The following is a 51,711-nucleotide window of genomic DNA, read 5'->3' as shown; positions in this document are numbered from 1 at the left end:
GAGTGAACTGGCCGGTTTGCTGGGTGAGGCCATTGAAGGTTTGCCCCTGGTGCGTGCTTTTGCCGCCGAACCCTGGTTGCAGGACCGTTTCGAGACGGAAATCGACCAACACCGGCAGGCACGTCACCGCACCTACAGCCTTGTGGCGCTCCAGCATCCGGTGGTGGGCATCATCGAAGTGGTGGGTCTGTTTGCCGTGCTGGCCCTCGGAGCCTGGCGAATCCAGACCGGTGATCTCAGCATTGCCGGGCTGAGCAGCTACCTGACGGGGCTGATCGTGCTGATCGATCCCATTGCCCACGTCACCAACAACTTCAACGAATTTCAGCAGGGTCAGGCATCACTGCGACGTCTGCGGGAGATCGAGCGAGAGCCCCAGGAGGCTGCGGATCCAGCTGAGGCGCAACCCATCGGTGCACTTCAGGGTGATCTGGTTTTTGATCAGGTGAGCTTTGGTTATGACCCAGCCCAGCCGGTGTTGCGTCAGCTGAATCTGCGGGTGGATGCGGGCCAGGTGCTGGCCATCGTTGGCCCCTCCGGTGCGGGTAAAAGCACCCTGCTGTCGCTTCTGCTCCGGTTCAACACGGCGCAACAGGGCGAGATCCGTCTCGACGGCACCGACATCAGCTTGATGCGCGCCCGTGAGCTGCGTCAGCAGGTGGCCCTGGTTCCGCAGCGCACAACCGTGTTTTCAGGAACCATTGCTGAAGCGATTCGGTTCGGCCGTCGTGCGACGGACGATGAGGTGCGCGACGCGGCGCGGTTGGCCAATGCGGATGATTTCATCCGCGCCTTGCCCGATGGGTATGACACCCAGCTCGAAGAACGGGGAACCAATGTTTCCGGTGGCCAGCTGCAGCGGATCGCCATAGCCCGGGCGGTGCTTGGCAACCCAGCGCTGTTGCTGCTGGATGAAGCCACCAGTGCCCTTGATGCTGAAGCCGAGGCGGCGGTGCAACTCGGACTGAAGCAGGCGATGAAGGGACGAACCGTGTTGGTGATCGCCCATCGTCTGGCCACGGTGCAGGAGGCTGATCGGATTGTTGTCCTCGAGAAAGGCGCTGTTGTCGATCGAGGAACCCACGACGACTTGATGCAGCGTGGTGGGCGTTACCGCGAATTGTGCGAACGGCAGTTCATTCGAGATCGGCAGAAGTCCTGAATCCCTCTACGATCTTGCCGCCGGTACACCGCCATCCCGGCGATGAACGATGACTGATTCCGCAGCCAACAACCCTGTCTTGACCTTTGAGGGCAAGCGCTACGACCTCAACACGCTTCCTGATGAGCTCAAGGAGCTTGTGCGTGGCATGCAGGTTGCCGATGCTCAACTGCGGATGCACGAAGACACCCTCAAGGTTCTGGCGGTGGGCCGTCAGAGCTTGGCGACTCAGCTCAATGAAAGGCTCAAGTCCATGACTCCGTTGCCCGATCAGGGTTGATTGGCTGCCAACAAAAAAAGGGGGGCTGTTGAGCCCCCCTTTTTTTAGTGCTCTTCGTTGTGCTCAGTCGCTGAAGCTGTAGGCCTTGGTGAGTTTGAACACAGTTCCGGACAGCAGGATCAAGGCCACGAGGTTGGGGAGAGCCATCAGACCGTTAAGCGTGTCGGCAATCGACCAGATCACGCCGCGGTCGCCGGCGACAGCACCAATCACGACCATAGCCACCCAAGTCAGACGAAAGGGCAGCACGGCGGAATCGCCGAATAGATAAGTGGTGCAGCGCTCGCCGTAGAAGCTCCAACCGAGAATGGTGGTAAAGGCGAAGACCACCAATCCCAGGGTCACCACCACACCGCTGCCGGAGATGCCGGCGTTGAAGGCAGCGATGGAGAGGTCTGCGCCGCTGAGCTTGTCGCCGGCTGCATCGAGGATCAGATTGGCTTTGGTGGTGATGATCACCAGGGCGGTCATCGTGCAGATGATCAGGGTGTCGATGAAGGTGCCCAGCATGGCCACCGTGCCCTGGCGCACGGGATCATCGGTTTTGGCGGCCGCGTGAGCGATCGGAGCGCTGCCCAGGCCCGCTTCATTGGAGAAGATGCCCCGCTTGAAGCCCATCAGCACCACCTGACCGAGGGCACCACCGGCTGCGGCTTGGCCGGAGAAGGCGTTGGAGAAAATCGTGGCGAAGGCTTCAGGCACGCTGCCCAGATTGGCCAGCAACACCAGAAGGCATGCAGCGATGTAGAGGATCGACATCAACGGAACAATGGCTGAGGCCGCCTGGGCGATGCGTTTGATGCCCCCGATCACGACAGCGAAAACTAGGGCTGCCAAAACGACTCCGGTCGCCAGCTTCGGGATGCCGATCAGGCTCAAGGCAGACGACACCTCAAAGGCCTGAACCCCATTGCCAATGCCGAAGCCCGCCAACATGCCGAAGAGGGCAAACAGGCCTGCCATCCAGCTCCAGCCGCTGCCGAGTCCGTTGCGGATGTAGTACATCGGCCCACCCACGTGGTTGCCCTCTCCATCGGTTTCGCGGAACTGAACCGCGAGCACCGCTTCGGCGTACTTGGTTGCGATGCCGAAGATCGCGATGATCCACATCCAAAAGACGGCACCAGGTCCACCAACGGCGATGGCTCCCGCCACACCGGCAATGTTTCCCGTGCCGATCGTGGCCGACAACGACGTCATCAGCGCTTGGAAGGGAGTGATCTCTCCTTCCGTTTGTGATGCAGCCGGCCGAAGCATCATCGAAATGCCATAGCCCAGCCGTTGCAGCGGCATGAACCGCAGGCCCACCATCAGAAGAATGCCCGTCGCGGCAATCAAAAGAACGGTGGGCCATCCCCAGACGATGCTGTTGATCGGGCCATTGATGGCCTGAATGGTCGACTCGACTCCGCCCATGCCTTTCAACAGGTTTGGGCGGATGGTCTCATAGCCGGCTTGCACCGGCAATCAACTCAGAGCGATTCGAGATCTTCAAAACGGAAGGTCTGGCTTCCGGCGGGGGTATCGCCATGGGCCTCGGTGGTCACAACCCGCTCGGTCAGCACCCAGGGGCCATCTCCAGGAAGAGCAGCGAAGCTGTCTTTGAAGCTGCTGCGGCCGCCCCGGGCTTCTCCCGTTGCCGGGTCGGCGTACTGACTGGTGTAGGTGTGGCTGAGGTAGCCCGCACCCGTGTCGGTCACATCGGTGGTGTAGATCGTCACGACGGTGCCGTGGATGTGGCGGTGAACCATGGTCACCACGTCATCTTTGATGCGGTACTTGTCCCCGGCTCCCTTGCCGCCGACGAGCACTTCAGTTCCCACTTCGTTGGTGTCACCGGCGGTGAAGGTGTTCTCACCGTGGGTCTGCTCGAAGCTGCGACGCACGCGATGGATCGCGACTTCCCAGAGCTGGGAATTCACCGCCTTGAGGATCTCTTCGTTTTCAATGCCGTCCACCTTGGCTTTGAGATCGGCACCGATCTCAAACTTGCCCTCGACCCGTTGATCGCCCTGTTGCCAGATGCAGCGGCCGCGATAGCCGGAGAATCCAGGCTCCCAGGTGTAGCGGTTCTCGTAGGCGCGACGGAAGTCATCACGCAGGTCGCTTCCAGGCTTGACGGGAACGGAGGCTGTCACAGCGTTGAGGTGGCTCCCGCAACCCTACCGGTGGCCTAACGCTGCATGGCGTGTACGTCCTGCAAGGCATGGATGCTGAGCCTCGGCTGTTGCTGGAGCGCTGAGATTGCCTCCACCGCTGCCCGTGCTCCCGCGAGGGTCGTCACCGTTGGAACGGCGTAATCGAGCGCTGCCCGACGCAGGTATTTGTCGTCATGAGCAGCTTGGCGGCCAATCGGTGTGTTGATCACCAACTGCACCTGATTGGAGCGGATCTGATCCTCGATGTTGGGGCGCCCCTCGTGCACCTTGAGCACCGATTGCACCTTCAATCCCGCGTTGGCGAGCGCCTGAGCTGTGCCTGATGTGGCCGTCACATCGAACCCGAGTTCGATCAGCCGAGCGGCGATGGGCACCAGCGCCTGTTTGTCGCGGTCGTGGGTGGAGAGGAACACCGTCCCCTGGGTGGGCAGCGCTTCTCCAGCACCGAGCTCAGCCTTGGCATAGGCCATGCCGAAACTGTCCGCGGATCCCATCACTTCTCCCGTGGAGCGCATTTCCGGCCCCAGCACCGTGTCGGCCCCCGGGAAGCGCCGGAACGGCAGAACTGCCTCCTTGATCGACTGAAGCGGCGGCTTCGGCTCGCTGGCCATGCCGATCTCGGCCAGGGTTTCGCCCGCCATCAGTCGGGTTGCCAGGCGAGCGAGAGGTTGACCTGTGGCCTTGGCGACGAAGGGGACCGTCCTGGAGGCGCGGGGGTTGGCTTCGATGATGTAAACCACTTCCGAGCCATCAGTGTTGCGCTGCACGGCGAACTGGAGGTTGATCAGACCCCGCACCTCGAGCGTTTGCGCCAGGGAGCGACTCCACTCGCGAATCGTGTTCAGTGCCGTCTCGCCGAGGGAAACCGACGGCAAGCAGCAGGCCGAGTCGCCGGAATGGATTCCCGCCGGTTCGATGTGCTCCATCAGCCCACCCACGATCACAGCACCGGTGTGATCGCAGAGGGCGTCCACGTCCACCTCAACAGCGTTTTCGAGGTACTGGTCAATCAGCACCGGATGGTCGGGCTCCACCTGGACGGCTTCGCGCATGTAGCGGTTGAGTTCCTCTTCGTCGAACACCACTTCCATGGCCCGTCCGCCCAGGACGTAAGAGGGACGCACGACGACCGGGTAGCCCACTCGTGTGGCCACGGCCCGTGCTTCCTCTTCGCTGCGTGCCAAGCCGTTGCGGGGTTGGCGGATGTTCAGATCGCGGAGGATGGCTTCGAACTGCTCGCGGTCCTCGGCCCGGTCGATCGATTCAGGGGAGGTGCCCCAGATGCTGGTGCCTGTGGCGCGCCCCTCATCGCTGTCCAGCCAGCGCAGCAGAGGAATGGCGAGTTTCAGAGGCGTTTGTCCACCGAATTGGACCACCACGCCATCGGGACGCTCCGCTTCGATCACATTTAGAACGTCCTCCAGGGTGAGCGGTTCGAAGTAGAGGCTGTCGCTGGTGTCGTAGTCGGTGGACACCGTTTCCGGATTGCTGTTCACCATCACCGTGGTGATCCCTTGATCCTGCCCGGCAAAGGAGGCATGGCAGCAGCAGTAGTCGAATTCGATGCCCTGCCCGATTCGGTTGGGTCCACCGCCGAGGATCATCATCTTGCGGCCGTCCTCACGACGACTCACCTCGGATGAAGCGGGAAGGGGCTTGAGGGATCCGTCGGCCTGCAGGGTCTGCAAGGGACGCTCGTAGGTCGAGTAGTGATAAGGAGTGGAGGAAGCGAACTCCGCTGCGCAGGTGTCGACGGTTTTGAAGACGGCGCGAACATCGAGCTGATGGCGCCGCTGACGCACCGACAATTCGTCGCTTTTGGTGTGCCAGGCGATCTGTCGGTCTGAAAAACCCAGCTGCTTGGCCTCAAACAAGCTGTCGGCATCTAGCTGATCCAGGCTTGTGCCCTTGATCAGCCTGGCCTCCGCCTCAATGATCCGCCGCAGTTTGGCCAGGAACCAGGGATCAATTCTGCTGATCCGATGAATCTCCTCATTGCTGCGTCCGCGCACCATCGCCGTTCGCACGCTGAGGATGCGCTCCGGAGAGGGGGTCCTCAGCTGACGATCCAGCTCAGCATCCGTGAGTTCCGGTTCCTCCCGGTCGCCTCCCCAGCCCGAGAATCCGGTTTCCAGGGAACGCATGGCTTTCTGGAACGACTCTTCGAAACAACGGCCGATGGCCATCGCTTCCCCCACCGATTTCATTGAGGTGGTGAGCACCGCCGGACTGCCTCGGAATTTTTCGAAGGCGAAGCGTGGAATTTTGGTGACGACGTAATCGATCGTCGGTTCGAAGCAGGCAGGCGTCTTGCCGGTGATGTCGTTGAGGATTTCGTCGAGGGTGTAACCGACGGCGAGGCGAGCGGCGATCTTGGCGATCGGGAAGCCGGTGGCCTTGCTGGCCAAGGCCGACGATCGGCTCACCCTGGGATTCATCTCGATCACCACGACGTCGCCGTTGTCGGGATTGATCGCGAACTGGATGTTGCTGCCGCCCGTCGCGACACCGATCTCCCGAATGATGGCGATCGATTGGTCCCGCAACCGTTGGTATTCCCGGTCCGTGAGGGTCTGGGCTGGAGCCACCGTGATCGAATCCCCGGTGTGCACCCCCATGGGGTCGAGGTTTTCGATGCTGCAGACGATCACGACGTTGTCCGCCAGATCACGCATCACCTCAAGCTCGAATTCCTTCCAGCCCAGAAGCGATTGCTCGATCAGAATCTGAGATACCGGACTCGCTTCAAGCCCGCTCTTGCAGATTGCTGCGTATTCCTCGGGGTTGTAGGCAATGCCCCCGCCACTTCCCCCCAGCGTGAAGGCGGGCCGGATGATCCGGGGGAAGCTTCCGATCGCGGCCCCGACGGCTTCAGCTTCTTCTTGAGATGAGGCGATGCCCGAAGGGCAGACCTTCACCCCGATGCGCTCCATGGCCTGCTTGAACAGCAGACGGTCTTCCGCCTTCTGGATCGCTTTGAGATCGGCACCGATCAACTCAACGCCAAAGCGTTCGAGGGTGCCGTTTTCCGCCAGGGTGACCGCCAGGTTGAGGGCGGTCTGCCCGCCCATGGTCGGCAGCAGGGCATCCGGGCGCTCCTGCTCGATCACCCGGGTCACCACGTCCGGCGTGAGCGGCTCGATGTAGGTGCGGTCAGCCATCTCCGGGTCGGTCATGATCGACGCCGGGTTGGAGTTGATCAGGATGACTTCATATCCCTCGGCTCTGAGGGCCTTGCAGGCCTGGGTTCCGGAGTAATCGAACTCACAGGCCTGGCCGATCACGATCGGACCAGATCCCAGCAGGAGAATGCGACGCAGATCAGACCGCCTCGGCATGGGAAATCGTCCTTGGCCAAACAGATCAAGCCTCTCACGCGGCCTCGCCCCAACCGGGGGACTTGGCCTCGCTACGGTGAAGGGAGATCAGCACCAGAGTTGCAATGAGTGAGCTCCAGCGCCTGAAGGGGCTGCTGCCACCGGAAATGCAGAGCTGGGTGTTTGTGGAATCAGCTGCTGCAGTCGATCCTCCATTGATCACCCTTGAGGAAATCGGTCGAGATGAAGTGGAGATCCAGGTGGATCTCGACGAATGGGACGCCTTGGCGTTGGATCACCGAAATTTGCTGTTCTGGCATGAAGTTGGTCGGATCCAGAACGACACGATTCCCCGGGACGGTTGGGAGATGGCTGCTCTGGCCATCGGTCTCGGCGGTGCCATCGGTGAATTGTGGGTTCAGGACGGCCTGCTGCTGTTGATGGCCCTCGGCCTGTCCGGTTTTGCGGGGTATCGGCTTTACCTGAAAAACAATTCCGAAAAACGCCTGCAGGACGCCATCAGTGCCGACGAGCGTGCGATTGATCTGGCCTGCCGATTTGGCTACAGCGTGCCGAACGCCTATCGCAGTCTTGGGGGCGCGTTGAAGGAGCTGGTCGAAAAGACCCGCAAAAAGCGCCGCCGCAGCTACTACGAAGACCGGCTGGAGGCGCTGCGCAAGAGTGCCAGCAAGGCCAGAGCTGAAATGGCCCAACAGGAGGGCTCACGCAGCTCCGTTACCAGCGAGAACGTTTATGGATAGCGAAAAGCTTGCTGAACTGGTGGCCGATGCCTGCGATGACCGCAAGGCCACCGACATCCGTCTGATTCGTGTGGATGAGGTGTCCAGCCTGGCGGATTGGATGGTGATCGCCGGCGGCCAGTCCGACGTTCAGGTGCGTGCCATTGCCCGGTCGGTCGAAGACCGTCTGGAGACAGAGGCAGACCTGCTTCCCTTGCGCAAGGAAGGGTTGAATGAGGGGCGCTGGGCGCTTCTTGATTACGGGGACGTGATCGTTCACGTGCTGATGCCCGATGAGCGCGGTTACTACGACCTTGAGGCGTTCTGGAGTCACGGCGAAAGCCGAACCTTCTTACCGTCAGTGAAGTAGCCGCTTGATCCATGCCAGAAGCGGTGTCTTGCCCCGTTCCACCGGAGCAGCGGCCTCTTGAGGAGTTTCAACAGCTCTGCGAGTCGTGGTTCTTCTCCTGGCCAGCGGGTCAGGAACCTCGCCTGAGTCAACGCCTTGTGGGCTTCTGGCTGCTCATGCTGCCGGTGTGCAGCCTGATCGCTAGTGGGAGCTGGACCCTGAAGCAGGATCCTCCCCGGCTCCTGGCCGCAGCCGCTGTGGCCGCTCTTGTGCTTCCCCTGCTGTTGCTGGTTCGGCAATGGCTGGGCTGGACCTACGTCATGCAGCGGCTTCTGCGTGAGTCCGTCGACTACGAGGAATCCGGTTGGTACGACGGGCAGACCTGGGAAAAGCCTCTGTCTTGGCGGGAACGTGACATGCTGGTGGCCCGGCATGAGGTTCGTCCGATCCTGGGTCGTCTGGGACGGGCCATGGCCACCTCAGCGGGTTTGATGCTGGCCGGTGCCAGTCTCTGTCAGGCTCTCTGAACCAATCGGGGTTCCGATGACTTTGCCCTCGGGCTTCAGCCCTGCAGCCCGGTCCGGGTCAGCCCCACTTGAGGTCTGCTTGCGGCGTGGATCGATCACGGAATCGGTGCACCGTGTTCATGCCGTGGTCTGTGATGGCCGAGGAAGGGTGCTGATGTCGGCAGGAAATCCCGGCATGGAAAGCTTCATTCGTTCGGCACTGAAGCCTTTTCAGGCCCTGCCGTTTCTCAGCAGTGGTACCGCCGACCAGCTGGATGTTGATGAACGGGGCATCGCCATCAGTTGCGCGTCCCATGCGGGCACCAATGCTCACGCCCGGGAAGCCTTCCGGTTGCTCTGGAAAGCGGAGTTGGACAGCGCATCACTTCAATGCCCTGTGCCGAATGGGGCTGACAGTCCGCTTCAGCACAACTGTTCCGGCAAGCACGCTGCCTTCCTGGCCACCAGCCGAAAGATGGGCTGGCCGATCGAGACCTATCTCCAGCAAGACCACCCGCTGCAGGTCGAAGTGAACCGCAGGGTCGCTGAACTGATCGGCTTGCCTGCTGAGGAATTGGTTGCCGAACGGGATGACTGTGGCGCTCCCACCCTGGTGTTGCAGTTGGCGCAGATGGCCTTGCTCTATGCCCATCTCGGTGCTTCACAACATGCCGAACTCGAGCAGATCAGTCGGGCGATGCTGAGTCATCCCGACCTTGTGGCCGGTGAAGGTCGTTTCGACACCGAGCTGATGCGGCGCAGCCACGGTCAGGTCTTGAGCAAGGGCGGTGCAGAGGGCATTCAATGTCTCAGCCGTGTTGGTGAAGGTCTCGGAGTAGCCATCAAGGTCGAAGACGGCTCCCGTCGTGCCAAGCAAGCGGTTGCCCTGCACCTGTTGCGTCAGCTCGAGTGGCTCACACCCATGGGGCTTGACGAGCTCGATGAGCAGGTGCTGGTCGTGAACCCGAGCGTCAAGCTCAGCGTGTCCGGTGCCTTGCAGTCGTGACTTTGCTGTCACCTGCGACACCGACATGTATGATTTTTGGGTCGCCGCGGGGTAGAGCAGTCTGGTAGCTCGTCGGGCTCATAACCCGAAGGTCGGGAGTTCAAATCTCCCCCCCGCCACCAATTCTGATTGAATCAACGATCTCCCTTCTGGGAGATTTTTTTTGTCTGTCGTACCTCCATGAGCAGTCGCTCCATGAACTGCGATGGCCCCTGGGACGCCATTGTTGTTGGCTCGGGAGCGAGTGGCGGCGTAGCCGCCATGACCCTGGCTGAAGCAGGAGCACGAGTGCTTGTGGTGGAGGCAGGACCTGACCTCAACAGCACGCAGGCCTTCGGGGCTGAACCGGGAAATCTGCTGCGCCGGATCGTGGGCCTGACCAGCGGCAGCCATCGCCAGCAGTCCCAGCATCCCGGCTACTGGAAAGCCAACCCTCGTCTGTATGCCGACGAGCGTCTGCATCCCTATGAGCACCCGGCGGATCAGCCGTTTCTGTGGACGCGAGGCCTGCAGGTTGGCGGCCGCAGTCTCACCTGGGGTGGTATCACCCTGCGTCTCTCGGATGAGGATCTGGGCGGTGTGGATGTGGAGGGTGAACAGGTCCGTTGGCCGTTACGCAGCGGTGAGCTGACACCGCACTACGCCGAACTGGAGCGCTGGCTGGGCGTTCATGGTGGGCGCGATGGTTTGCAGCATCTGCCGGACGGTGAAACGCAACCGGCTCTGGCAGCGACGCCCGCGGAACAGCGTTTTGCTGAAGCTGTGCGGCAACGGTTGGGCTATCCCGTGATTCCCTCAAGGGGGTTTGGTCCGGCGCCGCAGGGAGAGGATCCTGCCTGGCCCCGCTCCAGCAGTCGTGGCAGCAGCCTTCCTCGCGCCATGGCCACAGGACGCACCCAGCTGCTCTCTGCGCATCTGGTGGAGCATCTGTTGATGGATGCCGCTGGAGATAAAGCCGTTGGTGTGGTTGCCGTTGACCAATCCAATGGCAACCGCAGGGAGTTGAAGGCGGATCTCGTCGTCCTGGCTGCTTCCACGATTCAGACCGTCTCCATCCTGTTGCGCTCCCGTCGTGGGGAGCAGAGCAACGGTCTGGACGACCCTTCAGGACGACTGGGCACACGCTTGATGGACCATGTCTCCACATCGCAGTTTTTTGCCTTCCCCGAGAATGTTCAGGGGGATCAGCCCATGCTCACGGGGGCTGGAAGTTTTTTTGTTCCGTTTGGCCGACACCTGCCATCGGCTGATTTTCAGGGCGGCTATGGCCTCTGGGGTGGCATTGGACGGTTTGATCCGCCGCGATGGTTACGGCGTCGCCCTTCAAGCATCACCGGGTTCCTGATAGGTCATGGCGAAGTTCTTCCCAGGGCTGACAACAGGGTGACCCTGAGTGAGCGCACGGATCGCTGGGGCGTGCGTGTTCCCTCGATTGCCTGCCGTTGGAGCAGCAATGAACTGGCCATGGTGAGGCACATGCGCGCCTCGATCCAGGCCTGCATTGCCGCCGCCGGAGGCGAAGCCAAATCGATCAAAGACCTCTTTCACCTCCCCTTGGTTGAACCTTTCCTGGAGGGTGCTGTCGCTCTTTCTGAAGGTGCAGCCCCCCCGGGGTATTACATCCATGAGGTGGGAGGGGCTGCGATGGGGGGAAGCGAGACCAGCAGCGTCGTTGATTCCTCCAACCGTCTTTGGCGTGCGCCCAACGTTCTTGTGGTGGATGGCGCCTGTTGGCCGACGTCGGCCTGGCAGAGCCCAACGCTCACGATGATGGCCTTGAGCCGTCGGGCCTGCCTGCTGGCCCTCAGTGGTCGGGGCGGATGAACAGATCGTCGAGATAGCGCTCGGTCACGGCGCGGTCGTCACAGCCGTTCTGAAACAGGAAGTGGGCAAGAGCAGAACTCATCACGCGGTATTGGTCCCAGGTGGGGTGCTCCCCGATGAAATCCTTCATGCCTCGATACAGCACCTCGGGAATTTCCGTCTCAAGACTCACGTAGCTGGCTTTTGAAGCAGTACCGCGCTCCGTGGTTCCCATTTCATGGCATCGCTCGAGGTGATTTCGATCCATTCCGCCAGCTTGTCCCTGTCCAACGCCCACCAAGAAAGCCACACAACCGGCGCTTGCGTCAAAGCCGTCAGCATTTGTTGAATTGCGGGTGAGACGAGATGAGACAGCAGTCTATGACTGGGTTTGAGAGTATGGGAAGTGACGAGGTGCGGTTGCTCTAGGTCGAATAGACGGTCTGTCAACCCGGCGGAACGATTCTCTCGGAAATTCACAGGTTGACCGTCACAGCCGGCAAGCCAACGTCAGCCTGTGGAAAACTCCGTTGTTTTTTGGGGAAAAAGAGGGTGAACCTTGGCGGAGCAATTTCAATAAGAAAACCTGATCTTTGCTTCGTCGCTGCTGTCGCTTTCGAGAACCGTGTCATCGGCGACAAGCCAGCTGCAGGTTCTCTTTGGATCCATGGAATCAATCTTTAGGAGCCCCGTTGTTGCGCTTCAACGTGGTAGGCCCCAGGGGATGGTCGGCATGGGGATAAGGGGGGTGATGGTGGTCATGGCTGTGGTCCGACCCATGGCTGTGGTCTGAAGGGTGGCTGTGGTCATGGCCAATCGGGATGCCGTCGGGTTGGCAGGCACCCGTGCATTCCAATTCGCAAAGCGTGCAGCTTTCCGCAAGGCCTTCCACATGGTGGTGGTGGCTTTCCTGGGCGCGTCCCACGTCCTGTTCGAAGCCCAGCACCTGGGCGCGGTACTTGCAGAGCGAGCAGTTCATGGCGGTGTCCCCCCGCAACACCTCCTCGACCCGTTCTTTGAAGGTGTCCACTACCAGGGTGTGGTCGCCCAGATAGCCCGCAGAGAGAAACTCCACCTCGGGATGATCGGCAGCCACCAGCTCGGTGTGTTGGCGGATTCGGCTCACCAGAACCCCTGAAAAGAGGAAATAGGGCACAACCACCATCCGGCGGAAGCCCAGTTTCACGGCGTGACGCAGCCCCGGCTCCACCAGGGGGAAGGTCACGCCCGAATACACCGTTTCTCCCCAGCCGAAACCAAATCCTTCCACTAGCAACCGCGTCACCTTGGCCACGTTGGAGTTGGCGTCTGGATCCGAGGAGCCTCGACCCACCACCACCAGCAGGGTTTCGGCCAGGGGAACGTCATGCTTCGCCGCATCCAGGCACTCCTGAACGCGAGCCCCGGCGGCCGACACCATCAACCGGTCCACCCCCAGCTCCCGGCCGTAATCGATCGGTAACCCCGTTTCGGTCGTGTACGTGTTCAGAACGGAGGGGATGTCGTTCTTGGCATGCCCCGCTGCGAAAAGCATGGCGGGAATGGCCAGCACCTTGGTGACGCCTTTCTCGCGGAGCGCTTCAAGACCATCCCGAATGATGGGACGGGCAAATTCCAGGTAGCCGTGTTCCACCGGCATCGGGGCCAGCCGAGGCCGCAGGGCGTCCACCATCTGGGCGAACTCTTCAACAGCCAGTCGGTTGCGACTCCCGTGGCCGCAGATCAGAACGCCAAGACGCTCGTTGCCGGTTTCCGCTTGCTGTTCGGCCAAAAGGTCGCTCTGCTGTTCCAATGGTTTGACGATATCGGTCGCATCGCAATGGATTCAGACCGTCCCGTTTTCTTCAATGCGCAGGCGGCTGATGCGAGGCGATCCGGTCTGGTCTCCCCTCGACCAGCGGAGTTGGCGGAGTTGGTTCAGAACTGGTCCGGTCCCCGGCCGCTGCGTCTCTGTGGCGGGGGCACCACATCTCGGGCCGCCGTGGCCGACCACTGGACCCTGGATCTGCAAACCCATTTCCAAAGTGTGGAGTGGCAACCCGCGGATCAGTCGGTCTGGATTGGCGCGGGCTGCCGCATGGGAGACGTGCTGGAGGTCTTGCTTCCCCACGGCCGAACCGTGGCGGCTGGTTTGTCGGGTCTGCCTGGGCTTGGCTATGTGCTCACGGGTGGTATGGGACCGCTGAGCCGGCAGGTGGGGCTTGCTGTGGATCAAGTGCTCGAGATCCATGGGGTCTGGGGTGATGGCAGCCCCTTTGCTCTGTCTCGGGTTGAGGATGCCGGTTCGCTGGAGTGGAGAGGTCTCTGCGGAGCAGCCCCGTTTCTGGGGGTGGTGAGCGCGCTGCGCATGGCCACCCAGCCGCTCCTGCCGCTGTGGGTGGAGCAATGCGTGGTGGCTCCGGATCAACTGCCTGAACTCATGCTCATGGCCGAAGCGTCAAACGCCAGCACCAGTCTGCAGTGGCATTGGGAGAGGGCTGACGCGGTGCAGTTGCTCCGGATTGCCGATGCCCCCTGGACCGGTGCGCAGAAGATTGAAGGCTTGCACCAGCTCCCACCCTTGCGGGGATCGGCTCCGATGCCTTCGCGATCTCACACGGAGGTGGTTGGCTTGCTGGGGCCGGCAGCTGCTGAGCTCTGGGGGGTCGTGATGCCGGATTTATGCCGTTTGCTGCAGCATCGTCCTCATCCCTTCTGCAGCCTGGCCTGTCAGCAGCTGGGGGCGGCAACGCAACAGGTTGCCGCGGAGGCCAGCTCGTTCGTGCATCGCACTGCCGAGTGGAAGCCCTGGATCACCGCCGCCTGGACTCCTGGAGATGCCCTGGGCCAGAGACGCAGTCTTGCTTGGTTGGAGGGGGTCTGGCAGGTTCTTCAGTCGGTCTGCCCTGGTGTGCATCTGGCGCAGTTTCATGACCATCTGCCCTTCCATCACAAGGAGTTGGAGGCGGCGTTCGGCCCCTGGTTGCCCGAGTTGCGAAAGCTGAAACAGCGCTTGGATCCAGCAGGCACCCTGCCGACGCTCTGATTTACGGTCGCTCCTAATCGGCATCCTTTGATGGCCAAACGATCCAGCCCAACCCTGGTGAATCAGTGGTTGGCCAACCCCAGCAAAGATCTGCTCTCGGGTCTGGTGGTGGCTTTCGCGATGATTCCCGAGGCCATTGCCTTCTCGGGGATCGCTGGGGTGGACCCCAAAGTGGGCCTGTTCGGAGCCTTCTGCCTGTCGCTGACCATCGCCGTCGTGGGTGGTCGCATGGCCATGATCACCTCAGCCACGGGCTCCACCGCCCTGCTGATGACAGGCCTTGTGGCCACCGGTGAAGCCCGGGGACCAGGCCTGGGGGTCCAGTACCTGATGGTGGCGGGGCTGGTGACGGGGCTGCTGCAGATCCTCTGGGGGTATCTGCGTCTTGCGTATCAGATGCGCTTTGTTCCCCAAGGGGTGCTGAGCGGCTTCGTTAATGCGCTGGCCTTGCTGATTTTTCAGGCCCAGCTGCCCCAGCTCGGTTTCAACCTGCACGCTGGAGATGGTGACCATGGGGCCTCGTCGTTGCTCCCCCACGGGGGCCAGATCCCCGTCGTCTGGGGCTTGGTCCTGCTGGGCCTGGTGATCATCTACGGCCTTCCCCGGATCACCCGGGTGGTGCCTTCACAGCTGGTGGCCATCATCGTGTTGACCGCGATCAGCGTGGGATTCAGCTTCGACATCCCCACGGTCAGCAGCCTCGGCACCCTTCCTGCAGGTCTGCCCTCCTTCAGCCTTCCCTTTGGTGAAGGGGGTGTTCCCTTCAGTCTGGACACCCTTGGCTTGGTGCTTCCCACCGCCTTGGCCATCTCTTTGGTGGGTCTGATGGAAACCTTCCTGACCCAGGACATCCTCGACGACAAGACCGACACCACCACCAACAAAAACGTTGAGGCCCGGGGCCAGGGCATCGCCAACATCGTTTCCTCCCTGTTCGGTGGCATGGCCGGTTGTGCCCTGGTGGGTCAGTCCGTGATGAATGTGGACAACGGCGGCCGCACTCGACTGTCCACCCTGTTCTCGGGGGTGAGCCTGCTGGCGATGATCCTGCTGGCTGGGCCCTGGCTCAAGCAAATTCCGATGGCGGCTTTGGTGGCCGTGATGATCAGCATTGCTGTCAGCACTGCTGACATCAACGGTCTGCGCAACCTGCGTCGCATCCCCAAGAGCGACACCTCGGTGATGCTGATGACCTTTGCCGTCACCATGCTCACCACCCCGCACAACCTCGCCCTTGGCGTGTTGGCAGGCGTGGCGCTGGCAGGAATTCTTTTCAGTCGCAAGGTGGCCAAGGTGATTCAGGTGGAGGCCGTCGAGATCAGCGATCAGGAGCGGTTGTACCGGGTGCAGGGGCAGCTGTTTTTTGTCAGCAAGGTGTACTTCCTCCAGGGATTTGATCTTCACGACCATCCCGAGCGCATCACGGTTGACCTCTCCCAAGCCCACATCTGGGACCAGAGCGGCGTGGCTGCGCTGGATCAGGTCATCCGCAAATACCGCAGCGGTGGATCTGTTGTCAGCGTGATTGGCCTGAACGAGGAAAGCCTTGATCTGTTCGAGCGGATCGGTGGTCAGGAATCAGCCCATGCATGAGCCTCGGCTTGGTTGGCAAGACAGGCCCTGAGGTCTTGGCGCATCGCCATGAGCCGCTGCTAGATCTGCAAGTCCTCAGGGTTGGTCTCGACATACCGCTCGGTGACGTCGTTGCTGATGCTCATCAACAGGCAAAGGGTTTGAACATCACCGCCAGCCCGCTGCTGAGCACTCTCTAGAAGGAAGCCCAACAGCGCCATCTTATTGTTGTAGGTCCCACGGTCGTGCTCGTCCCCCGCGACAGCACAGGGAGTCGCGCTTCCAGCGATCAGTCCGGCCAAAAGGCAGGCCCAGACCTTCATTGCAGCCAGGCTGACTGCCGTGAACGTAGGTCGGATGTGGGGGATGTGCTGGGGATCTGGGACAATCCCACCCGATCCGTACCAATGCTGATGTTCCGATCCAGTTCACGTGTTCTGATCGTTGCGTTGGCCGGGTTGTCCTCATTCCTGGCGTCCTGCGCGTCACTGGACAGCGCAGCTGGCTCGCGTCTGGATCTGGTCAAAGCGCGTGGTGAGGTGCTTTGTGGGGTGAGCGGCAAGATTCCAGGCTTCAGTTTTCTCAGTCCTGATGGTCGTTACACCGGCCTGGATGTCGACATCTGCCGTGCCATGGCTGCCGCTTTCGTTGGTGATGCCGAGAAGGTTCAATACCGGCCTTTAACCGCGCCCGAGCGGTTCACGGCCTTGCGATCGGGCGAGATCGATCTGCTGTCTCGCAACACCACCCACACCCTCAGCCGCGATGCGGTGGGGGGCAATGGGCTGCGCTTTGGACCTGTTGTGTTCCATGACGGACAGGGCTTGATGGTGAATGCCGCCAGCGGAGTGCGTTCGCTGGCTGACTTGAGCGGCAAGTCCATTTGCGTGGGATCGGGCACCACAACCGAGCAAAACCTCAACGACGCCTTCGCCTCCGAGGGGCTTCCCTACACACCGATCAAATATCAAGATCTCAATCAGGTGGTGGGCGGCTACCTCCAGGGGCGCTGCGCAGCCATGACGTCTGATCGCTCGCAACTGGCGGCGGCACGCTCAGGGTTCAGTGATCCCCAGGCGCATCAGATCCTCGACGACCGGATCAGCAAGGAGCCTCTGGCTCCAGCTGTGGTGGGTGGGGATCAGCCCATGGGTGATGCCATGACCTGGGTGATCAACGCTCTGATCGAAGCCGAGGAACGGGGCATCACCCAAGCCAATGTTGATGCGGTGGTGAAGCAAGCCTCAGCCGACCCCTCCCAGACCGCTCTGCGGCGTTTCCTGGGGGTGGACCCAGGTCTGGGTCGCAAACTCGGACTCGCCGATGACTTTGTTGTTCAGGTGATCCGTGCCACCGGCAATTACGGCGAGATCTACAACCGCCATCTCGGACCCGACAGTGCCGTGGCGATTCCCCGGGGGGCGAACCGGCTGTCCGGTGAAGGTGGTTTGATGATTTCCCCACCGTTCACCTGATGCGGCAGCGTCGTCTCCTGGTTCAGGTTGCTGTCGCCGCCGTACTGCTGGGCCTTGTGGCTCTGCTGGTTAACAATCTGGCGGTCAACCTGATTCGAACGGGCTTGGGACTGGGTTTTGGCTGGCTGGGCCGACCCGCTGGTTTTGCTCTGGCGGAAACACCTCTCCCCTATGCCCCATCTGATAGCTACCTCTGGGCCCTGACCATTGGTTGGCTGAACAGCCTCAAGGTGATCGCGGCTGGCCTGGTCTTGGCCACTGGCCTGGGTGTGGCTGCCGGTGCAGCCCGCGGTAGCAACAACCGTCTGCTGCGCAGCCTGGCCGGAAGCTACGTGGCCTTGATTCGTCAGATTCCTCTGCTGCTGCAGTTGCTGTTCTGGTATTTCGTTGCCTTCCTTGGCCTTCCCTCGGTGCCGATCGGTGGGTTGATCCGGCTTTCGAATCAGGGCATTCAGCTGTTGGGCCTGAACCTCAGCGTTGAATTTTGTGCGGTTCTTGTGGGGCTCACGGTGTTCACGGGTGCATCGATTGCCGAGATCGTGCGCGGTGGCATCAATGCGGTGCCGCGGGGCCAGTGGGAGGCCTTCCGCAGCCTTGGGCTTGGAGAAGGGCTTGGGCTGCGTCGGATTGTGTTGCCTCAGGCCCTGCCGGCGATTCTTCCTGCGCTCACGAGCCAGTACCTCAATCTCGCCAAGAACAGCACCCTGGCCATTGCCGTGGGCTACGCCGATCTCTACGCCGTCAGTGACACCACCATCACCCAAACCGGCCGCGCCATTGAGGGCTTCCTGCTGTTGTTGCTCAGCTTTCTGCTTCTCAATTTGTTGATCAGCGGCGGCATGGCTGCCTTGAACCGTGCCGTGCTGGGTCGTCTGAACAGGAGCCGCTGATGAACCGTTGGTTGGATCGCGGGATCACCCTGCTGCTGCTGGTTCTGCTCGGATGGGCTGGCTGGTCCATGCTGCATTGGCTGCTGGTGGCAGCCGACTGGTCTGTGGTGACCACCAATCTCCCGCTGTATGCGGTGGGCAGTTTCCCTGCGGATCAACGCTGGCGTCCGTTGCTGTGGATGGCAGCACTGATCACGCTGACGCTGCTGACCCTCACTGGTCCGAAGCGTGGCTGGGTTCGCCGTTGGTTGCCGTTGGTCTGGATCGCGATGGCACCGCTGGGGCTCTGGCTGTTGGCCGGAGGTTTGGGTCTGCTGCCGGTGGGGACGCGCAGTTGGGGTGGTCTGACACTCACGCTGCTGCTCACGGGAGGCAGTGGAGCTTTGGCGCTTCCGTTGGGGATCCTCCTGGCCCTCGGCCGGCGCAGTGAGCTGCCGGTGCTGCGTTGGAGCAGCGCCGCCTACATCGAGTTGATGCGGGCTGTGCCCTTGATTGCGGTTCTGTTCTTTGGACAACTGCTGATCCCGTTATTCCTGCCGCCAGGCCTTGAGATCAATCGGGTTCTGCGGGCGGTTGTGGCCTTCGCCTTGTTTGCAGCGGCCTACATCGCAGAGGATGTGCGCGGTGGTCTGCAGGCGATTCCGCCCACCCAGCGGGAAGCTGCAGCTGTGCTCGGGCTGTCGCCACGCCAAGTGCTGCAACTGGTGGTGCTGCCTCAGGCGCTGCGGGTTGCACTTCCATCGCTCACCAATCAGGCGGTGGGTCTGCTGCAAAACACAAGCCTGATGGCCATTCTCGGTTTGGTGGAATTGCTGGGCATCAGCCGCAGCCTCTTGGCGAATCCGGCTTTCATCGGCCGTTATCTGGAGGTCTACCTCTGGCTTGCTGCGGTTTACTGGCTGGCGTGTACCGCCATGGCGCTGCTGGCCCGCCACCTGGAAGTTCAGCTTGACCCTGCCCGCTCCGCTTCATGACTGTCGCCATTCGTGCCACTGATCTGGTCAAGAGCTATTCCCAAGGGGTTCGAGCTCTCGATGGCGTCACCCTTGAGGTGAACAGCGGCGAAGTGCTGGTGGTGATGGGGCCTTCCGGCTCCGGCAAGAGCACGCTGATTCGTACGTTCAACGGTCTGGAGTCGCTGGATGGCGGAGCCTTGGATGTGCTCGGGTTTCCCTTGGACGCCACCCATGGGGAACGTCAGGTGCGGGAGATCCGCAAGCGCGTGGGGATGGTGTTTCAGCAGTTCAACCTTTTCCCTCACCTTTCCATCCTCGACAACATCACCCTTGCCCCGATCAAGGTGCAACAGCGTGCCAAGGCGGCTGCCGAGCAGCGGGCAATGGATCTCCTTGACCAGATGGGCATTCGCGAGCAGGCCCACAAGTACCCGGCGCAGCTCAGCGGTGGTCAGCAGCAGCGGGTGGCGATCGCCCGGGCTCTGGCCCTGGATCCTGAGGTGATGCTGTTCGATGAGCCCACCAGTGCCTTGGATCCGGAGCGGGTGAAGGAGGTGTTGGATGCGATGCGCCAGCTGGCGAAAGGCGGTATGACGATGGTGGTGGTCACCCACGAACTGGGCTTTGCCCGTGAGGTGGCGGATCGGGTGATGTTCATGGATCGGGGCCAGGTGGTGGAGACCTCCGATCCCGAGACCTTTTTCAGCAATGCCAGGGAGGAACGCAGCCGCAGGTTCCTCAATCAGATGCAGCACTGAACGGTTTGCCCAACCGTGTGACGTGCTTCAGGCCGATTGACGTTCTCTCCAAGCCTCAGTGGGCTTTCGGCTGTGCTTGCCCTGCCAACGGAAGTAGGCCGTCACGCAGATCAGCCAAAACGCCACAAAAGCAAGGGTCAGCGCCAGTCCGTGCATCCGAAAGAAGGTCAGCACGACATGGATGGATAGGGCGACTGAGCCCCCCAACAGAAACGTATTGCTCAGGAACGAAGCGACGGTTGCCTTGAAGGATTTCAACTCTGTCGCGCCAATCCGGTTCACATTACCGAGCAACAATTGTGATGCCAGCCCCAGTGTGGCCGCCTCAGGGCCTCGGTTGCTTCGTTGCGAAAAAAAAGCCCCTCCGGGTAGGGGAGGGGCTGTAAGGAATTCAGCTTGGGGTGATGGATCAGTTGATCACTCGTCAACCTGGTCGGCAGCTTCGCTGTGCTCCGCAGCTGCACCCGTCGGGATCAGACGGATGGCTTTCTTGCCGAGCTTGATTTCGAACTCGTCGCCGGGTTCGAGGTTCAGCATGGCGGTGTAAGCCTTGCCGATCAGCAGATTGCCATTGCCTTGAACTTTGGCGATGTAGCTCAGTTTGCGACCACCTTTGCCAATCGCAGCACCACCGCTGCTCAGATTCACGCCCTTGGCCTCGAGCAGGGCCTCGTAGAACGCTGTGAAATTCAGGCGATCGCCACCATCTTTCTTGTCAGAGACGTATCCGCAAGCTCTCACCAGATCGGATTTGGAAACATCTCCAAGTTCTTTGACCTTGGCAAGCAGCTCGGAACCGGTCAGCATTTTAAATGCGTCTCAATGGATACATAGTTCATAACTGGTTGGCTGGCTGGATGTCAATCAATCGAGCCGATATTGCCAAGGCTCAGTGCTTTGAAAGGTTTGTATCTAGGGATGCGTCTCTGTGGTCTGGCTTTTGAGACTGCTCTACTGCGATGAAGCTTGCGGGCTGATGTTGAGGCGTCCTCAGTGGTTTAAACCTCAGCACTGTCTGAGGGTTCAGAAACGATCGTGTACTCGACACGATCATCATCAGAGCAGCAAAAATCCCCGTAGTAACGCTCGAGTTCATCGTAGGCAGCGTTGTAGCTGTCAAAGCGCAGCCTTGTCAGCTGATCTTCTGATTGATCACTGCGCACGATGCGATGGCGTGAAGCTGGTTGCATCAGCTGAATCCACGCGGCCAATCAAAAGTCAGATTAAGCCTGGGGCTGAGGCATCAGTTACCACAGCTTTCTAGGGTCGATTGATCTGATGCAGCTGTCAATTCTTCGGTTCTTGCTGGAGCTTGTGCCCTCCCTTCTGATTGGGTTCTGGGCTGGTCGTCGCCATGAAACCCTGTCCACTCGCTTGGCCGCACCGCTGGTGAGGTTCGGTGTGCCGATCAGTGTGATGGGCCTGCTGTTGAAGGGTGGCCTCAGCGGCGACATGTTGCAGGCCGCAGGCCTTGCGGTGTTTGCCATGGGTCTTGTTCTGCTGGGGGCCGCGCGCCTGCCGGGATTGGCTGAGCTGGCGTCTCCCACGCTGCGGCTTGGCAGCTGCACTGGAAACACGGCCTATTTCGGGGTTCCTCTCGCCCTGGCTTTCCTTCCCGATGAGGCTCTGCCCATCAGCATTGGCTACGACCTCGGGGCGACTCTGCTGGTCTGGAGCCTGGGGCCGCTGCTGATCGGGGGGCAGGTGGATGGTCCCCAACGCTTGCGAGGGTTGCTCAGCAGTGTTGCTGGGAGTCCAGCAACCCGCGGGCTCATCGGAGCTTTGCTGGTTCAGGCGACCCCATGGTCTGCATCGGTGGCCGATGCGCTGTGGTGGCCTTCACGCTGCGTGATTGTGCTGGCTCTGATGGTGGTGGGCATGCGCCTGGGCAGCATTCATCGCCAGGGCATTGCGCCGGAGGCACGTCCTCTGAAGCTGCTGAAGCCACTGGTGGCCAAGCTGCTGCTCTACCCATTGCTGCTTTGGCTTCTGGCGTCTCTGCTGCAGTTCAAGCCTTTGATGGTTCAGGCGGTTGCTCTGCAAGGCGCCGCGCCGACGGCAATCTCTCTTTTGCTCATTGCAGAATCAGTGGGTGCTGATCAGGAGATGGCCGCAGGGCTGGTGTTTTGGAGCACCTTGCTGGCCTTAATCACAGCGCCTGCATGGGGTGTGCTGTTGCGATCTCAGTTCTGAAAACGGCGAAAGGTGAGGTTGATGCGGGTGCTCTGCACTTTGCGCCGCTGAGGAACACTGTGCATCCATCGGCTCTGACAGCCCGGGTGCATCACCAGAAGGTCACCATCGGCCAACGGCAGAGACATTTTTAGGTGTGCAGTTGTGCGGTGGCGGAGCTGAAAATCCCGCGTTGCCCCGAGTGAAAGGGAGGCAATCGGAGCCCGCTGATCAATTGCCGGTTCGTCATCGGCGTGCCAACCCATGCGGTCATCGCCATGGCGATACCAATTGAGCAGGCATCCGTTGAAATTGGTCTCACAGGCTTCATTCACCTGGTGCAGCAATGGCTTGAACCATGCAGGCCAGCCATCACCGGTGTGAATGGCACCGCTGTAGCGGTAGTGAATTCCTTCATTGGCAAGAAACACCGTCAGTCGGGGCACCGGGTGGCGCTTCCCATAGACCTGAACCACGGGCTGCTCCCACTGGAGCTGGTGTTCAAGCTGTGCTTGCCAGTGCCTGGCAAGCTCTGGCTTCAGCCAACCCTCATGCAGGGACCAGTCCGTTTCAGCTGCAGCTGGATGGATGGTCATTCGTGACGTCGGATGACGAGGTTGGTTCGATTCCGTGACTGTCCCATACATTCGGTGGGATGGGAGCCCGAATCACCCAAGACGAATTTCTCAAGCGCGCCGTGCAGCGCTTCGGTGATCAATTCGATTACAGCTTGATCCGTTGGCGCAGTTACAAGAGTCCTGTTCAAATCCGTTGCAACGCCCATCCGGTTCAACCGATCACGATCACACCGGAAAAGCATCTGCAAACCCTGGGTGGATGCCGTCATTGCCTTCGCGAGAGACGCATCGCCTCGCTGGAGCGGGAACTCAATCGCAAATCCGCTGAGCGTCCAGAGGCCGTCGCTCAGGAGCCTTCGGCCAATCTGGAACCCACTCCGAAACGACACAGCTAAGGGGGTGTTGCTGCAACCAAGCCTGATCAGGCTTTGAGGCTGACCCGCTGATAGCAGAACCAGAGCCACTGCTGGAACAGAAGGTTCCGGTGGGAGCGCCAGAGGGTCTGGGGTTGGACCGCATCGAAATTTTCGGGCGGCGGAACATCTCCGCGGGCTCGGTCGCGTTCCATTTCTCCGAGGATCCGCCCCACGTTGTACTCGGGGTGGCCGAGGTGCATCAGCTGCCGCTGATCCGGTGTCTCGAAAATGGTGTAGCCCACCTGTTCGCCATGGGCGAGCAAGCGAAGACGTCCGTCCCGTTCGGCGGCTTCCATCGCGGCATCCGGCAGCCCGGCATGACGGCTCTGGGGGCAGACGAAATGGTCGTCCTGGGTTCCCATCAATGGATGCCCCGGCACCAGGCTGCGCATCGGGTAGATCCCGAAAAGCTTCTGCTGGAAGGCCACCTTGTCGACGCCCGCAAGGTATGCGAGGGCGAAACCGGCCCAGCACAGTCCGAGGGTGCTGGCACAGGTGCTGCGCGCTTCCTCAATCAACTGGACCAGTTCGTTCCAGTAACTGACCTGTTCAAAGGGCAGGTGTTCCACGGGGGCACCGGTGATGATCAAGCCATCCAGAGGACCCTGGGACAAGGCTTCATCCCAGGTCACATAGAGCTGGTCGAGATGGTTCTGATCCCAGCTCTTGTAGGCGTGGGAGTTGAGGCGAATCCAAATCGGTTCGATCTGCAGCACCGATAGGCCCAGCGGATGCAGCAGGTTGAACTCGTACTGCTTGCCCAGCGGCATGATGTTCAAGATGCCGATCCGCAGGGGCCGGATGTCCTGGCGTTCAGCCTGTTCGGGCTCAATCCAGGAAATCCGGTTGCGTTCAACCTCCGCGATTTTGTGGTAACTGCCAGGAAGGATCAGCGCCATGGAAGCTGGGACGTCATTCAGCTGAGAACGGCGAGGGCCTGTTCGAAGTCGGCCTTGATGTCGTCGATGTGCTCGAGTCCGACGGAGACCCGCACCATCGTGGGGGTCACGCCAGCCGAAGCTTGTTCCGCCTCACTGAGTTGTTGGTGTGTCGTGGACGCGGGGTGAATCACCAGCGTTTTGGCATCGCCCACGTTGGCGAGGTGGCTGGCCAGCTTGAGGCTGTCGATGAAGCGAACCGCATCGTCGTAGCCACCGTTGAGGGAGAACATAAGCATGCATCCCATGCCACGGCCTGTCAGGTATTTCTTCGCGGCAGCGTTGTAAGGATCACTGGCCAGACCGGGATAGCTCACATGGGCGATGGCGGGATGGTCCTGTAGCCAGGTGGCCAGCGCCATGGCGTTTTCGGTGTGGCGCTCAACGCGCAGGCTCAGGGTTTCCAGACCCTGCAGCAGCAGGAAGCTGTTGAACGGACTGACGGCCGGCCCCCAATCCCGCAGGCCCTCCACCCGGGCCCGCAGGGCGAAGGCGATGTTGCGGTCATCGGGCAAGCCAAGCATTTTGCAAACGTCACTGCCGAAGCCAAAGGCATCCCAGTGCACCAAGCCGTGATAAGCCGCGCTGGGCTGGCTCATCAACGGGAACTTGCCGTTGCCCCAGTTGAAGGTGCCGGCGTCCACGATCACGCCCCCCAGGCTGGTGCCGTGGCCCCCGATCCACTTGGTCGCACTTTCAACGACCACATCAGCGCCGTGGTCAATGGGTCGCAGCAGAGCTCCACAGGCTCCGAGGGTGTTGTCGACGATTAAGGGGATACCTTTCTCTTTGGCAAGCGCTGAAAGACCCTCAAAGTCGGGAATGTTGAAGCGGGGATTTCCCATCGCTTCCACGTAGAGCGCCTTGGTGTTGTCGTCGATTTGCGCTGCAAAACTCGCGACGTCGTCGCCTTCGGCAAAGCGCACGTCAATTCCCAAGCGAGGGAACTGCACCTTGAACTGGTTGTAGGTGCCGCCGTACAGGTAAGACGTTGAAACGAAGTTGTCTCCCGCCTGCATGCAGTTGGTGATCGCCAGGAACTGAGCCGACTGGCCTGAGGCTGTCGCCAGTGCGGCCACCCCGCCTTCAAGGGCGGCGACGCGTTTTTCAAACACGTCGGTGGTGGGGTTCATCAGGCGGGTGTAGATGTTCCCGAATTCCTTCAGACCGAAGAGGTTGGCTCCGTGTTCGGCGTCATTGAAGACGTAGGAGCTGGTCTGATAGATGGGAACCGCCCGCGAGTTGGTTGCACTATCCGGGGACTGCCCGGCGTGCAGCTGCAGGGTCTCGAAGCGGTGAGACATGGTCTTCGGCGGGGCCACTGCCCCAGTTCTAGTCGTCAGAGAGCTCGGGTTTGTCGGTTTCCGCCAAAGAAGGGAATGTGTTGCGGATCACCTCTTGAATATCGCGGTGCGCTTCGCTGCGGAATCCAGCCACGCCATCGGCGCTGAGCAGGGGATAGGTGCGATCACTGGCATCCACCTCGCGCAGATGCTTCCAGCGGTTGCTGCTGTCTTCTGCTTTCAGCGCAATCAGGGGCGCCTGAAAGTCGTAGGCCTTGGTGTTGCCGAGAGCAGCCACTTGGGCCGTGAGCTTTTCACGCACAGGGCTGAGGGCTTTGGCTTTCAACGTGTCGGGCAAGCCGAGCACGGGCTCGTAATGGTCGAGCAAACGGAGTTCAGCCTCCAGCAGCACCGGCCATGCTCCGCGCTCACCGTCGCCAAGGCCCATCCCCGCCTCGGCTTCGGTCATCGCATCGAGATGGAAGCGCAGCCAGCGGTAGTAGGTCTTGTCTTTGATGGATTTCTTGGCGGCGGCCCGTCCGGTCACAATCGCCGGCAGAGCTTTTTCGGCTTTGCGCAGGAACAGGCGATCCTCCCGTTCCAAATTCATGGCCCCCCAGCGCTGCCGGTATTCCCACAGCTCGACGTAGCGAGCCACATCCGCCTCGGACCAGCCGAGACCCTTCAGTTCATCACCGCGATGGGAGGTTTCCTTGGACACCCGCTTCCTGGATCACGCCAGGTCTCAGCGTAGGTGTCGATGCTCACCCGTTTGGTGATCTGCTGGCTGGGTTGGCTTGCAGATGCTGCTCAACCGTGACGCGCTGCGGTTGGTTGTAACCCACCGGCAGCCAAAGATCACCGGCCGCTGCATTGAAGTGGATCTCCCAGTGATACAGGCCGGTGTAGGCCGCAGGGTCCTCCTTCATCAGTGAGGCATAGAGCAGCACGGCGCGGCCGTAGTAATCGCTGTTGTTGTAGCCCCAGAGGCCGCGGCGAATGTCCTGCAGTCCGCCCCGCCTCACCAGGTAACGCGCTGCTGCCTGGATGGCGTCGTGGGGATCGCGGATGTTCCCGGCGCCAATCCCCGGTTCTGCCCAGGTGGTGGGCAGGAACTGCATCGGGCCCTGGGCATTGGCCACGGAGATGCCATCGATGCGTCCCATGCCGGTTTCCACGAGGTTCACAGCCGCCAGAACCTCCCATTCGATTCCTGTCGCTGCCTCGGCCTTGCGGTAATAGCTGAGCAGATTCGTCGCTGGTTCGGGCTGGATGATCCGCCAGGCGGGGAGCATCGTCGGTCCACGGCCGCGGCTCATGCGAACGAATTCACGCCGTGCTGCCAGGTGGCGTTCCGCCACGCTGCGCCAGCGCGGGGGTAACGCGTCAACGACCTGCTGAGATCTGGGTTGGTCCGTCGACAAGACCCGGTAGATCACCTGTTGTTGGTGGCCAAGATCGGGCAGGGCCTCGGCCGCTGTGGCGGGATCCCTCAGCGCCTGTTCAACGGCCGCCAGCAGTGTTGCCAGCTCGGCTGGCTCAGCGGGCACAAGGGGGTACTGCCGGCCGTCTTTGGTTGTCGGTTGGCTGGCCTGGGCAGGAAGCAGCACAGGTGATTTCACCCCTGGCTTGCTGACAGCCTGCTTGGAAGTAGCTTGCTTGGAAACAATGGCCTCGGCTGCGGCCTGCGGCTGTTTGGGTCTCAGCCACAGCCCTGCCAGCAGGCTTGCCGTGATGGCCGAGACAACAAGCACATTGCGGCTGCGCATGGTGGGGCAGGGGCGCTTTGTCGACCCTACCGGTGCGGTTCAGGCGGCAAGAAAGGTGCTGCGGTCGTGAAAGTCGGCCTTGGGGCCGTGGCGGAGGGCCCAATGGCTCAGCCCCTCCTGTCCACGGTCAATCACGGCTGTCAGTGCCAGGTCCGGGCAGACGTCTGGTGTCCACCAGGGCTCCAATGCAATATGGGCGTCGAGCCGCAGTTGGTGCAACCCACGTTGCAGCCGCACCGTTGGGGGTGTGCTCAGTTCCTGCTGCGTTTGTCCACTGCGGTAGCCATCGAAGCGATAGAGCGCCCAATCGCCATTGGCAGCCAGATTCACTTCCCAGTAACGCTGCTCCCCGGGGGCAGCGATGAAGGCTTCAAAGCAGGTGGTGGTCCAGAGCTCATCTTTGCGCTGCCCCTGTTGGGGCCCATCGTTCAGCCCTGCCGGCAGCTTCAGGACGCCAATGCCCTTGGCCGCGCGGGCCAGAACCCCATAGCTGAGTTCCAGCCAACCCTCGCGCCTCCACACCAGCTCAGCGCTGATCTGGACCCCAGCTGGAATGGACCGTTCAAAGGGAATCAGGCGGCAGGCCTGACGCAGCATCACGGCAGAACGCGCCATCTCAGAGGTTTGGACTTGGCTGCTGCTTCAGCCGCGCAACCAGTTGCTCCAGCGCGTTGAACTGCTGCTCCACCGCTTCGGTAAGTCGGAACTGCACCAGGGCCCGTTGCAGGTTGTGCCCAGGTCGATCGCAGCGGAAATACACATCGCCCTCCAGGTGATCCGTGAGAAAGCGCAGGCCAAGCTCCAGGGGGATCAGGCGGATGCAGTGGGGCAGATAGTGCAGGTCCCAGTCACTCAGGAACCCACCAGCAACGGAGAGATAGCCCGTGAGGATCGCCTCACAGAGCTCCATATCGAAGTTCACATCGTCGAGGCAAAGGGTTTCCTCACCGGCTGGATTGCAGCAGGAGCGCACACAGTCGCCGATGTCGTAGTGAACGAGCCCTGGTTTGACGGTGTCCAAATCGATCAGACCGATCGCCTGGCCGCTGTCCTCATCGATCATCACGTTGTTGATCTTGGGGTCCCCATGGATGGGTCGGTGATGGAGTTCACCGCGGCTGAGCGCTGCTTCCAGCACATCGACGCCCTGACGACGTGCCTCGATGAACGCGCAGGCGTCACGTTCGGCAGGCCCAAGGCGGTCTGTGGCTTTGGCGACCGCATCGAAGTGTTGGAGGTAGGCCGGCGTGACGTGGAAATTCTCGAGGGTGTCCGCCAGTTGATTGATGGGCAGATCGCTGATCAGGTGGTGGAACATTCCCAGCCCGTAGCCCACTTCCTGGGCATGGGCACTGTCCCGGATGACATCGCTGGTGGTCGCCGCACCGATATATGTGATCGAGCGCCAGAACTCTCCGTTCTGTTCGATCCAGGGGGAGGCCTCTCGCCGACAGGGAACCACCCTGGGCACTTCCCAGCGCCGCCCCTTCAATTGTGGGGGTGGAGAGGCGAGACGGCGTTCCATGTGGTCGCCCAGGGCCTGCAGGTTCTGCATCACCAGGTCAGGCCGATCGAACACGTTTGTGTTCAGGCGTTGCATGACGAACGCGCCGTCCCGTCCCTCGTGGGTCACGAGGAACGTTTCGTTGACGTTGCCCGAACCAAGGGAACGGATGGCTTTGATCCCCTTACGAGGATGGAAGCGATCGGCGATGGCTTCCAGGGCCTCGGTCATGAACGGTCGCATGGGTCTCACATGGCACCTTGCCGTTCTTCCGGTGCCTTGCCCCGTTCAGGTGTGCAGAACCACAGCCGACTCAGGCATCGAGCTGGCTTTCGATCACATCCATGAGCTCCAGGTAGGCCGGTGCCCCGGTCTCACCGTTCTCGTTCAGAGCCATCTTGCTGCCCATGGCCTGATTGGCGTTGTCGGCAATCACGGCATTCACCACCAGCTCGAGGGCTTTGGGAACATCGAGGTTCTGAAGTGCCTCGGCGTAGCGACGGCTGTGGCTGGGCCGCACGGATTCCTGGCAGTAACTGGAGAGTTCACGGCTTTCCGTCATCACCCGGTAGGCGGTCTCCTTCACGCCTGCCCGCCCGTAAATCGCCATGTACAGCAGGTTCACCATCGAGGCGTCGTTGGCTGGGATGGCGTACTTGCGGGCGATCTGAGGCCAGTACCGCAGGGATTTGAGCCCCTCCAGTCCACCCTTGCGCAGGCCTGCGGCTTCACACCACTGCTCCAATTCCTCCATGGAATGGGGGCAGCGGCCTTGATCGCGCATCGCCTCGGCCATCACTTGCCCGGCCTGGAAGTTGCGGGTGGGGCTTCCGGAGACCGGCAGCATCATGCTGCCGCGCACATCGGCCACCATCGCCGTGAGTTGGCTGAAGGTGTGGTCCCGCACCCGCTCAAAGTCGCCATCGCGCACCAGGGTGGATTCAATCCTGGGGACGGCGTAGCCCAGTTCCGTGAGCGGAAAGGGCTGCCGGTGGTACAGCCGTTGACGGTCAGGGCGTGCCATCGACACGGTGGCCGCCTGGTCCAGGCACTGGTTCAGCAGCAGGGTCAGCAGCGTTGGCAACACCCCGGGATTGTCCTGATGGAAGCCGTAGCCGAAACCGGCGAACACCGAGGCCATGTTTTTGGCGGCCTTGATGAACTGCCCCTCCACGTTGTGAACACCGGCGGAGACCTGGATGTTCGGGGACAGTTGATCCATCAGTTGAGCCCCCAACATGGCCGTCAGGGCATTGGGATGGCAGAAATTGGCGGTGAAGCTGTCGAAGGGGTTGCGCAGAGCCCCATGGCGGTGGAAGCCGGAGAAGAAGGCGAGCTCGGGTTGTTGTTCGCACAGCACATAGGCGCTGTTGCTGATCGGGTCATGGCTGAAGGATCCCGCCAGGCAGGCCAGCACCACCTGCTCCCGATGGAGCTCCTTGCGCAGGCGGCAGGCTTCCTGGAGGTCTTCTTCGATGTGATTGCTGTTGGCGCTGAGCACCACAAGCTCGCAGCGCTGGATCAGATCGCTCAGGGTGTTGGCAACCAGCTCACCTCCGATGCGCTGGCCGCCCATGTTGAGCACGGTCTCCACGTGCTCATCGTCCATCGTTGCAATCGTCTCCTGGGGGAAGGCTCCTAGGAGGTCCCGGCCGGGGCGAGGGGCCAGCAGCAGACGCCCTTTGGCGTTCTGCATGGCGCAGTTGTAGGCCAGCGAGGCTGGATAAAGCCCGACGCTGTAGAACCCCACCTTGCCGGTCGAGAGCTCCTGCACGCGCCGACGGATTGCGCCGGCGTCGAGGCTCTGATCGAAGAAGGAATTGCGCATGCCGGCAAGACTAAGCAGCGTTCCCAATAGGACTGCTCACAGCAGACAGACACCAGTCCCTTGGGTGATGCGGAGTTGGAAGCATCGAGCAGGGCGGGAAATTAAATGAAAGAAAGACGTGAAATTCAACGGCAATTGAATGATTCAAAGGCCCATGATTGTTCTGTAATTCGGGTTGGATCGTGTTCGCTCATTGAGAGCCTGGATTTCGGGATAAGCGGAGAGGTCTTCGTTGGGATAGAAAATGGGGAGATAGCCGAGGTATGCATTGACTGCACAGTCTGCTGCGGTCCAGCAATCCCCCACCAGAAACTGTTTCTTGGCGTAGATGTCATTCAGAGTTGCCATCAGTCTGGGGAACTCCCGCTCCTTATTGGAGGGAACGAACAAAGCAATTGCCAGTGTGGAGTTGGCGAAAAGAATCCACTGGCTGATCGAGGCGCGTGTTGCAGCGTCATGGACTTCGTTGGCGTAATTCTCAGACAAATACTGAAGAATGGCGCCCGACTCAAACAGCACCAAACCACTGCTTTCGTCTTTGAGGGCAGGCAGTTTGCCGAAAGGATTGACCTCCAGGTAGCTCGCTGCAAGGTTTTGACGAGCTGCCAGGTCAATGTTGACGTATTCGTAAGGAATTCCTTTTTCTGCTAAATACCATTTCGGCATTGAAACACGAGTCTTGGGGCCGCCGTAGAGATAAAGCGTCATCGCTGACTATTAACTTTCTCCATGCTATCCATTGGGATGAACCAGTGACGTTGCGTGGTGCAAGCTCTGATTGGGTTTGATGTCAATGTTGCCCGCAATTTGGATGCCTTGTTGGACGCATTGATGGGGATCCCGTTGTGTTGGGCATGTGACATGTCAATCTTTTGCTTCGGCGTGCACGCAAAAACATCTCGTCGATAGCGGCCTGATGTGGCTGTGCGGGCGTCATCACGGGCAGGACCGGGTCAAACACGCTGTAATGCGTTCAAATCATTGCCCAGAGGCCTGTGACCAGCCGTGATCTGCTGATGGCGTATCGCTGGCCTGCAGCGGTTGTGTTGTCCAGCCTGGTTCTGGCGGTCACGGCCGCCAAACTGTTGAGTCGGCCCATCCCCATCGCGATCAAGGGCGGATTGCAGGTCGACAAGTTGGTGCTTCCGCCCAGTGTCACCATCCGCTCCGATACCCCTTTGCCGGTCGTGGTGCAGGAGCAGGTCACCATTGGTGGCGCTGCGCCCCTGGCGGTTGAAGGAGCTGTGTCCGTCACAGCGGAAGACCCGCTTGCGGTATGGGCAGACGTGTCTGTCGACAACAAAGTCACCATCGGCGGCAAGGTCGACATCCAGGGCAAGGTCAAGCCGACCTTGCTTCCTGTTCCGGGGCTCTGATCAGCGGTTGCGGGGGGCCTGGCCGTTGCCGACGGTCAGACCCTGCTCCCAGCCGTTGAGTTGCCGCAGTGCCACGGCCGACAGTGCGGCAGTGACCAAGCCTGTGCTGCTCCAGCCGCTGCCCTGCTGGATGCCCACAAGCACGGCGGATCCCCAGAGCAGGGCCCAGGCCCAGGGGCGTGCCGCACGAATCCGCTTCAGCGCCGACGAGCAGCTGCGGCAATGGATGGTGTGGCTGTTGTATCGATCCATCAGCGCCGTGGTGCTTTGCCGTGGAGGTAGGGGTTGTCCTGCAAAGGGCTCGCCGCCGTTGGCGTTCAACCAGCGATGCAAAGCCGCCACGTAGACGTCTGCCGTTGTGGGCATGAAAAAACTGCGTTCCACGGCGGGGCTGCCGCCGGCTCGCTCCAGCACCCGCTCCTGCCAGTGCAGGAACACCTGATCGTCTTCCAGCACCTTGTGATTGCCGATGTGTTGCAACCAGCGGGGCCTTAATCCGATCAGCAGCCGGGGGACGACGGATTGGAACTGGAAGGGGAAGCGGGCGAAGAGGCGGCACTCGCCGCGGCGAATCGGAACGGCGTAGACCACCGTGAGAATTCGCCCGAAGCCCTTGGCGGTGAGGTCATGCCACATCAGCTGCGGGGCATGAAAGGTGGTGGATTGGGCGCCGAGTTTGCCCCGACGCGGCCCCTCCTCCCAGTGGGCCGTGAAGCCGCCGGCGTCTTCCCCCGTGATGGAAGCTTCCACCGGCGCGGCGTTCTCCCGTTTGCCGACGGTCTTGTGGTGGGTGAAGGGAACGTGGCTCACATCCAGCACGTTCTCCAGCAGGGTCACGGCATCCATCGGCAGGTCCCGGAAGGTGTCCTGCACCGTCCAGCTGTCGGGGTTCTCCTCCAGGGCTGGCACCAGGGGGAGCTGGCTGGGGTCTGCGGCATCGGGGGCCCCCATCCACACGAACAGCAGCCCCTGCCCCGTGGCTGTGGGAAGGCTGGCGCAGCGGGATCGACGGTTGTTGGGCTGGGTGTTCTCGAGAGCCTGCGGCACGCGCTGGCACTGGCCGCCGCCGTCGAAACTCCAGCCGTGATAGGGGCATTCCAGTAGCCCTTCCTCGTTGATCCGCCCTTCGCTGAGGGGCACCAAACGGTGGGGGCAGACATCCGGGAAGACCCGCCAGCTCGATGCGGCGCGATCCCACCAGATCACCAGATCCCGTTCCAGCAGTGTGAACCGGCTCGGCTGATTGGGGTCGAGGTCCTGCACATAGCTGATCGGCCACCACTGTTCGGTCCAGGTGGGGTGCATGGCAGGAGCATCAAGGCCGTCATGTTCGCTGGCCGGATGGCTTGGCTGCGGTGTTTCGCTTGTCATCCGTGCTTCTGACTGCCTCCCCCCACTGGACTTCTTACGGGTTTGGCACTAATCAGTTGCGCGATGAAAGTGCACCGCTGTTCCGTCGGCTGCAGCGACCTCCCCTGAACCTCCATGCCCCGTTTGACGCCCGACCAGTTGCTGCAGGAGCTCAGCGGTGCTGAGGATCTGCTGATCGTGCAGGACCTTGACGGCGTCTGCATGCAACTGGTGAAGGATCCACTGACGCGGCGCATGGACCCGTCCTATGTGGATGCGGTCGCCGCTCTGGATGGTCAATTTGCTGTGTTGACCAACGGTGAGCATGAAGGGCGGCGCGGGGTGAACCGCCTCGTGGAGCAGGCCCTGGGGAATTCCGATCTCCCCAGACATGAGGGCCGTTATCTGCCAGGCCTGGCGGCTGGAGGGGTGCAGCTGCAGGATCGCTTTGGCGACCTGAGCCACCCCGGGGTCTCGCCGGCGGAAATGGCGTTCCTCGCTGCAGCCCCCACCCGAATGGAAGCTCTCCTGATGGAGCGATTGCCGGGCCTGCTGCCGCAGCTGGGTGTGGATGATCTGGCCGAGGTGGCCAAAGCCGCGGTGTTGGACACCCAGGTGTCACCCACCATCAATCTCAACGGGATTTTTGAACTTGTCCCCGCTGATGTCAGCACTCAGCAGGCCCTGCAGACGATGCTCTCGGAGCTGATGCATCAGTTGCTGGCTGAGGCTGCAGGCCAGGGCCTGGAGGAATCGTTTTTCCTGCATGTGGCTCCCAACCTGGGCCGTGATGCGCAAGGTCATGAACGGATCAAGCCCGCTGCTGCAGGTGATGTGGGAACCACCGACATTCAATTCATGCTCACCGGCTCCATCAAGGAGGCCGGCCTTCTGGTGCTGCTCAATCAGCACATCCAGCGCCGTTGGGGTGAATCTCCCTTGGGTGAGACGTTCAATGTGCGAACGGCTCCCCACGATCCCGAAGCGCTGTTGGCGTTGGTGCAGCAGCGCATCCCCTCGGAACGGATGCCGTTGCTGGTGGGTGTGGGAGACACGGTCACATCCACGGCATCGACTGATGGCACGGGCTGGTTACGGGGTGGGAGTGATCGCGGTTTCCTCAACCTGCTGCAGGACCTCGGTGCCTGGTGCGGTCGATCCAATCGCGTTGTCCTTGTTGACAGCAGCCATGGAGAGGTGGATCGCCCCAGCCATGCCGATGGGACTTTGCGAGGCATCACCGATCCGGAGGATCCCCTGCGGATTGACACGCTCATGCCCGATGGTCCGGAGCAGTACATCGCCTGGTTCCGTCAGCTTTCTGAGCGTCGCCGGGTGGGTTGATCAGCTGCTCAGCAGCGGGAGCATCCGTTCCTTTCGGCAGGACATGTTCTGTCTGGAAGAATCAGCCTCATCCGCATGGAGCCGGTGGCTGTTGTTGAGACCGTTTTCCCGCCCCTGAAGCGCGGACAGCTCACAACGTTGCAGGTCAATCTCGGCTACCGCTGCAACCAGAGCTGTGCCCACTGCCATGTCAATGCAGGGCCCACCCGCACCGAGATGATGAGTGCGGATCTGCTGGCGTTGATTCCGCAGATCCTTGAACGGCATTCCATTCCCTGCCTCGATCTCACGGGGGGAGCACCAGAGTTGCACCCGGGTTTTCGCGCGTTGGTGCGCCAGGCACGTTCACGCGGCACCACCGTGATTGACCGCTGCAATCTCACGATCCTCAGCGAACCCGGCCAGGACGATCTGGCTCAATTCCTGGCGGAGCAGGGCGTTTGCATTACCGCCTCCCTGCCCTGTTACAGCGCCGAGAACGTTGACCAACAGAGGGGCGATGGCGTGTTTGAGCGCAGCATCAGCGGACTGCGCCAGCTCAATGCCCTGGGCTATGGAACGGGCGATCCAAACCGGCAGTTGGATCTCGTCTACAACCCGCTGGGTCCGGTGCTGCCTCCTCCCCAGCAAGCCTTGGAGGCGGATTACAAGAAGGTGTTGGGCGGGTTGGGAATCCGTTTCGATCGTCTGCTCACGTTGGCGAACATGCCCATCCAACGTTTCGCCAAGCAACTGGAACGCAGTGGCGATCTGCAGCGTTATCAGACCCTTCTTGAGGATGCGCACAACCCGGACAATTTGGGGGCTGTGATGTGCCGTCAGCTGATCAGTGTGGATTGGCAGGGCCATCTCTACGACTGTGATTTCAATCAGCAGCTCGGCCTGCCCTGCCCCGGTGAGGTGCGTCACCTTCGTGATCTGATCCAGCTTGAGGCCGTTCCTCTGGATCAGCCCATCCACACGGCCCCGCATTGTTTCGGCTGCACCGCTGGCGCCGGCTCAAGTTGTGGCGGGGCGCTTCAGGGCTGATCAGCGCGTTATGGGCATAGTGGGTGGATCTGTGAAGAGGCCATGCCGCTGCAACGCATCTGTTTTGCTGTCTCCGCGTTGATGCTCACGGCGACAACGGCCATGGCCGGATCCCACGGCAAGCCCAAGCAGGCGGTGTTCAAAACGCAGGCTGAAGCTGAGGCGGCGGCCCCAGGCTTTGGCTGCACGGGGGCTCACCAGATGGGCGAGATGTGGATGGTCTGCGACAAGCACGGTGATGCAGGCCACCACGGGGCTCACTGATTCATGACTGAAGGCGGGCATTGCGGCAGCAAGCCGAAGCGGATCGCGATCGGCGTGGCTCCCCTCGGCACCATCTCCATTGGCATCGTGCCGATGGGGGTGATCTGCATCGGTGTGGTGCCGATGGGTGTGGTTTCGATTGGTGTAGTTGCGATGGGCGTGATTAATGCCGCCATCGTCGGGATGGGATTGGTGGCGGTTGGTGTGAACACCATGGGGGTGATCACGGCCGGCCCGATGAGCATGGGCTTGATTCAGATCCGCTCCACCACCAACCCCCGCTATCTGGCCTATCCCAGTCGCGAACAGGCGGAGGAACAGGCGCGCCAATTGGGTTGTGAGGGTGTGCATCGCATGGGCGATCGCTACTGGATGCCCTGCAACGAGCATCCTCAGTAAGCAGCCCGCTCGTCCGCTTCACAAAAGCTTCGGAAGACTTGTGTTGCTCACACCTTTTCAGGGGCTGTGCTGCTGGTTTCAGTGTGCGAAACAGGGCGCATCTGATGTCACCATCGTCGCCACGCCAACGTCTTCAAAACCTGCTCACTGCCCGATGGTTGGAGATGGGTGAAGTGTCGTTGATGCATCACCGCCAAGTGCAAATCTTGCTGAACACTTTGAGACGGGAAAAGGAACTGGTGTCAGTCGAGCTGATTGAGCTTCTGGTGGCTGATCTCTACGACAAGGAATTTCGCGCCGAATGATTCAGGTGTTGCGATCTATCCCTGACATTTGGGGCAGATCGCACGAACGTTCAGGCTCGATTCAATCAACTGAAAACCAACATGGGCGGCGGCGGCAGCTCCTGCTGCCAGCACAGTTTCACTTTCGAATTCCTCGGTGCGGCCGCAGCGGATGCACACCACATGGTGATGTTGGCGGTGATCGTCAACGGCGAGCTCAAAGCGTCGCCCCCCCTCACTGAGCTCCAGTTCCTGGAGCAGACCCATGTCGGCCAGCAGGCGCAGGGTGCGATACACCGTTGCCAGAGACACCTTCATCTCAAGGGCCGCCAGCTGCTGGTGCACCTCTTCGGCACTGAGGTGGCAGCCGGACCCACATCGCTCGAACAGCTCAAGAACCCTTTTGCGCTGCGGGGTTAGACGGCGGCCGTCCTGATGCAGCCCCTGCTGCAGAGTGGTGTCCGTAGCGGCAGGGGCAGATGACGATGTCACAACTTCTCCTCGCTCATTCTCAAGAGTAGGCCTTAATGAGAGTGCTGTCTTGCCCTCAGGATCAGGTCCCTTGTCGAATCCCAACGGTCGCCGATGAGGACGATGAACGTTGGTGATAGCGTCCGCCGACGCTGTTGTTCTGGTCGATGGAAACCCACGTCCTCACCTTCACCATCACCAAGTCATTTGCCGAATGGGTCGCCACCTATGACGCATCCCTGCCGCTTCAGAAAATCGCTGGCATCACTTCGCTCTACCGGGGTGTCAGCAAGGACGACCCCAGCAAGGTTTGCGCGGTGATGCAAGCCGCCCCCGGGGTGATGGAGCAATTCATCTCCGACAACACCGACATGATCGCGGCTTCGGGGCACGTGATTGAGAGCACCGTGAGTCAGGTGTTCGTCGCCAGCTGATGGCCTGGCGTCCTGCCCGGGCCTGGACCAGCCAGCGCCCGGTGGCCGGTTACCGCCATTTCGAGCTGATCACGCAAGGCGGCCGTGGTCCGCTGCGGTGGGTTGAGTTGGCGGCTGTGCTGGCACCGTCGCATCGCGAGCGGGTGCTCTGGAGTGAGCTCAAGGATCCAACCCGTTGGAGCAGCGGCTGGCAGTCCATTCCGACGAGCGATGAGGATTCTTCAACGCAGTGATCCACACCGGGTGCTGCGCTGGAGCAGCATCTGAATTCAGCCCATTCCCTTCTGCGACTCGCGGAAGGCCTTGAGTTTGTCGATGTCCTTCTCTTCGTCGATGGAATAGTCCGTCAGGATCAAGGCCTTGCCGATGGTCCCGAGGGCGTATTCGATCCGGTCGAGATCGCGGCGCCCATCGTCATCCAGTCGTGCTGCACGAATCACCTCAGGGCGCAGCTGGTCGGCCAGCTGCTCCAGCGCCTTTGCAATCGCTTTGGCTTGTTGGAGCGGCGCGGAGTCACCCATGAATCCTGAACAGATGCAATCGGACGACTCTGACAGTTCTCCTCAGAATCCTTTGGCCGTGGGTCGCTGACTCGAGAGCGAGACGTTGCCCAGGGGTTGTTGCTGGGGGGCGGGCTGCTGCATCGCTGTGGGCGGAACACCGGGGGCCGCCACCACATTGAACGCCAGCGACCAGCGTTCCCCGTCCCCGCGGAAGGGCATCACTGAATGGGGTTGCCAGGCCGGGAACACATAGAACTCTCCGGGCACAGGCAGCACGTAGTGCGCCATGCCGGTGCGGAACGACTGAATGTGCCAGTCTTCCGGGCCGTGGAAGCAGAGTTGGCCATCAAAACTGTTGGCGGTGATCTGCGGTGGCACTTTTAGAAAGATCACTCCGGAGAAGCTGCCGCCATGGGTGTGGGTGGGGTTGTAGTCACCGGCGGTCTGGCAATTGAGCCAGAGATCAATCATTTGCAGGCGGTAGCGACCGGGAACCCAGGGGCCGCGACCCTGGGGAGGTTGACGGTCCATCACATGGCGGATCCAGCGATCACAGGCCGGCAGCAGGTGGTTGTTGCTGAGCTCCTGCACGCCGGGTTGATCAGGCCTCAATTCGCGCTGCTGACGCAATTGACCCGCCAGCTTCGCTGATGCATCGGGGCTGGACTCGGGATGGGCGAGCACGCTTTCGCTCAGCGCAGTCAGCTGTTGGAGCAGAGGATCCGGAAGGGTGCCCCGAAGGATGGAGCGGGGAAACAGATCGAGAACGTCCACCAAGGCTTGGTCTGCTGCAGGCCATCGTGGCAGCCCCAAAGTGGGTGCACCGTTCATGACGATCCTGATGCTGCGCCACGCCCTTCTGGTGCCTCTGCTGCTGGGGAGCTGCGTCGCTGCAACGGCCGCTGATCTCCCTGGGCAACAGGGGCCTACAACAGCGCTGCTGCAGGGCGGCCCACTGCAGCTCAGCACCCGTCGTACGGCTGAGCTGTTCCCGGACGGCAACCGCATCTGGAAGGTTGAACTGCATCGCGGCCCGCGTCTGCTGGCCAGCTGGCCAGCGGCCAGTGGTGTGGCCCGGCGCCAGAGTGCTGATCGCCGCTGGAGCCCCGGCAATGCAGCCCCTTTGCCCGCTGGTGAGTACAGCCTGGGGCGTCCGGAACCGTGGGGGCATGATCTCTGGTTTGATCTGACCCCTCGCTTCGACACCACCCGAAGTGCTCTGGGCATCCATCGCTGTTACCCCGGCACGGGTTGCATCTGCATTCCCGAGCGGTCTGATATCGATGCGCTCGCCAGTTGGGTCAAGGCAACTGGGATTCGCAGCCTGAAGGTGGTGAACTGATGGGAGAGCCTTCATGTGCAGCTGTCCCAAATTCGGTCTCGAACGGAATTTGTGAATGTCGAAAAATCGTCGCCGACTGTCCTGCAATCTCGTTCTTTTCGGCTCATGATGCGTGGGCCAAGCCGCTAAGGGGCTTGGAAGCCGGGCCGAGCGATGCCCGACGGGAACTGCGATTTGGCTTCGGCTTTGGCTGAGGTCAAATCCGTTCGTTCTTAAGACATTTGGTTGTGTATCCCTAAACACCGATCCGTCCGTCAACGTACTTTCGTGGTCGAATCGCTCCGGTGGTGCATCACCGTCGACCACACAACATTCCTTGATCACGACACGTCTGAGTGGCTTGGAGCACCGACGTTCCTCCTAGAGCTCCTTAGAAGGAAGGCAAACCATCGGCTTGATCGGATTCATGGACGTCAGCATCTGGATGCTTGTCGGATTCCTGCTGGCGGCCTATTCCGTGGTGGCGAACGATTCGCTCCAGACCCTCGGCACTTATCTCTCCTCCAACCGGAAGCGCACGCCGAAGACCGTGCAGATGCTGTTCATCTGCACGGTCACCTGTGGAGTGCTGCTGTTGGGCTGGTTCCTCAACAACGGTGATCCCACCTGGGGCCGCCTCAGTGTTCCTGGCAAGGAGTTTCCTTGGCCCGAGTCGTTCACCTGGGTCTACGTGATTCCACCGCTCGCTGTTGTGGCCTTGACCCAGTGGGGAGCACCGGTGAGCACCTCATTTCTGGTGTTGTCATCGTTCATGCCAGCCAACATCGGCACGCTGCTCAGCAGTTCGCTGACGGGGTATGGCCTCGCCTTCGGCGTGGGTCTGGCGGCCTATGGCCTGGGGTTGTGGTCGCTGGAGTGCTGGGTGTTCTGTCGTTCCCAGGACGGCAAAGACCCCAGCAAGGTTTGGTACGGCCTGCAGTGGTTCTCCACCGGCTTTCTCTGGTGCATGTGGCTGGTGCAGGACCTGGCCAACATTTTTGTGTTCCTGCCGCGCCAGTTGGACCTCGTCCCGATGCTCCTCTGCACGCTGGTGCTCTGCGTGGGCCTCTGTGTTCTGGTGGCCACCGGTGGAGGGCCGATCCAGGCCGTGCTCCGCACCAAGACCAACAGCTCCGATTTGCGTTCGGCCACGCTGATTGATCTGTTGTTCGGCCTTTGTCTGCTCTACAAGGCCTTCATCTCCAGCTTCCCCCTCAGCACCACTTGGGTGTTTCTGGGGCTGATCGGCGGCCGTGAGTTGGCCTTGCGGATCAAGCAACAAACATCAGATCTGCCGTTCACCAACAGGGTGGGGGGAAGTCTGGCCAAGGTCATCGGCACGGATCTCTGGAAAGCCGCCGTAGGCGTTGTGGTGAGTGTGGTGATCGCCCTCAGCATTCAGCCCCTCGCTCAGCTCACCGCAGGCTGACCCCAGTGGTCAGCGCTCCGATCCATGGCTAGGTCAGAGAGGGATGAGCCTCTCCATGGCCCGTTGTGTTGTCTTGTCGCTGTTGCTGCCCTGGTTGGTGGGCGGGTCTGCCTTGGCCAGACCTGAGCCGCAGCTCAGCGCCAGGCAAACCATCCTTGAGGCGAATCGCCACCTGATTGCCGATGGCTGGCGTCCCGCGCCGGAAAAAAAGCCAACGCCTGAGGAGCGGCGCTGGGCCTCTGTAGCTCTCAAGAGCCTTTCGGCCTGTTCCGGCACGGGCGTTGGCTTCTGCCGCTTTGATTACCGCCGAGACCTGCAGCGGCTGTCGGTGGTGACGGTGCCCAGTGAACCGGGCCGACCGTCGGTTGGTCGCGTTGAGCGATGGTGGTGATCAGGGGTTCAGCGGTTGCTCTTGCCAGAGCGTGTCCGCGTTCCAACGCGTGCGTTGATGGGGATGGGGGCCGAGGTTGAGCCGCTCAACGCTGATCACCTGCAGCCTCAGCACCACGAAATGCTCTGGCAGCGGCGCAGTTTCAGCCAGTTGATCGGGGAACGCCGCCGTGGAGTCCAGCGGATCCGCCGGGGTGGGCCAGCCCCAGACGGCCCGTCCTGTGTCGGAGAGCTTTTGCCAGCGCTGCTGGCAGAGCTCAGGTTGTTCGGTGGCTGTGATCAGCTTCACCCTTCCCCGCAGGCGGTACTGCTGGCGGGCTTTGGGGAACAACCAGCACAGTTCAGAGGCTCCATCGTTGGCGAGTTCCGTCACCTTCTCGCTGCGCTGATCGCTGAACAGTTCGAGCTGGTCTGCACCGGCCCAGCCGCGGAACACCAGGGTTCGCACCCGGGGGGCGCCATCGCGTCCTGTGGTGGCCAGTTGCACCCAGCGGGCGGCAACGGAGCGTCCCTCCCGCTGCATGGCCGCGCGCAGCAGAGGTCTCCAGGGGGGGATTCCCTCAGTCATGGAAGGTTGAACAAGCGAGCCTGCTCGGCAGCAGCACGCACCACGATGGCGTGGCGCTGCACCAGGGGAGTGAGGGCGTCGTAGCCCCCGCCGATCACTGTTGCGGTAGGAATCCTGCGGCGCAGACAGGCATCGAGCACGAGGCGATCGCGCATGTTTAATCCCGCGTCGCTGAGGGCGAGGCGGCCGAGCCGATCATCCCGATGGGGGTCGACGCCCGCGTTGTAGAGCACCAAGTCCGGGGCGATGGTGTCCAAGGCATCGGGCAACCGGTCGGCAATGGCAGCGAGATAGTCGTCGTCGTTGGTGCCGTCGGCGAGGGGGATGTCGATATCCCCGTCCACTTTGCGCAAGGGGAAATTGCTGGCGGCGTGCACCGAAAGGGTGGTCACCCTGGGGTCGTCTTGAAAGCAGGCCGCTGAACCATCCCCTTGGTGCACATCGAGATCCATGATCAGAATTCGCCGCACCTCCCCTGTTCCCAGCAACACCCGAGCAGCGACAGCACAGTCGTTGAAGATGCAGAAGCCGCTGCCGAAGCCCGGGTGGGCGTGGTGGGTGCCGCCCGCCAGATGGGAGGCCAAGCCCCGCTGGAGAGCCAGTCGTGCCGTCAACAGGGTGCCTCCCACAGCAAGCCAGGTGCGCTGCACCAAAGGCCGCGTGGCCGGAAGCCCGATGCGACGTTGCTCCGGTCGGGTCAGGCGATCACAGCTGAAGGCTTCGTGATAGCTGCGCGGATGGACGCACTCCAGATCTCTGCGGGCGATGCTCAGGGGCCGATGCACTTCGTCGGCCTGCACGACCCCCTGCTCCAGCAGGAGTTGATGCAGCAGCCGGAACTTCGCCATCGGGAAGCGATGGGTGCTCGGCAGCGGCGCGGAGTAGTGCGGGTGGTAAACGACCGGCAGCGGCAAAGGGTTGTCTCAACCGGGATGGCTCAGCCCCATTCAAGGGTCAGGCAGGCTGTTGGTGCAGCAACCAGTCGTTGAAGCCACTGGTGTTCAGCTCGCTGATGCAGCTCTGCAGTTTGCGCAGATGGCTCTGCTTGATCTGGGTGAGTCGCTGCCCTTCCTGGGTTGTTGGCCCAACGCGGATGCGCTGCTGATTGAGCAGGTCCATCTCGCGGTCGAGATGTTCCATCAGGTTGAGCAGGGCGTAGCCCTGCTTGATCTCCTGCACGCTGAGCTGCTTAGCGAAGTGACCCATAGAGCAGCCCTTAAGGATTGCTTAATTATCCCATGATGAGGCGTGCTGGACTCACGAAGGCGCGATGAAAAGGGCCTCCAGATGTTCCGGAAGCCCTGGGTCCGTGTGTGAGGGGTGTCTCGTCCCCCAGATCAAGTGTGCTGGCAGCGGCCCTGCGAAGGATGAGCAGGTTGTGGCAAAGGCATGTCCAGGTGTGACTGGCGTGTTCGCTGCTTCTTCAGCTCGGACTGGTTAAGGTCCGCAGGATTGGGGACATGGCATGGGTGATTACACAACAGCGATCTGGGTCACCATTGGCCTGACGGTCGCCTTAACAGTCCCTGTTGTTTGGCAGTTCCTACAGCCCAACGATGATGATTTTGGCGACCTCACCCGCAGAAAGTGAGTCAACACGACGCCGTCACCATCCGTTGCTGGCAATTGACGGGTGAAACAGCACTGGAGGACATGGTGCTCGGTGTTGATGAACGCGCTGTCTGTGATGGGATCAATGTGCTCTCGTCCGACGATTTCGATGCCTGTCTGGCCATCGTGGTCTGTCGCATCGGGCCCAATTTCTATGCGCACCTCTCGCAGGTGGCGGGGCATTACAAGGGTGACGCCAGTGGCATCTGGGACCGCAGTCGCGGTTCCGGTGCTCCCGAAGGGACGGCCTATGAGATCAAACCCCTCACGCGCATCCATCGTGTTCCCGAGGCGTTGATCGGTCCCGACTCCCCCGAAGGCATTGCCGTGTCCCACCGGGTTGCCGTCATGCACTATCTGCTCGACATGGGGTAGGCGATGAGGCCTGTTGAAAAGGTTTCGAGCTATCCCCGTCCTCCACTGATTGAGCTTGTGTCCGGTTCTGTGGAGATCTGGATTGCAGGGCAGCAGATCGCCCTGGATCAGCGTTATGTGCGCGTGTGTGAAACCTTCCACCCCCCCACGATCTATCTGCACCCTTCAGCGTTTTGCCCCGGCACGCTCCACCCCTCCACGGGACGGCCTTCGTTCTGTGAATGGAAAGGAGTGGCGGCTTACTGGGATGTGAGTGCTGCTGATGGAACCGACCGCCGTGTTCGGGCCGGCTGGAGTTACCCCAAGCCAACAGAGGCCTTCTCTCTCCTGACCGGATGGATCAGTGTTTATCCCCGCCGCGTGGATCGCTGCAGGTTGCAAGGAGAGGACGTTCTTGCTCAGCCCGGAGAGTTTTATGGCGGATGGATTAGCCCATGGATCCAAGGACCTTTCAAGGGAGATCCCAATCATCCCGAGTTGATCTGATGACTTTGGAGTGAGTGGACTCACTCCGACAAATGATTAAACAGATTTATGTCTTCGTCTGCTACGGGCTTGAGGTGCCTGTCAGTTCTTGGGGCGGTGGAAGGGGGCTGCGGACGACTCGAGCTTGGCGTGGGCCTTGTCTGCCTTTCTCAAGATCTTCTGAGCTTCATCGCGGGTCAGGCACTCTTCAGCGGCGAGCTGGAGGGACTCGAGGCGTGAATGGGCGGTGCTTGTCTTCATCTCTTCATAACCGATTCATAACCTTTTATCGCAAAACGCCTGCAACATCAAGCGTTTCAACCCAAAAAATGTGATCTGTCAGCGCTTGGCGACGGCCAATGGGGTGAGGAACGCGTGATTTCAATGGCACGATCAGCCCCATTGGCCTGATCGATTCAGTTGCAGCCGAACACGCCAAAGGTGATCTGGCTCACGATCCCGTGCCCCGTCAGAGCTTCCGTCAGCACGCCCACCACGAAGCCGATCATGGCGGCGCGGCCATTGAGGAGCTCTGCACGTTCGAAACGCTCGCTGCGGATTTGAGCTGCTGCGGCGCTTTGGAACCAGTCGTCGTTGGGAGTTGAAGAAGCCATTGCTCATAGTCAGATTGCGAAATGTTAAGGCCCTTGTAACGGTTTGTAAATGGGTGGTGCTTCGGCTTCCTAAGAAGCATCACCAATTGCTGCCAAGCAGCTCGGTCCGTAGCCAGACCGGATGTAGGTGCAACCGCTCCAGTCATGTCAACGTCGCGAAACCGAGCCCATAGCCGCTTCTCCTCCCGTCGAATCGACCAGGAGCTGCAGGGAGCTCAAGACGCTTTGATTGCCTTTGAGGGGTATGGCTCCAATGGGCCAATGCTGCATGCCTCGGCATTGCAGCGGCCTGCTGGTCGGCGCTCAGGCACCTGGGTCGACAAGCTTGTCGAGCCGATTCATCAACTCCTGGCTGCGTTCAGCCGCCGGAATTGAATGAACGGGTGGTGCGAACACCGCGTTGTTGATTCCTTCGTTGTTGGGATCCAACGGCCAGGTGGTGAAGTTCCTCTGGATTCAATGGACGCACTGCAGACATCAGTGCGTCATCAGTCCAATAGTCGGGACTATCGAGAACTCCCAGCCGCAATGGGCAGGATGGGCCAGAAATCATGGCTTCTCCTTTAAGGATGTCTTCAGCATGAAGCATCACAATTCCGATGGGTTTGGACCTCCTGCTCCAGATTTAGTGTCGCCTCAAAGCGGGATCCCTTGCACTGGATGCAGTGCTGCTGTTGCGTTATCTGGCCACTTCACGCATGTTCACTGGGTCTTAAGTGAGTGTTGACGTCCACTACATCTGGTGTTTGGTGATTATTTTTTTCATTGCATCAAAGATTGGTGCAGATCGCCGGGTGATGGGGATTGCCTTGGCTATTGAGCCGCTCCAGGGACGGAACGGTTTTTTTGTCTGCACCAGACGATTTATACCCTTGGTGCCCTGTGGATCAAGTCCGCTGAGGCTGGATAAGGTCAGCTGTGCATCTGCACCTGAACCCCTTGCTTGGAGAGTGGCAAGGCGGAGGCCGGGCGCATTGAGCAGTTGTTCAGTGGCTTGGTTGCGGTTGAGCGTTGCCAAGAAGGATGTAGGTTCTCAATAAGTTCAGACCAGCAGCGAGATAGAGGAGAAATTCGGCCCACTCCTGATCGATATTGATCACAAGCTCCGTTCCCGACTCTGTCGCCACGAAGTAAGACAGAAATGCCGCGCAGAAGAAGAGGGGCCAGAAGTATCGCGGAATGAAAAAGTTGCTGTTGGAAATCGGACCTTCATCAAGGATCGTTGTGCGCATCTTTCGAATTGAAGGCCGCCACAGCACCAACACCAAAAGCACGACCGAAACCAGGAAAAGATTGAGGTCGAGGTAATTCTGGAAGAATTCAAGGTTGTGGAGCGTTGTCTGGTTTTGGGCGTTGACTGCAGCGATGTTCTCCGGTGTTTTCCAGCCGAACAGGATTTGCCCCCAGGCAATCTCTTCCAGGCCAACCAACAGCATCACGAAAGCAATGATCGCGTAAACCACTGAATGCAAGCGCATGGACAAGCGCTGGCGGAAATCTTTGGAGATGAGCCACCCGATCCAAGCGGATGTAAAAAGAATCAGGGCTTGTGAATACTCGAGAATTCCTCCTTCGCCAAGCAGGCGTTTGTAGCGATAAATGTCCTGAACAGAAAGTTTCAGTAAAACAACGCAGCCGATGAGGAATGATGCAAGGGCGAGCATGAAAAAAGCTCGTCGTGCGTGTGCTGAAGGATTGTTTTCCGACAGCAGTGTTGTTATGAATGCTGAGTTGCGAAAAATTCGTCCTACCGCGACCAAGATCAAGCCAGCTGTACCAAGTTGCAACTCAGGCCAAGGCGAAGCATCAAGCCAAAAAGCGCTGATGAATTTATAAAGAGAGACCCCGAGAACAGCTATTCCAAACCACACAAGGGCCTGGCCGCAGATCCGCTGCACCGTTTTCTGTCTGGTCAAGCTCTCGGATCGCCTCTTCCTTGGGGACGAATCAGCCTCGAAGTCGTGCGTTAGGGGGCGATTCACGAAGTAGTCTTCTCATTAAGAGGAGGTTATGACGCGATCGCGTGGATTTGTGCCAGGGGAATCAGGATTCTTATCCGGTCACCCGGGCATCTCGGAATAACGCAGTAGTCGAACCAGTGAGATCGATCTTGGGGGGGGGTGGGACCTCAACCAGCCAATCTGGCTTGCCGAATCGATTCAAAATCGATACCCATCACTTTGGTTAGAACGAGGTATCCGCCCCAAGCGACAACGTTGAGGCCAAGGGCCCAGAGATAGAGCGTGCGTCTGGCTTGGGTTGAGTCATCGCGCATCGGTTATTTCCGGTTCAACAGGCACCAAGCACCATAAAGGGCAAGGCCAAGCAGGATCCAGGGAAAGATTGCGCGCAGCAGTGTTAATCCAATCAGGACGACCACAAGTGTGATCGCAGATCGCTTCACCATGGCTTTGCTGCTGTCAGTCATGAACTGCCAGCGGGGAATCAAGGCCATTACAACAACGATGCTGAACAGCGTTCTAGGAGACTTGGACGCAAATTGCCAACCTTTCTCTCAGGCTGGTCAATTCGCCGTTCAAGGCTCTGGTTGGATGCCTGTTAAGCCGCTGTTTTTGGTTCTTATGAATCAGCTTATGGCTTCAGCAATCGTATTCGAGATGAGATTTCTGCTCACGCTTGCCAAAATCGGCCTCTTTCATCTGTGATTCGTCATAAGCCCAGTCGCTGTAAATCCTTGATTCTGAAAAGCTCTTTTTAAGACGAAGTGCAGTGATGCGTTGGCCAAGTAGTTCGAACGACCACTTTGCTGCTGAAAGAACCTTGCCCATGACACCTCTTTGCAACGCTACCCATGTGATAGCCCATGGATATCAATTGCACATTGGTGCATATGCTCATTGAGGCTCGGTTTGATTCAAGCCTCCTCGACGGAATCATCGGCGTTTTGTTTGATGGCCTGTTGGCTTCGTCTTGATTCACAGTTCCGGCACTCCTGTTGATCCAAGCCAAAGAAATTCAGAGGTTTGATGTCACCGCAGCTGATGCACTGACGTCCCTCTGCTGGGGGGGCTTCAAAGGCCATGCTGGTCACTCCTTGGTGTTGATCGGTGTTGGTTTGATTCGTTCTGACAATTCCTGGGGAGACCATAGGCGCCTCTGTTGATGGCACTGGGGGCAGTCCCCTCTCAGGCTCGAGTGCATGTGACCACAGTGCGCACAACAAATCAGTGCCATGGCTGTTGTTGCTGATGCACCACGCTGATTGTTCAGATCGCATCAGGCATCGGTGTTTGTCCCTAGTTCGATCCCAAGGTTTGGCGGTTCTCAGGATTTATCAAAGATCTTTTGCAGGGCAGTTCGCTCGTTTTGAAGCGAATTCACCCTCATGGGGTTGCCCAGTGGCCTTGGCTGCCGGGGTCGATTCAAAAAGACCTTGCTGAGCCACCAGAGCTGAAGCCCGACAAACGCCAGGGCCAGTAGTGCCAGTTCAGTTGCCCCCTGCATCAGTAGTGCTTGCCGCGATTGTCGATCGCATCTGTTTTAAAGCACTCCAACTCTTCGGGTGTATGCAATGGGGGTTTCTCCTGTTGGCCAGTCCATCGCCGAAGCAGCTGCAGCAATCGTTTCATCCCTTGAAAGTTGGTTCATCACAGCCATGTGCCATCAGGCTAGGGCAATCCTGATTTCATTCGGCATCGAATTAATTGATGCCATTGGATTTAGACTTGTCCGAAGTGGAACAGTTTGTTGCTCGTGACCTTTAAAGAGCTTGTGGCCAGTTTCAACAAACAAGGCACGAGCTGGGATGAGCTTTGTCTTGAAATCAGGTGTGAGAGCTGTTTTGCATCGGTTTTTGATGAAGTGAACGAGCAAATGGGCTCTTCAAGTGATGTACTTGCTCGGCTTGCCGATGAATTTCCCAATCACTACAAGAGTTATGCCAAGGAGAGGGGCCTGGTTCAGCCTTGATCAAGAGGTGTGAGAGAGGCAGTAGGTCGTGACACCACCCACCAAATCAAGCAACCACGCCCGAAGAGGTCTCCCTCTCACCTTCAAACCCTAGTTGTGGCTCGGGCTTCCGTCAGCCCCGGGTTCACCGAGAGGCAGCCAAGTTCGCTTTCGCTGCCTTGAGGGCTTCCTCGCAGGCCGCTCGGTCTTCGCTGTCGATGTCACCCTGACTGCCGTTCAAGCGTGCCTCCAGGAAGGCGATCTCATCAATCCAGTAGGCCCTGTCTTTGCCTTGTTGATCAGTCACGCGTTTGGAAAGGTGCCAGTCCGTCGCACCCTTCATAAAGGAACGCTGCCCAGGCGGCTGCCACCACTGTCTGGTTTGTTCATGGCTTTGGGCTTGTGCGCTTAGAGGACGCAGACTGGGTGGATGTGAACAAGGACCGCATCGCCATCGACGAGATGTCTCCAGTTACCCCAATGACCGCCCTGGTCATCGATGCCGATGGGCATCTGACCTACATGGGTGAAGACGGATGCCGCCGGCAGATTGTGGGTGATCCAGAGCTCTTGGCGCGTTTGCAACAGCTGCAGGGGAAGGACTGCGCTGACGGCGATGTCAACGGCGATTGACAGTTGTAGCTGGTCGCGCCAGACCTCCCAAGACCAGCCGAAGGTTTCTTCTTTCTTCGGGGCTGAATGAGTCTTTTGACCGATGGGCTGTTTTGCTCGCTTTCCTTATGACGAGCAAAGCCATCTTGAAGTCATGGACACAATGTTTTTCGTTGGCGTGAATGCGGGTCTTCTGATCCTTCTGATTTTTGGTCTTGTATCCGCCAAAGCCAAGATCAAGGCTGGCCGTAAAGAGATCATCTGAGCCACCAACGGCGCGGGTTTCATTGCTGGTATGGGCAAGAAAAAAAACTCCGGCGCGTGACGGCACCAGGAATCTCTTCATCACGAAGATCAAAGTCCTGTCGATTTGGTCAGGGCCTTTCCTCGGTGGTCGTCAGAGCTGCCAGTGCTCTTTCGACTTGTTCAATCTCCTTTTTTTGGGGTGGGGGTGCGAACGCCCCTGTAGGGGGGGCAAACGGGTTGTCGTTCAGAGTCCTAAACCCAATCATCTGAATACTTTGTCTTGGTGGCGCTCAGTTCACGTATGTCTTCTGTGAGGTGCTGTGCTGCCCACATGCCTCTGACGACTTGGCAGACGCCTTCTTGGTCGCAAACCCTGTAGTACTCGAAGCCCTCTGGAGCGGTGGTGAGTCTGGTCTTGGTTCCTTTCATGTTCTTGATCGCTGCTGACCCAACAGATAGGCAGCAAAATGAGTCCCGACTAGGCGAATTGAGACAAAGGGTTCGGCTTGTTATAAATCCTTGGATGGCTTAACAGGCGGAATTTCAATTCAGACCCTTGGAGCGATGTGGGTAACCAGGTCAGCGTTGATCGAGTTGATAACGCTGATGTCCACGTCCGCGACCTGGAAGAGGGTGGGGGCTTGGGATTTTTGTCGCCACCTGCGATCACTTCGGGTACGTGACCCTCGGTCAATGCCAAGTGCTCGGCAGCTGTCGCCTCAGGCAGGGCTTACTGGCCCCAGGAGCGCACCCTCTGAAGAGCTGTGAGTCTGGGGGTTCTGCTCATAGGTGAACCCGCACAACGGAGTCGTATTGCCAGGTGCTGCCATCATTGATCGATGGCAAAGAAATCCAAGAAGTCGAAGAAGGCGAAGCAGCCCTGCTCAGTCCTGCTTTGGCACAAGACCTACATCAAGCGGATCAGGCAGCGGTTTGGTCTGAGTAAGTACCAAATGCTCTGGATCACCTTCGTTAAGGGTCTGCTGATCGGCTTCCTCCTGGCACTCGTAGTTCACGCCATCAACTAGCCAATGGACGCCACTCAGAAGTTCGTAGAGAGGCTCATCGAAAGACGAATGCAGAACACTGGGGAGTCCCAAGCGGTAGCCACTGCAAACGTTTTAGCGGCCTTCGAGAAGCTCAAGAGAAACGAGGGCTAGTGGGTATTAATTCCCATCGTGGTTGCTGAATCCACAGTCGTGCCAAAGGATTTTTTACATTCACTTCACGCAGAGTTTGCGACTTCTCTGGACAGCTCGACTGGAGAATTCAGATCAGGCGGGTAATGCACGACCCGCCTTTTTTATGCCCGTTTTTGACACCGCGTGGCTCATCTGTGGAGGCTTAGCGGTCATCCTTACCTCCGCACCCAGGCCTCACTTCATAGCTTCAACGGGTCTGAATGCAGAGCTGCATCAGGCAGTTGGACGGTCTCCAGTTCTGAGGGGTTCTGGAGATTTTTTTATTTGCTTCCCATGGACCAAGCCGAAATCGACAACTGGAAGAACATCGCCGAAAGCATGGAGGCCAAGGGGGACACGGAGAGTTGGTTTTACCGTCGCGCTCGCGCAATTGCTGATGGCCAGCCTGATCCCATGCCCAACGTGTCAGAACTCATGGGAGGCACTGCTGCCTGATCGCATGAGTGGGAGACGCGGGCGAGGGAACCCGCGAACATTCCGTCTCCCAGAGCGTTTGCTGTGGTTCTCGCGCCAGGTGGATCATCACCTGGATTCGCATGGTCCCCACCAAGGCCTACTAAGGCTTAATGCCTAATTTGTGTTCAGGGGGTTACACATGGGCACCCGCCAAACCAATGTCTTAGGGAAGGCTGTGGTGCCCTCATTGCGTCGCGCATGAGGGGGTATGGCTGGAGGGGCCTACCCCTTTTTTTGCCCGCCTCGTGTGCAACCCACCACCCGTCAAATAACGCTGAACTGACTCCCCGACCGGAAAGAAAGGGAGTCAGCTTTTTTGGACAGCGCCCCAATGACTGTGGATAGGCCATTGGATGGAGATGCCCAGCACAGGAACCTCCAAAGACACCATCGCCCCTATCGTGAGCTGCGCTTTTTCAGATGAGGCGATGGCAGCGACCAAATGAATCGCTGAAACGTTGTGGAAATTGAAAACGCTGAACTGACCCCTCAGAGGAAGTAAGGAGCCAGCTTCTGATCAGCGCCCAATGGCATTGCCTAACCATTGGATGGAAGGCTCATCCGACTGAAACT

68 protein-coding genes and 1 tRNA gene (1 of these 69 only partly in view) are annotated in these 51,711 nt (G+C 60.0%); 34 read left to right on the top strand and 35 right to left on the bottom strand.

Annotated features, from left to right (window positions below):
- A protein-coding gene (locus tag DXY35_RS07520) for an ABC transporter ATP-binding protein (RefSeq protein WP_115081790.1) crosses the window boundary here: on the top strand, positions 1-1,162 show its 3' portion. It extends 584 nt beyond the left edge of the window; only the last 1,162 of its 1,746 coding nucleotides appear in the window; the start codon falls outside the window, past its left edge; its stop codon occupies positions 1,160-1,162.
- Positions 1,163-1,211: 49 nt separating this feature from the next.
- On the top strand, positions 1,212-1,442 hold the full coding sequence (locus DXY35_RS07515) for a DUF6447 family protein (RefSeq protein WP_115081789.1): 231 nt from the start codon (positions 1,212-1,214) through the stop codon (positions 1,440-1,442).
- Between the two features lie 63 nt (positions 1,443-1,505).
- Here the strand turns inward: DXY35_RS07515 and DXY35_RS07510 are convergent, their stop codons facing one another.
- From DXY35_RS07510 to carB, 3 genes are read right to left on the bottom strand one after another with little or no spacing between them, the layout of a single operon-like run.
- Entirely contained in the window at positions 1,506-2,858 is a 1,353-nt protein-coding gene (locus DXY35_RS07510) for a sodium:alanine symporter family protein (protein ID WP_115081923.1), read from the bottom strand.
- A gap of 56 nt (positions 2,859-2,914) precedes the next feature.
- The gene (locus tag DXY35_RS07505; protein WP_115081788.1) at positions 2,915-3,580 is read right to left on the bottom strand and encodes a DUF3386 domain-containing protein; all 666 of its coding nucleotides are present in this window, start codon (positions 3,578-3,580) and stop codon (positions 2,915-2,917) included.
- Positions 3,581-3,615: 35 nt separating this feature from the next.
- Complete coding sequence (carB, locus tag DXY35_RS07500; protein WP_115081787.1) at positions 3,616-6,939, bottom strand: carbamoyl-phosphate synthase large subunit; 3,324 nt, start codon at positions 6,937-6,939, stop codon at positions 3,616-3,618.
- Between the two features lie 104 nt (positions 6,940-7,043).
- Here carB and DXY35_RS07495 point away from each other — a divergent pair, with 104 nt between their 5' ends.
- From DXY35_RS07495 to DXY35_RS07470, 6 genes are all read left to right on the top strand, one after another.
- The gene (locus DXY35_RS07495) at positions 7,044-7,679 is read left to right on the top strand and encodes a DUF3318 domain-containing protein (RefSeq protein ID WP_011364772.1); all 636 of its coding nucleotides are present in this window, start codon (positions 7,044-7,046) and stop codon (positions 7,677-7,679) included.
- Positions 7,672-8,028: a ribosome silencing factor gene (gene rsfS / locus DXY35_RS07490; protein ID WP_038554011.1), complete on the top strand. Its 357-nt coding sequence runs from the start codon at positions 7,672-7,674 to the stop codon at positions 8,026-8,028. Before DXY35_RS07495 ends, rsfS begins: the two co-directional genes overlap by 8 nt.
- A gap of 11 nt (positions 8,029-8,039) precedes the next feature.
- Positions 8,040-8,534: a CGLD27 family protein gene (locus tag DXY35_RS07485; RefSeq protein ID WP_115081786.1), complete on the top strand. Its 495-nt coding sequence runs from the start codon at positions 8,040-8,042 to the stop codon at positions 8,532-8,534.
- A 16-nt stretch (positions 8,535-8,550) separates the two neighbouring features.
- Complete coding sequence (locus tag DXY35_RS07480) at positions 8,551-9,519, top strand: asparaginase (RefSeq protein ID WP_115081785.1); 969 nt, start codon at positions 8,551-8,553, stop codon at positions 9,517-9,519.
- A 45-nt stretch (positions 9,520-9,564) separates the two neighbouring features.
- A tRNA-Met gene (locus DXY35_RS07475) sits at positions 9,565-9,641 on the top strand.
- A gap of 58 nt (positions 9,642-9,699) precedes the next feature.
- Complete coding sequence (locus DXY35_RS07470; protein WP_115081784.1) at positions 9,700-11,343, top strand: GMC oxidoreductase; 1,644 nt, start codon at positions 9,700-9,702, stop codon at positions 11,341-11,343.
- On the opposite strand, the gene DXY35_RS07465 is transcribed toward DXY35_RS07470, so the two are convergent.
- From DXY35_RS07465 to DXY35_RS07460, 3 genes are all read right to left on the bottom strand, one after another.
- Positions 11,324-11,590 (bottom strand): DUF2811 domain-containing protein, encoded by a 267-nt coding sequence (locus DXY35_RS07465; protein WP_115081922.1) that lies wholly within the window; start codon positions 11,588-11,590, stop codon positions 11,324-11,326. The genes DXY35_RS07470 and DXY35_RS07465 overlap by 20 nt on opposite strands.
- A gap of 208 nt (positions 11,591-11,798) precedes the next feature.
- A complete protein-coding gene (locus DXY35_RS12685; RefSeq protein ID WP_170950554.1) occupies positions 11,799-11,954 on the bottom strand; it encodes a hypothetical protein in 156 nt (51 codons plus the stop codon).
- Positions 11,955-11,995: 41 nt separating this feature from the next.
- A complete protein-coding gene (locus tag DXY35_RS07460; RefSeq protein ID WP_115081921.1) occupies positions 11,996-13,093 on the bottom strand; it encodes a sirohydrochlorin chelatase in 1,098 nt (365 codons plus the stop codon).
- A 48-nt stretch (positions 13,094-13,141) separates the two neighbouring features.
- On the opposite strand from DXY35_RS07460, the gene DXY35_RS07455 reads away from it, so the two are divergent.
- Together DXY35_RS07455 and DXY35_RS07450 are read left to right on the top strand one after the other, a co-directional pair.
- The gene (locus tag DXY35_RS07455) at positions 13,142-14,347 is read left to right on the top strand and encodes an FAD-binding oxidoreductase (protein WP_115081783.1); all 1,206 of its coding nucleotides are present in this window, start codon (positions 13,142-13,144) and stop codon (positions 14,345-14,347) included.
- Between the two features lie 30 nt (positions 14,348-14,377).
- Positions 14,378-15,940, top strand: a complete 1,563-nt coding sequence (locus DXY35_RS07450) for a SulP family inorganic anion transporter (protein WP_115081782.1) — start codon at positions 14,378-14,380, stop codon at positions 15,938-15,940.
- A gap of 59 nt (positions 15,941-15,999) precedes the next feature.
- Here the strand turns inward: DXY35_RS07450 and DXY35_RS07445 are convergent, their stop codons facing one another.
- Positions 16,000-16,242 carry a hypothetical protein gene (locus DXY35_RS07445; RefSeq protein WP_115081781.1) on the bottom strand — a complete coding sequence of 81 codons (243 nt, stop codon included), beginning with the start codon at positions 16,240-16,242 and terminating at the stop codon, positions 16,000-16,002.
- Between the two features lie 90 nt (positions 16,243-16,332).
- On the opposite strand from DXY35_RS07445, the gene DXY35_RS07440 reads away from it, so the two are divergent.
- Genes DXY35_RS07440 through DXY35_RS07425 form a run of 4 tightly spaced genes read left to right on the top strand, consistent with a single transcriptional unit; the run spans position 16,333 to position 19,998 of the window.
- Positions 16,333-17,394, top strand: coding sequence for an amino acid ABC transporter substrate-binding protein (locus DXY35_RS07440; protein WP_115081920.1), 1,062 nt, complete (start codon positions 16,333-16,335; stop codon positions 17,392-17,394).
- Positions 17,394-18,284: an ABC transporter permease subunit gene (locus DXY35_RS07435; protein ID WP_115081780.1), complete on the top strand. Its 891-nt coding sequence runs from the start codon at positions 17,394-17,396 to the stop codon at positions 18,282-18,284. Before DXY35_RS07440 ends, DXY35_RS07435 begins: the two co-directional genes overlap by 1 nt.
- Complete coding sequence (locus DXY35_RS07430) at positions 18,284-19,258, top strand: amino acid ABC transporter permease (protein WP_115081779.1); 975 nt, start codon at positions 18,284-18,286, stop codon at positions 19,256-19,258. Before DXY35_RS07435 ends, DXY35_RS07430 begins: the two co-directional genes overlap by 1 nt.
- Complete coding sequence (locus DXY35_RS07425) at positions 19,255-19,998, top strand: amino acid ABC transporter ATP-binding protein (RefSeq protein WP_115081778.1); 744 nt, start codon at positions 19,255-19,257, stop codon at positions 19,996-19,998. The genes DXY35_RS07430 and DXY35_RS07425 overlap by 4 nt, the downstream gene beginning before the upstream one ends.
- Positions 19,999-20,025: 27 nt before the next feature.
- On the opposite strand, the gene DXY35_RS07420 is transcribed toward DXY35_RS07425, so the two are convergent.
- From DXY35_RS07420 to DXY35_RS07410, 3 genes are all read right to left on the bottom strand, one after another.
- Positions 20,026-20,292: a hypothetical protein gene (locus tag DXY35_RS07420; protein WP_170950553.1), complete on the bottom strand. Its 267-nt coding sequence runs from the start codon at positions 20,290-20,292 to the stop codon at positions 20,026-20,028.
- Positions 20,293-20,415: 123 nt separating this feature from the next.
- A complete protein-coding gene (locus DXY35_RS07415; RefSeq protein ID WP_006849603.1) occupies positions 20,416-20,805 on the bottom strand; it encodes an AbrB family transcriptional regulator in 390 nt (129 codons plus the stop codon).
- 191 nt (positions 20,806-20,996) lie between these two features.
- Complete coding sequence (locus DXY35_RS07410) at positions 20,997-21,188, bottom strand: hypothetical protein (RefSeq protein WP_115081919.1); 192 nt, start codon at positions 21,186-21,188, stop codon at positions 20,997-20,999.
- A gap of 88 nt (positions 21,189-21,276) precedes the next feature.
- On the opposite strand from DXY35_RS07410, the gene DXY35_RS07405 reads away from it, so the two are divergent.
- Positions 21,277-22,191, top strand: a complete 915-nt coding sequence (locus DXY35_RS07405; protein WP_115081776.1) for an AEC family transporter — start codon at positions 21,277-21,279, stop codon at positions 22,189-22,191.
- On the opposite strand, the gene DXY35_RS07400 is transcribed toward DXY35_RS07405, so the two are convergent.
- Complete coding sequence (locus DXY35_RS07400; protein ID WP_115081775.1) at positions 22,182-22,766, bottom strand: alpha-ketoglutarate-dependent dioxygenase AlkB; 585 nt, start codon at positions 22,764-22,766, stop codon at positions 22,182-22,184. The genes DXY35_RS07405 and DXY35_RS07400 overlap by 10 nt on opposite strands.
- Positions 22,767-22,825: 59 nt before the next feature.
- Between DXY35_RS07400 and DXY35_RS07395 the strand changes: the two genes are divergently transcribed.
- Positions 22,826-23,143, top strand: coding sequence for a hypothetical protein (locus DXY35_RS07395; RefSeq protein ID WP_115081774.1), 318 nt, complete (start codon positions 22,826-22,828; stop codon positions 23,141-23,143).
- A 26-nt stretch (positions 23,144-23,169) separates the two neighbouring features.
- Here the strand turns inward: DXY35_RS07395 and DXY35_RS07390 are convergent, their stop codons facing one another.
- From DXY35_RS07390 to DXY35_RS07355, 8 genes are all read right to left on the bottom strand, one after another.
- Positions 23,170-24,063 (bottom strand): homoserine O-succinyltransferase, encoded by an 894-nt coding sequence (locus DXY35_RS07390; protein ID WP_115081773.1) that lies wholly within the window; start codon positions 24,061-24,063, stop codon positions 23,170-23,172.
- Between the two features lie 17 nt (positions 24,064-24,080).
- A complete protein-coding gene (locus DXY35_RS07385) occupies positions 24,081-25,406 on the bottom strand; it encodes an O-acetylhomoserine aminocarboxypropyltransferase/cysteine synthase family protein (RefSeq protein ID WP_115081772.1) in 1,326 nt (441 codons plus the stop codon).
- Positions 25,407-25,434: 28 nt separating this feature from the next.
- Positions 25,435-26,106, bottom strand: a complete 672-nt coding sequence (locus tag DXY35_RS07380) for a hypothetical protein (protein ID WP_114987875.1) — start codon at positions 26,104-26,106, stop codon at positions 25,435-25,437.
- A 43-nt stretch (positions 26,107-26,149) separates the two neighbouring features.
- Positions 26,150-27,154 (bottom strand): lytic transglycosylase domain-containing protein, encoded by a 1,005-nt coding sequence (locus DXY35_RS07375; RefSeq protein ID WP_115081771.1) that lies wholly within the window; start codon positions 27,152-27,154, stop codon positions 26,150-26,152.
- A 39-nt stretch (positions 27,155-27,193) separates the two neighbouring features.
- Entirely contained in the window at positions 27,194-27,769 is a 576-nt protein-coding gene (locus tag DXY35_RS07370) for a DOMON-like domain-containing protein (protein ID WP_115081770.1), read from the bottom strand.
- Between the two features lies 1 nt (position 27,770).
- Complete coding sequence (locus DXY35_RS07365; RefSeq protein ID WP_115081918.1) at positions 27,771-28,889, bottom strand: phosphotransferase enzyme family protein; 1,119 nt, start codon at positions 28,887-28,889, stop codon at positions 27,771-27,773.
- Positions 28,890-28,971: 82 nt separating this feature from the next.
- Positions 28,972-30,486, bottom strand: a complete 1,515-nt coding sequence (locus tag DXY35_RS07360) for a hypothetical protein (protein WP_115081769.1) — start codon at positions 30,484-30,486, stop codon at positions 28,972-28,974.
- 144 nt (positions 30,487-30,630) lie between these two features.
- Entirely contained in the window at positions 30,631-31,194 is a 564-nt protein-coding gene (locus DXY35_RS07355; RefSeq protein WP_115081768.1) for a glutathione S-transferase family protein, read from the bottom strand.
- Positions 31,195-31,481: 287 nt separating this feature from the next.
- Here DXY35_RS07355 and DXY35_RS07350 point away from each other — a divergent pair, with 287 nt between their 5' ends.
- Positions 31,482-31,862, top strand: coding sequence for a hypothetical protein (locus tag DXY35_RS07350; RefSeq protein ID WP_244273012.1), 381 nt, complete (start codon positions 31,482-31,484; stop codon positions 31,860-31,862).
- Here the strand turns inward: DXY35_RS07350 and DXY35_RS07345 are convergent, their stop codons facing one another.
- Entirely contained in the window at positions 31,863-33,167 is a 1,305-nt protein-coding gene (locus DXY35_RS07345) for a Rieske 2Fe-2S domain-containing protein (protein ID WP_115081916.1), read from the bottom strand. It lies immediately after the preceding gene.
- Between the two features lie 180 nt (positions 33,168-33,347).
- On the opposite strand from DXY35_RS07345, the gene stpA reads away from it, so the two are divergent.
- From stpA to DXY35_RS07320, 5 genes are all read left to right on the top strand, one after another.
- Entirely contained in the window at positions 33,348-34,556 is a 1,209-nt protein-coding gene (gene stpA / locus DXY35_RS07340; protein ID WP_115081767.1) for a glucosylglycerol 3-phosphatase, read from the top strand.
- Between the two features lie 75 nt (positions 34,557-34,631).
- A complete protein-coding gene (gene arsS / locus DXY35_RS07335; protein ID WP_115081766.1) occupies positions 34,632-35,585 on the top strand; it encodes an arsenosugar biosynthesis radical SAM (seleno)protein ArsS in 954 nt (317 codons plus the stop codon).
- Positions 35,586-35,627: 42 nt separating this feature from the next.
- Positions 35,628-35,849, top strand: coding sequence for a DUF3721 domain-containing protein (locus tag DXY35_RS07330; protein ID WP_115081765.1), 222 nt, complete (start codon positions 35,628-35,630; stop codon positions 35,847-35,849).
- A gap of 3 nt (positions 35,850-35,852) precedes the next feature.
- On the top strand, positions 35,853-36,248 hold the full coding sequence (locus tag DXY35_RS07325) for a hypothetical protein (RefSeq protein WP_115081764.1): 396 nt from the start codon (positions 35,853-35,855) through the stop codon (positions 36,246-36,248).
- A gap of 104 nt (positions 36,249-36,352) precedes the next feature.
- Positions 36,353-36,553, top strand: coding sequence for a hypothetical protein (locus DXY35_RS07320; protein WP_244273010.1), 201 nt, complete (start codon positions 36,353-36,355; stop codon positions 36,551-36,553).
- Between the two features lie 15 nt (positions 36,554-36,568).
- On the opposite strand, the gene DXY35_RS07315 is transcribed toward DXY35_RS07320, so the two are convergent.
- The gene (locus DXY35_RS07315) at positions 36,569-37,024 is read right to left on the bottom strand and encodes a Fur family transcriptional regulator (protein ID WP_115081762.1); all 456 of its coding nucleotides are present in this window, start codon (positions 37,022-37,024) and stop codon (positions 36,569-36,571) included.
- 146 nt (positions 37,025-37,170) lie between these two features.
- On the opposite strand from DXY35_RS07315, the gene DXY35_RS07310 reads away from it, so the two are divergent.
- A complete protein-coding gene (locus DXY35_RS07310; RefSeq protein WP_115081761.1) occupies positions 37,171-37,437 on the top strand; it encodes a DUF3764 family protein in 267 nt (88 codons plus the stop codon).
- On the top strand, positions 37,437-37,670 hold the full coding sequence (locus DXY35_RS07305) for a TIGR02450 family Trp-rich protein (RefSeq protein ID WP_115081760.1): 234 nt from the start codon (positions 37,437-37,439) through the stop codon (positions 37,668-37,670). The genes DXY35_RS07310 and DXY35_RS07305 overlap by 1 nt, the downstream gene beginning before the upstream one ends.
- Positions 37,671-37,706: 36 nt before the next feature.
- Here DXY35_RS07305 and DXY35_RS07300 read toward each other — a convergent pair whose 3' ends face one another.
- The gene (locus tag DXY35_RS07300) at positions 37,707-37,958 is read right to left on the bottom strand and encodes a hypothetical protein (RefSeq protein ID WP_115081759.1); all 252 of its coding nucleotides are present in this window, start codon (positions 37,956-37,958) and stop codon (positions 37,707-37,709) included.
- A 42-nt stretch (positions 37,959-38,000) separates the two neighbouring features.
- Positions 38,001-38,714, bottom strand: coding sequence for a putative 2OG-Fe(II) oxygenase (locus DXY35_RS07295; protein WP_115081914.1), 714 nt, complete (start codon positions 38,712-38,714; stop codon positions 38,001-38,003).
- A gap of 55 nt (positions 38,715-38,769) precedes the next feature.
- On the opposite strand from DXY35_RS07295, the gene DXY35_RS07290 reads away from it, so the two are divergent.
- The 3 genes from DXY35_RS07290 to DXY35_RS07280 all read left to right on the top strand — a co-directional run bounded on the left by DXY35_RS07290 (position 38,770) and on the right by DXY35_RS07280 (position 41,081).
- Entirely contained in the window at positions 38,770-39,282 is a 513-nt protein-coding gene (locus DXY35_RS07290) for a hypothetical protein (protein ID WP_244273008.1), read from the top strand.
- A gap of 406 nt (positions 39,283-39,688) precedes the next feature.
- Positions 39,689-40,690, top strand: a complete 1,002-nt coding sequence (locus DXY35_RS07285) for a hypothetical protein (protein WP_244273006.1) — start codon at positions 39,689-39,691, stop codon at positions 40,688-40,690.
- Between the two features lie 43 nt (positions 40,691-40,733).
- The gene (locus DXY35_RS07280) at positions 40,734-41,081 is read left to right on the top strand and encodes a hypothetical protein (protein ID WP_244273004.1); all 348 of its coding nucleotides are present in this window, start codon (positions 40,734-40,736) and stop codon (positions 41,079-41,081) included.
- Here DXY35_RS07280 and DXY35_RS07275 read toward each other — a convergent pair whose 3' ends face one another.
- Genes DXY35_RS07275 through DXY35_RS07265 form a run of 3 tightly spaced genes read right to left on the bottom strand, consistent with a single transcriptional unit; the run spans position 41,082 to position 42,854 of the window.
- Positions 41,082-41,648, bottom strand: coding sequence for a pyridoxamine 5'-phosphate oxidase family protein (locus tag DXY35_RS07275; RefSeq protein WP_115081757.1), 567 nt, complete (start codon positions 41,646-41,648; stop codon positions 41,082-41,084).
- Complete coding sequence (locus tag DXY35_RS07270) at positions 41,645-42,562, bottom strand: histone deacetylase (protein WP_115081756.1); 918 nt, start codon at positions 42,560-42,562, stop codon at positions 41,645-41,647. Before DXY35_RS07270 ends, DXY35_RS07275 begins: the two co-directional genes overlap by 4 nt.
- A 40-nt stretch (positions 42,563-42,602) precedes the next feature.
- A complete protein-coding gene (locus DXY35_RS07265; RefSeq protein WP_115081755.1) occupies positions 42,603-42,854 on the bottom strand; it encodes a hypothetical protein in 252 nt (83 codons plus the stop codon).
- A 259-nt stretch (positions 42,855-43,113) separates the two neighbouring features.
- Here DXY35_RS07265 and DXY35_RS13190 point away from each other — a divergent pair, with 259 nt between their 5' ends.
- From DXY35_RS13190 to DXY35_RS07255, 3 genes are read left to right on the top strand one after another with little or no spacing between them, the layout of a single operon-like run.
- On the top strand, positions 43,114-43,239 hold the full coding sequence (locus tag DXY35_RS13190) for a hypothetical protein (RefSeq protein ID WP_006850800.1): 126 nt from the start codon (positions 43,114-43,116) through the stop codon (positions 43,237-43,239).
- A complete protein-coding gene (locus tag DXY35_RS07260; RefSeq protein ID WP_115081754.1) occupies positions 43,236-43,634 on the top strand; it encodes a hypothetical protein in 399 nt (132 codons plus the stop codon). The genes DXY35_RS13190 and DXY35_RS07260 overlap by 4 nt, the downstream gene beginning before the upstream one ends.
- 3 nt (positions 43,635-43,637) lie before the next feature.
- Entirely contained in the window at positions 43,638-44,120 is a 483-nt protein-coding gene (locus DXY35_RS07255) for a DUF427 domain-containing protein (protein WP_115081753.1), read from the top strand.
- Between the two features lie 81 nt (positions 44,121-44,201).
- On the opposite strand, the gene DXY35_RS12680 is transcribed toward DXY35_RS07255, so the two are convergent.
- Positions 44,202-44,360 (bottom strand): hypothetical protein, encoded by a 159-nt coding sequence (locus DXY35_RS12680; RefSeq protein WP_170950551.1) that lies wholly within the window; start codon positions 44,358-44,360, stop codon positions 44,202-44,204.
- Between the two features lie 155 nt (positions 44,361-44,515).
- The gene (locus DXY35_RS07250; RefSeq protein WP_115010181.1) at positions 44,516-44,713 is read right to left on the bottom strand and encodes a chlorophyll a/b-binding protein; all 198 of its coding nucleotides are present in this window, start codon (positions 44,711-44,713) and stop codon (positions 44,516-44,518) included.
- A 144-nt stretch (positions 44,714-44,857) separates the two neighbouring features.
- Here DXY35_RS07250 and DXY35_RS12440 point away from each other — a divergent pair, with 144 nt between their 5' ends.
- Positions 44,858-45,088 carry a hypothetical protein gene (locus DXY35_RS12440; protein ID WP_115010180.1) on the top strand — a complete coding sequence of 77 codons (231 nt, stop codon included), beginning with the start codon at positions 44,858-44,860 and terminating at the stop codon, positions 45,086-45,088.
- Between the two features lie 358 nt (positions 45,089-45,446).
- On the opposite strand, the gene DXY35_RS12435 is transcribed toward DXY35_RS12440, so the two are convergent.
- From DXY35_RS12435 to DXY35_RS12430, 4 genes are all read right to left on the bottom strand, one after another.
- Positions 45,447-45,731 (bottom strand): hypothetical protein, encoded by a 285-nt coding sequence (locus DXY35_RS12435; RefSeq protein ID WP_137006726.1) that lies wholly within the window; start codon positions 45,729-45,731, stop codon positions 45,447-45,449.
- The gene (locus tag DXY35_RS07245; RefSeq protein WP_137006725.1) at positions 45,700-46,629 is read right to left on the bottom strand and encodes a pectate lyase; all 930 of its coding nucleotides are present in this window, start codon (positions 46,627-46,629) and stop codon (positions 45,700-45,702) included. The genes DXY35_RS12435 and DXY35_RS07245 overlap by 32 nt, the downstream gene beginning before the upstream one ends.
- Before the next feature lie 362 nt (positions 46,630-46,991).
- On the bottom strand, positions 46,992-47,141 hold the full coding sequence (locus DXY35_RS12675) for a hypothetical protein (RefSeq protein ID WP_170952030.1): 150 nt from the start codon (positions 47,139-47,141) through the stop codon (positions 46,992-46,994).
- Positions 47,142-47,313: 172 nt separating this feature from the next.
- Positions 47,314-47,502 (bottom strand): hypothetical protein, encoded by a 189-nt coding sequence (locus DXY35_RS12430; RefSeq protein ID WP_136975384.1) that lies wholly within the window; start codon positions 47,500-47,502, stop codon positions 47,314-47,316.
- A 925-nt stretch (positions 47,503-48,427) separates the two neighbouring features.
- Here DXY35_RS12430 and DXY35_RS07225 point away from each other — a divergent pair.
- On the top strand, positions 48,428-48,643 hold the full coding sequence (locus DXY35_RS07225; RefSeq protein WP_114987852.1) for a hypothetical protein: 216 nt from the start codon (positions 48,428-48,430) through the stop codon (positions 48,641-48,643).
- 124 nt (positions 48,644-48,767) lie between these two features.
- Here DXY35_RS07225 and DXY35_RS07220 read toward each other — a convergent pair whose 3' ends face one another.
- Positions 48,768-48,929: a hypothetical protein gene (locus tag DXY35_RS07220; RefSeq protein WP_232202457.1), complete on the bottom strand. Its 162-nt coding sequence runs from the start codon at positions 48,927-48,929 to the stop codon at positions 48,768-48,770.
- Positions 48,930-49,054: 125 nt separating this feature from the next.
- On the opposite strand from DXY35_RS07220, the gene DXY35_RS07215 reads away from it, so the two are divergent.
- A complete protein-coding gene (locus DXY35_RS07215; RefSeq protein WP_244273002.1) occupies positions 49,055-49,255 on the top strand; it encodes a hypothetical protein in 201 nt (66 codons plus the stop codon).
- Here DXY35_RS07215 and DXY35_RS12425 read toward each other — a convergent pair.
- Together DXY35_RS12425 and DXY35_RS07210 are read right to left on the bottom strand one after the other, a co-directional pair.
- Complete coding sequence (locus DXY35_RS12425) at positions 49,242-49,580, bottom strand: hypothetical protein (RefSeq protein WP_137006724.1); 339 nt, start codon at positions 49,578-49,580, stop codon at positions 49,242-49,244. The two genes, DXY35_RS07215 and DXY35_RS12425, sit on opposite strands and share 14 nt — an antisense overlap.
- Positions 49,581-50,028: 448 nt before the next feature.
- A complete protein-coding gene (locus tag DXY35_RS07210; RefSeq protein ID WP_371681757.1) occupies positions 50,029-50,094 on the bottom strand; it encodes a hypothetical protein in 66 nt (21 codons plus the stop codon).
- 225 nt (positions 50,095-50,319) lie between these two features.
- Here DXY35_RS07210 and DXY35_RS07205 point away from each other — a divergent pair, with 225 nt between their 5' ends.
- A complete protein-coding gene (locus DXY35_RS07205; RefSeq protein WP_115081747.1) occupies positions 50,320-50,508 on the top strand; it encodes a hypothetical protein in 189 nt (62 codons plus the stop codon).
- Positions 50,509-51,711 lie beyond the last annotated feature (1,203 nt).

The organism is Synechococcus sp. N32 (genome assembly GCF_900473895.1).
In the GTDB taxonomy this organism is placed as follows: Bacteria; Cyanobacteriota; Cyanobacteriia; order PCC-6307; family Cyanobiaceae; genus Parasynechococcus.
The sequence above is the reverse complement of the archived record's forward strand: the minus strand, read 5'-3'. Positions and strand labels throughout refer to the sequence as shown.

What these genes read in the sequence shown, in the direction of transcription:
- DXY35_RS07515 (WP_115081789.1), top strand. Translation starts at nt 1,212, where the DNA reads ATGACTGATTCCGCAGCCAACAACCCTGTCTTGACCTTTGAGGGCAAG.
- DXY35_RS07510 (WP_115081923.1), bottom strand. Translation starts at nt 2,858, where the DNA reads ATGGGCGGAGTCGAGTCGACCATTCAGGCCATCAATGGCCCGATCAAC.
- carB (WP_115081787.1), bottom strand. Translation starts at nt 6,939, where the DNA reads ATGCCGAGGCGGTCTGATCTGCGTCGCATTCTCCTGCTGGGATCTGGT.
- DXY35_RS07495 (WP_011364772.1), top strand. Translation starts at nt 7,044, where the DNA reads ATGAGTGAGCTCCAGCGCCTGAAGGGGCTGCTGCCACCGGAAATGCAG.
- rsfS (WP_038554011.1), top strand. Translation starts at nt 7,672, where the DNA reads ATGGATAGCGAAAAGCTTGCTGAACTGGTGGCCGATGCCTGCGATGAC.
- DXY35_RS07485 (WP_115081786.1), top strand. Translation starts at nt 8,040, where the DNA reads ATGCCAGAAGCGGTGTCTTGCCCCGTTCCACCGGAGCAGCGGCCTCTT.
- DXY35_RS07480 (WP_115081785.1), top strand. Translation starts at nt 8,551, where the DNA reads ATGACTTTGCCCTCGGGCTTCAGCCCTGCAGCCCGGTCCGGGTCAGCC.
- DXY35_RS07470 (WP_115081784.1), top strand. Translation starts at nt 9,700, where the DNA reads ATGAGCAGTCGCTCCATGAACTGCGATGGCCCCTGGGACGCCATTGTT.
- DXY35_RS07465 (WP_115081922.1), bottom strand. Translation starts at nt 11,590, where the DNA reads ATGGATCGAAATCACCTCGAGCGATGCCATGAAATGGGAACCACGGAG.
- DXY35_RS12685 (WP_170950554.1), bottom strand. Translation starts at nt 11,954, where the DNA reads ATGACACGGTTCTCGAAAGCGACAGCAGCGACGAAGCAAAGATCAGGT.
- DXY35_RS07455 (WP_115081783.1), top strand. Translation starts at nt 13,142, where the DNA reads ATGGATTCAGACCGTCCCGTTTTCTTCAATGCGCAGGCGGCTGATGCG.
- DXY35_RS07450 (WP_115081782.1), top strand. Translation starts at nt 14,378, where the DNA reads ATGGCCAAACGATCCAGCCCAACCCTGGTGAATCAGTGGTTGGCCAAC.
- DXY35_RS07445 (WP_115081781.1), bottom strand. Translation starts at nt 16,242, where the DNA reads ATGAAGGTCTGGGCCTGCCTTTTGGCCGGACTGATCGCTGGAAGCGCG.
- DXY35_RS07440 (WP_115081920.1), top strand. Translation starts at nt 16,333, where the DNA reads ATGTTCCGATCCAGTTCACGTGTTCTGATCGTTGCGTTGGCCGGGTTG.
- DXY35_RS07435 (WP_115081780.1), top strand. Translation starts at nt 17,394, where the DNA reads ATGCGGCAGCGTCGTCTCCTGGTTCAGGTTGCTGTCGCCGCCGTACTG.
- DXY35_RS07430 (WP_115081779.1), top strand. Translation starts at nt 18,284, where the DNA reads ATGAACCGTTGGTTGGATCGCGGGATCACCCTGCTGCTGCTGGTTCTG.
- DXY35_RS07425 (WP_115081778.1), top strand. Translation starts at nt 19,255, where the DNA reads ATGACTGTCGCCATTCGTGCCACTGATCTGGTCAAGAGCTATTCCCAA.
- DXY35_RS07415 (WP_006849603.1), bottom strand. Translation starts at nt 20,805, where the DNA reads ATGCTGACCGGTTCCGAGCTGCTTGCCAAGGTCAAAGAACTTGGAGAT.
- DXY35_RS07410 (WP_115081919.1), bottom strand. Translation starts at nt 21,188, where the DNA reads ATGCAACCAGCTTCACGCCATCGCATCGTGCGCAGTGATCAATCAGAA.
- DXY35_RS07405 (WP_115081776.1), top strand. Translation starts at nt 21,277, where the DNA reads ATGCAGCTGTCAATTCTTCGGTTCTTGCTGGAGCTTGTGCCCTCCCTT.
- DXY35_RS07400 (WP_115081775.1), bottom strand. Translation starts at nt 22,766, where the DNA reads ATGACCATCCATCCAGCTGCAGCTGAAACGGACTGGTCCCTGCATGAG.
- DXY35_RS07395 (WP_115081774.1), top strand. Translation starts at nt 22,826, where the DNA reads ATGGGAGCCCGAATCACCCAAGACGAATTTCTCAAGCGCGCCGTGCAG.
- DXY35_RS07390 (WP_115081773.1), bottom strand. Translation starts at nt 24,063, where the DNA reads ATGGCGCTGATCCTTCCTGGCAGTTACCACAAAATCGCGGAGGTTGAA.
- DXY35_RS07385 (WP_115081772.1), bottom strand. Translation starts at nt 25,406, where the DNA reads ATGTCTCACCGCTTCGAGACCCTGCAGCTGCACGCCGGGCAGTCCCCG.
- DXY35_RS07375 (WP_115081771.1), bottom strand. Translation starts at nt 27,154, where the DNA reads ATGCGCAGCCGCAATGTGCTTGTTGTCTCGGCCATCACGGCAAGCCTG.
- DXY35_RS07370 (WP_115081770.1), bottom strand. Translation starts at nt 27,769, where the DNA reads ATGGCGCGTTCTGCCGTGATGCTGCGTCAGGCCTGCCGCCTGATTCCC.
- DXY35_RS07365 (WP_115081918.1), bottom strand. Translation starts at nt 28,889, where the DNA reads ATGACCGAGGCCCTGGAAGCCATCGCCGATCGCTTCCATCCTCGTAAG.
- DXY35_RS07360 (WP_115081769.1), bottom strand. Translation starts at nt 30,486, where the DNA reads ATGCGCAATTCCTTCTTCGATCAGAGCCTCGACGCCGGCGCAATCCGT.
- DXY35_RS07355 (WP_115081768.1), bottom strand. Translation starts at nt 31,194, where the DNA reads ATGACGCTTTATCTCTACGGCGGCCCCAAGACTCGTGTTTCAATGCCG.
- DXY35_RS07345 (WP_115081916.1), bottom strand. Translation starts at nt 33,167, where the DNA reads ATGCACCCCACCTGGACCGAACAGTGGTGGCCGATCAGCTATGTGCAG.
- stpA (WP_115081767.1), top strand. Translation starts at nt 33,348, where the DNA reads ATGCCCCGTTTGACGCCCGACCAGTTGCTGCAGGAGCTCAGCGGTGCT.
- arsS (WP_115081766.1), top strand. Translation starts at nt 34,632, where the DNA reads ATGGAGCCGGTGGCTGTTGTTGAGACCGTTTTCCCGCCCCTGAAGCGC.
- DXY35_RS07330 (WP_115081765.1), top strand. Translation starts at nt 35,628, where the DNA reads ATGCCGCTGCAACGCATCTGTTTTGCTGTCTCCGCGTTGATGCTCACG.
- DXY35_RS07325 (WP_115081764.1), top strand. Translation starts at nt 35,853, where the DNA reads ATGACTGAAGGCGGGCATTGCGGCAGCAAGCCGAAGCGGATCGCGATC.
- DXY35_RS07320 (WP_244273010.1), top strand. Translation starts at nt 36,353, where the DNA reads ATGTCACCATCGTCGCCACGCCAACGTCTTCAAAACCTGCTCACTGCC.
- DXY35_RS07310 (WP_115081761.1), top strand. Translation starts at nt 37,171, where the DNA reads ATGGAAACCCACGTCCTCACCTTCACCATCACCAAGTCATTTGCCGAA.
- DXY35_RS07305 (WP_115081760.1), top strand. Translation starts at nt 37,437, where the DNA reads ATGGCCTGGCGTCCTGCCCGGGCCTGGACCAGCCAGCGCCCGGTGGCC.
- DXY35_RS07300 (WP_115081759.1), bottom strand. Translation starts at nt 37,958, where the DNA reads ATGGGTGACTCCGCGCCGCTCCAACAAGCCAAAGCGATTGCAAAGGCG.
- DXY35_RS07290 (WP_244273008.1), top strand. Translation starts at nt 38,770, where the DNA reads ATGACGATCCTGATGCTGCGCCACGCCCTTCTGGTGCCTCTGCTGCTG.
- DXY35_RS07285 (WP_244273006.1), top strand. Translation starts at nt 39,689, where the DNA reads ATGGACGTCAGCATCTGGATGCTTGTCGGATTCCTGCTGGCGGCCTAT.
- DXY35_RS07280 (WP_244273004.1), top strand. Translation starts at nt 40,734, where the DNA reads ATGAGCCTCTCCATGGCCCGTTGTGTTGTCTTGTCGCTGTTGCTGCCC.
- DXY35_RS07275 (WP_115081757.1), bottom strand. Translation starts at nt 41,648, where the DNA reads ATGACTGAGGGAATCCCCCCCTGGAGACCTCTGCTGCGCGCGGCCATG.
- DXY35_RS07265 (WP_115081755.1), bottom strand. Translation starts at nt 42,854, where the DNA reads ATGGGTCACTTCGCTAAGCAGCTCAGCGTGCAGGAGATCAAGCAGGGC.
- DXY35_RS13190 (WP_006850800.1), top strand. Translation starts at nt 43,114, where the DNA reads ATGGGTGATTACACAACAGCGATCTGGGTCACCATTGGCCTGACGGTC.
- DXY35_RS07255 (WP_115081753.1), top strand. Translation starts at nt 43,638, where the DNA reads ATGAGGCCTGTTGAAAAGGTTTCGAGCTATCCCCGTCCTCCACTGATT.
- DXY35_RS12680 (WP_170950551.1), bottom strand. Translation starts at nt 44,360, where the DNA reads ATGAAGACAAGCACCGCCCATTCACGCCTCGAGTCCCTCCAGCTCGCC.
- DXY35_RS07250 (WP_115010181.1), bottom strand. Translation starts at nt 44,713, where the DNA reads ATGGCTTCTTCAACTCCCAACGACGACTGGTTCCAAAGCGCCGCAGCA.
- DXY35_RS12440 (WP_115010180.1), top strand. Translation starts at nt 44,858, where the DNA reads ATGTCAACGTCGCGAAACCGAGCCCATAGCCGCTTCTCCTCCCGTCGA.
- DXY35_RS12675 (WP_170952030.1), bottom strand. Translation starts at nt 47,141, where the DNA reads ATGACTGACAGCAGCAAAGCCATGGTGAAGCGATCTGCGATCACACTT.
- DXY35_RS12430 (WP_136975384.1), bottom strand. Translation starts at nt 47,502, where the DNA reads ATGGGCAAGGTTCTTTCAGCAGCAAAGTGGTCGTTCGAACTACTTGGC.
- DXY35_RS12425 (WP_137006724.1), bottom strand. Translation starts at nt 49,580, where the DNA reads ATGAAGAGATTCCTGGTGCCGTCACGCGCCGGAGTTTTTTTTCTTGCC.
- DXY35_RS07205 (WP_115081747.1), top strand. Translation starts at nt 50,320, where the DNA reads ATGGCAAAGAAATCCAAGAAGTCGAAGAAGGCGAAGCAGCCCTGCTCA.